Raw genomic sequence first — 57,671 nt, forward strand, 5'->3', positions numbered from 1 at the left:
GACCGCCACCGGGCACTCCAGTTCATGGTCACCTAACGCGACAGATCGTCACACCACGCGACCTTCGCGCAGCCCTGATATGTACCGGCACAGGTCATACATATGACGCGACTTGTCGCCGCAGCCCGGCCAGCGCCCTCTTGACCGGCCTGAACGCCGACGACACACCCATTCGGCCGTCGCCGTAGCCGCCGAGAGAGACCGTCATACGGGGGTCCGATGTCAGTGATCGGTCACATCCTGCGTCAAGCTGACCATGCTCAGCGGGTCGCCAGCACGTAGGCAACGAATGATCCCCGCGCGGGCGGAACGGACATACCGGCCTGGAATGCGGTATCCGATGTTGTAGGCTGAACCATCCCAGACGGGACGGACGCCTCGTGAGCTGGAGTTTTTCGGCGAGTTTAGACAGTTCCACATCGGTGGAAGTCCGTGGCGCCGGGCGGTAAGATTGCCGACGACCGATACGACGGATGGCTCCGCAGCGACGACAACTACCGATGAGAAGGAATTGAATGGTATCCACCTGGGTGGATTTCCGTGCCAGGAGACCTCCCCGCAAAGACGAGGTAGCCGGGCATCGAGCCCGCCTTGATGCTGAGGTTCGGGCCTACCGACTGAAGGAGATCCGCGAGGAGCAGGGTCTCACCCAGACCGAGCTCGCGGAGCGGATGCATGTCAAGCAGCCATCGGTCTCTGACCTGGAGCGCGGCGCGCTTGATCGAGCGGGCCTGTCGACCATCCGCGCGTACGTTGAGGCACTCGGCGGGAAGGTCGAGATAGTCGCCGATTTCGGCGACCGGCGCGTGGTCCTGAGCTGACCGAAAAAAGCTGGTTGACGCGGGCAGCGCGGTAGGACGCCAGACGCGACGATCCGCGGATGATCCCCGCGCGGGCGGGGCGGTGGTGGTTGTCCGTACAACTGTCGCATGGCTTCCGCGGCCGGGTGGGCGCACATGCGGCAGAGTGATGGTGTCATGCTGTTCGGGTGACAGTCGGGGGCGAAAGGGATGCCGTCGACTGTTTTGTGTCGTTTGCGGACGATGGGCGGCCGTGGGCGGAGTGGATCTGCGGGGCGCTGGAGCGGGCCGGGCAGCGGGTCGCCAACGAGGCGTGGGATGTGGTGCCGGGAACGCATCGGGTGGCCTGGCTGGATCGGGTGATGCGGCAGGCCGGGTGCACGATCGCGGTGGTGTCCGACGGGTACCTGGAGTCGCCAGAGGCATTCGCCCAGTGGGGAGCGGCCTGGTCGCCGCCGGTGGCCGGCGGGTCGACCGCCGATCGGCCGCTGCTGGTGGTCCGGGTGACGGACCGGCCGATCCCGGGACTGCTGGGGCAGATCGCGCCGATTGACCTGGTCGACCGGGGCGAGTCGGCGGCGGAGGCGGTGCTGATCGGTGCCGTGCGGGCCCGGCTGGGACTGGGCCGCGAGGCGTCGCCAGCTCGCGGCGAGGGCGTCGGCCCGGGCGAGGCCTCCGATACCGGCGAGGTCACCGGCGAGGGACGGGTGCGGTTTCCGGGGGCGGGGGGCGCGCCGGTGTTCCCGGCGGAGCTGCCGGCGGTGTGGAACGTGCCGCGGGCGTCCGCGCGCTTCGTCGGGCGGGCCGACGAGCTGGGACGCCTCGACGCGGCGCTCGCCGACGGTGCGATGGTCGCGGTGACGGGGCTCGCCGGGATCGGGAAGTCGAGCCTGGCGGCCGAATTCGTCAGCCGGCATCGGATGGACTACCAGGCCGTCTGGTGGGTGCCGGCGGGACGGCCCGAGCTCGTCGGGCAGCGGGTGCGGCAGCTCGCCCCGGCGCTGGGGCTGCCGGCACATGCCGAACCCGCGGCGGTTCTGAACCGTCTGGACGCGGCGGGGGGACGCTGGCTACTCGTCCTCGACGACGTCGGCGATGCCGCTGACCTGCCCGGATGGTTGCGGCCGTCGGAGGGTGCCGGGCGGGTGCTGGCGACCTCGCGCGGGTCGGCCTGGGACTGGCGGCGCCAACTCGACGGCGGGTGGAACGGGCAGGTCCTCGGGCTCGCGCCGTTCACTCGGGGCGAGTCGGTGGCCCTGCTGGGCGACCGACTGGGAGCCGGTGTCGTCGACGGAGCGCCGGCTGACCGCATCGCCGAGCTCCTCGGTGATCATCCGCTGGCGTTGGACCAGGCCGCGCGGCGGATCATCGACGTCCACGGCAGGACGGACGGCTTCCTCACCGAACTGGAACGCGGCGCCGCCGGTGGACCGGAGCCTGGGCAGGGTCTGCTGGCGGCGTTGGGTGAGCGACCAGTGCCAGGACGGCCCGGCGTCACCGTGGAGACCTTGTGGGACGCGTCCATCCAGCACCTGGACGCCGAGCATCCCGCGGCCGGCGCCCTGCTGCGCCTCGCCGCCCACGGCGACACCACCCGGTTCCCGCTGCGTGCGCTGACCGCCGACCAGAGCATCATCCCCGACGCGGGGCTACGGGCCGCCGCGAGCGACCCGATGGAGCTGGGCGCGACGACCGCGGCCCTCGAACGCGCGGGGCTCGCCCACTGGGACGGCGCCAGCGTCGCGATGCATCCCCTGGTGCGTTCCGCGGTGCGCGCGCACACCGCGCCCGAGCAGTCCGCCGAGTTACGCGACGGCCTCGGCCGGATGCTGCACGCCGCCCTGCCCGAAAACGTCACCGCCAACCCGGACGCCTGGCCCATCTGGCGTGAGCTCCTCCCCCACGCCCTGGCGACCCTGGAGGCCACCGCACCGGCCGCCGACACCCCGCATACCGCCTGGCTCGCCGAACACACCGCCGCCTACCTCGTCGAACACGGTCACCCAGAACAGGCCGAGGCGCTGGCCGCCCGGGCCGTGGACGCCCAGGAACGCCTGGCCGGCCCCGACCATCCCGACACGCTCACCGCCCGCGAGGTCCACATCCGCGCGGCGTTGAACGCCGATCACCCCGCCGTCGCCGGCCCCTTGGCCGAACGCAACGCCGCCGATCGTGAGCGCGTCCTCGGCTCCGAGCACCCCGACACCCTGACCAGCCGCGACACGCTCGCCCTGACCTACCAGCAGGCCGGATACCTGGATCACGCCCAGGAGCTCTTCACCGAGAATCTCGCCGACCGCCAGCGCATCCTCGGCCCCGAGCACCCGGCAACGCTGGAAAGCCGCCACAACCTGGGCTCCGTCCTCGACGACGCCGGCCGCGCCGACGACGCCACCCGCGTTCTGCGACCCACCTTGCTCGCCCGCGACCGCATCCTCGGTCCGGAGCACCCCGACACCCTCACCACCCGCTACCAGCTCGCCACCACCTACCAGCGCATGGGCGCCACCGCGGACGCCCTCGCCCACGCCGAACCCACCCTCGCCGCCCGCGAACGCATCCTCGGCCCCGACCACCCCAACACCCTCGACAGCCGCCACGACCTCGGCGCCACCTACCACCAGGCCGGACGCTGGAACGACGCCGCACGCGAGCTCGATCACAGCCTCGCGGCCCGCGAGCGCGTCCTCGGCCCCGACCACCCTGACACTCTCGACAGCACTGATGCACTCGGGCGTGTCCACCGCGCAGCAGGGCGGCCGGAGCTCGCCGTGCCGCTCTTCGAACGAGCAGTCGCTGGCCGTGAACAAAGCCTCAGCGCCGACCACCCCGCCACCGCCCAGAGCCGCGAGCAGCTTGCAGCCGCGCACGTGGCCGCCGGTCGGCCGGTTGAGGCCATTCCGCATCTTGAGCGGGTGCTTGACCGACATGAACGTGTCCTCGGTCCGTCGGACCCACACACCATGCATGTCCGAGAAGATCTTACTTCTCTCTACCGCAACGGAGGCCACCTGGAAGGCACACACCATCACCTTGAACGACAGCTCGCCGCCCGCCTGCGCACCGACGGGGTCGGCCACGAGCGCACGCTGCGCACCGCCACCGACCTGGCTGAGGCATGCCGTCAGACCGGCCGGCTCCCGCAGGCTGTCACCCTTCACGAGCGCGTCCACGACACCCGCCGCGAGCTCCTCGGCCCCGCCCATCCCGACACCCGCGCGAGCCGGAGCAGCCTGGCCGACACGTACCGGCAGGCCGGCCGCCAAGGCGACGCGGTGCCCCTCTACCGTGCGGCTCTCTCCGACGCGATGCGCGAGCACGGCCCCTTCCACGAGGACACCATCCGCACCCGCCGCGCCCTCGCCGACACCCAGCACCGGCCGCGGACAGACAGACCGTCTCCACCGGAACGGCCGGCACCAGTCGAGCTGCCCGCCTCGGAGCAGCGCCCCGCCGCACCCGAGGTCAGATTCCCACGCCCCGGGCCCTGACCAGCACCGCGCCGCCAGCTATCAGCGATAGCCGGCTCCGACTGGACGGGACGCCGAACGCCTCGGCGTCAGGCTGGATCGGAGGGGTTTCCGGAACTGGAATCCGGATGTCCGGCCTCGTCGTCGTCCCAGACGCGACCAAGTCCTTCCAGCCGGTCGAACAGGCTCGGCTTCGCGTCGGCCGCGGCGGACTGCTCCAGCAGCCGGTCGAGCTCCTCCCGCTGCCGGGCGTCCGCCCGCGCGTTCGCCTCGTCGCGCTGCCTCCGCATGACCTCGTCCAATTCCCGCTGCGCCCATTCGAACTCATGCTCAGCGGCCAGACGGTGCGCAATGTTGTTGGCGCTGCGGGAGGCCCAGGTGCGGGTGAAGGAGCCATCCCAGTTGACCGGGCGCAGCGGCTTTCCCGAGGTCTCGGATGCGTTGCCTTGGCCGCTGGCCGGCTCGTCTCCTGAGCCGGGCTGGTCCCATGCGAGCGGTCCCGGCGCGGACGGTTCCGGCGCGGACGGTTCCGCGGAACCGTCGACGCGCGGCTCGGCGGGTGGTGCGGGCTCGGGCTCGGGCGCGTCGGCGGCTGGCTTCGGCGTGGCCGGCGATGCCGCAGGGCGGCCGACGTCGGCGGAGCGGTCGGGGTCCGGGTCGCTCGGAGCGTGGGGCACGGTGAACCTCCTGGTGACTGAGACTACCCGTGACGATCTCACCGCACCCCGTTCCCGGCGGTGACAAGCGGACACATCGCGTACTTTCGGTCATCAGCGGACCGCCCGGCGGCGACAGTAAGTGACTATGACCGTTGGGGTCACTCCCGGATCGCATTTCTCTCCATCAGCTACCCCAAGCGCGACACGAATTTCGCTGTATGTGACAATTGTGCGCTTGAGTGAGCAGGTTGTCGCACGATCGGCGAGGGGGATTCGCTGGTGGAGCCGCTTGCGCCGTCCGACCCTGAGACCGTCGGCGGCTACCGGCTGGTGGCACGCCTGGGAACAGGCGGGATGGGACGGGTCTACCTCGCCCAGTCCCCGACCGGGGAACGGGTCGCCTTCAAAGTGATCAGGCCGGACCTGCTCGAGGGCGAGGAGATCCGCCAGCGGTTCGCCGACGAGATCGACGCGCTGCAGTTCGTCCACGGATCACGTAACGCCCGGTTCGAAGCGGCTGGGGTGGATTCGGATCCTCCCTGGCTGGCATTCGAATATGTGCCGGGCCGCACTCTGCGTCAACACGTCGCGGCTGATGGTCCGCTGGACGCGGCGGCGACCGCCACGCTGGGTGTGACGCTGACCGACGCCCTCGACAAGATCCACCGGGCCCGGCTGCTGCACCGCGACCTCAAGCCGCAGAACATCATCCTGGGGCCGGATGGTCCGAAGGTCATCGACTTCGGTCTGGCGGTCCTGGAGGGGCGGGTCGGCCATCTGACCGCGAGCGGGTTCATCGTGGGCACCCCGGCCTATCTGCCGCCGGAGCAGGCGAACGGCAACCGACAGCTGACGGCGGCGACGGACGTGTACGCGCTGGGCGCGACGCTCGTCTACGCGTCGACCGGGCACACGCTCTACCCGGCCCTGCCGGCAGCGGCGCTGATCACCGCGATCGTCGACACCAACACCGCGCCGGACCTGTCGAGTGTTCCCGGCGAGCTGACCGAGCTTCTCGCCGCGATGGTCGCTCTCGACCCCGCGGCCCGCCCCGGCGTGATGGAGGTCCAGCAACGCCTGGTCACCGTCGCCGAGTCCGGCGGGCCGATGCACCAGATGCGCCGCCTCCTTGAGGAGCGCACCTACGTGGCGCCCAGCCACAGCTCGTTACCGCCCGAGACCGCCGCCGCCCTTGCGGATGAGGCGTCCCCGGCCGTCGACGAGAACATCGGTCCCGCGGTCGCGGTCGGCGTGGTGCGCGAGCCGCCCCGCCGTGAACCGGCAGAGCCCGAGCCGGCAGAGCCCGAGCCGGCAGAGCCCGAGCTCGACCGCCGAGGGGCCGAGCAGACCGTGATCATCAGCCCGCCGCAGATGCCGCCCACCGATCTGTTACTGCCCGTGGGCACGGCAGGCGGCGTCAGGGCCGCGCCCACCTCGTCGCGTCCGCGCGGCTCGCGGCCGCTCAACGTGGGCTGGCTCGCCGACGAGCTTCGGGCCGCCTACGCCCGCGACGCCCCGCTCTAGCCGCGCGACGACGCACGGCCGCACCAGCGCCCTGCTCAGCCGACTCCGCCCGTCCGCATGAGTCCGCCCCATCCGAAAGAGGCAGTCCGTGGTCACAGCGCCTCCCCCGACGCCCTACGCCCCCGGTGCACGCGTCCTCATCCGGGACGAGGAGTGGCTGGTCCGCGGGGTCGTGCCGACGGCCCGCGACGGCTACCTGGTGAAGGTCACCGGGGCGTCGGAGTTCGTCCGGGGCCTGGACGCGTCGTTCTTCACCGAACTGGACCGCGTGCAGGCGCTGCTGCCTGAGGAGACCAAGCTCGTCCATGATTCGTCCGCGCAGTTCCGCCGCAGCCGGCTGTACCTGGAGGCGGTGCTGCGACGCACGCCGCTTCCCCGGTCCGAACGGCGGCTGGCTCTGGCCGGCACCTTCCTCCTCGACCCGCTGGACTACCAGCTGCGCCCGGCCGCCCTGGCGCTGAGCGGGCTGGAACCCCGGGTGCTCGTGGCCGACGTCGTGGGGCTTGGGAAGACCCTGGAGATCGGGCTGCTGCTGGGCGAGCTGATCCGGCGCGGGCGAGGTGAAAAGCTGCTCGTGGTCACCCCGCAGCATGTGCTCGAGCAGTTTCAGCACGAGCTGTGGACCCGGTTCTCCATTCCGCTCGTGCGGCTGGACGCCGTCGGTATCGAGCGAATCCAGCGGGAAATCCCGGCCGGACGCAATCCGTTCACCTACTTCAAGCGGGTGATCGTGTCCATCGACACGCTGAAGAATGTCGGCCTGTACGGCCATCATCTGGAGGATATCCGGTGGGACGCGGTCGTCATCGACGAGTCGCACAACCTGATCGGCGCGAACAGCCTGCGTAACCGGCTGGCTCGCACGCTGGCCGCGCAGACGGACGCGCTGATTCTCGCCAGCGCGACCCCACACAACGGCAACAAGCGCTCCTTCGGCGAGCTGATCCGGATGCTCGATCCGGTGGCGATCGCGAATCTGAACACCTACCAGCGTTCCGATATCGAGCACCTCTACATCCGACGGACCAAGATGTCCTCGGAGGTCCGGGACAAGGTCACGGACGTCTGGGCGGACCGCGGCCCCTCGGAGCGCCTGGTCTGCCCGGCCGGCCCGGCCGAGGAGCAGATCTTCGCCGAACTGACCGCCCACTGGGCACAGGCGCCCGCCGAGACGGCGGCTGAGACGGCGACCGGGGCAGCGACCGAACAGGTTCCGGCCCGACGTGGCGGCGGGCAGCAGCTGTTCCCGTACACGCTGGTGAAGGCATTCCTGTCCTCCCATCACGCGCTGTCGGAGTCCATTGACCACCGGCTGCGCTCGTCCACCCTGGCGAACAGTGCGAGCCAGGCCGACGAGCGAGCACGGTTGGAACGCCTTGGTCAGCTCGTCGGCGCGATGTCCGACAACGATTCGAGCAAGCTGAGCCGGCTGCTGACCCAACTGCGCGAGGCCGGAGTCGGGCCGGGCTCGCCGACGCGGGTCGTCATCTTCTCCGAGCGGCTCACCACGCTGCGCTGGCTGGCCCGGGTGGTCCCGGCGATGCTCGGCCTTCCGGTGGCGGAGAAACCGTCGGAGGGCAAGCAGAGCAGCGCCTCGTTCGACCAGCATTTCAACGATGCCAGAAACCGCGGGGCCACGCGCATTCTGTACAGCGACCTTTCCGCCGACGACCAGCAGAAAATCGTCGAGGAGTTCTCCCTCGCCCGGGCCGACGTACGGCTGCTGTTCACCAGCGACGTGGCCTCCGAAGGAGTGAACCTGCACCGGGCCTGCCACCAGCTCATTCACTATGACGTGCCGTGGAGCCTCATCCGCATCGAACAGCGTAACGGCCGCATCGACCGTTACGGCCAGCGGCACCAGCCACGCTTCGGGGCTTTGCTGCTCACGTCGGCGATTCCGCGGGCGTTGGACGACCGGGCGGTCGCCGCCAAGCTGCTTGCCGCCGAGGAGGAGGCATATCAGACCCTGGGCACCGCCGAGGCGGTGACCGGCCTGTATCTCGCCGACCGAGAGGAGCGGCGGCTGCTGCAGGACCTGCTCGCCGGCCGCACCGTCGAGGAGTCACTGGCCACCAGCGCCGCGCGGCACACCGTGCCCGGCACACCCGGCACACCCGGCACGCCGCCAGGCGCGGACGCGCTCGGCCTCGACGACGAACCGGACAAGGCAGACGAGCCGCGGCGCACCGCGGATACGGATACGGACGCGGAAGCGGCCGACGGGCCTGTCGTCGACCCGCTCGGGCTGGAAAACGATCCGGATCTCGACGCGCACGGCGCGGACCCGCAGCCGCAGCGGTTCACCCCACCCCGGCTGTTCCACGACGTGGCGGCGTTCGTCGACGAGGCGCTGTCCGAGGTCTACGACGGGCGGGCGGACACCGCGATCGGCCTGCAACGCGGGCTCGCCGACGCCCGGGGGCCGGACGGTCTGCGGCGGGCCACCTACTTCGCGCTCACGGCGCCGGAGGATCTGGAGGCCCGCCTCACCGACCTGCCTCGCACCTATCTGTCCCGGTTTCGCGACCAGGGGGGGCAGTTGCGGCTGCAGTTGACGGTGGACCAGTCCGAGGCCGAGGCGTCCCTGGCCGCGTCGCGCGCGGGCCGGGAGACGCTGTGGCCGGCCAAGGGGTTCCTGACCGACATCCACCCGGTCGTCGACTGGCTGGTCGACAAGGTGCTGGTGCGCCTGGACCGGCAGCAGGCGCCGGTGCTCACCGTCCAAGTCGACGAGCCGACCTTCCTGGTCCAGGGCGTGTACTGCAACGCGTTCGGGCAGCCGACCGTCGTCGAGTGGATGGCGCTGACCGGGCTGGCGGGACCGGTCCGGTTCCATCCGATGCACGAGGCGCTGACGGCGGCCGGTGTCGGCCCGGGGATGACGAACGTCCAGGCCGCTCTGGACCTCGCGCCGTTGCAGGCCCTCGTCCCGACGGCGGTCACCGCGGCCCGCGGCCGGCTCGAACAGCAGCGGGCCGACTGGGACGAGCGCATCGCCGAGCCACTGCGGGCCTACCTGGACCGCCTGGACGCCTGGGTGACCCGCAGCCTGCCCACCGGCGCCGAGCGGGCGGCGGCCCGGCAGGCGGACAGCGAGCGGGCGGTCGCGGCGCTGACGAAACGGGCACGTCTGGTCCGGGAAACCGTCCACCGGCAACGCGAGCTGGTCGAACGGCTGCACACCACCGGCGAGCCGATGCTGCGTGTCCTCGCTGTCCTCGCACCGACCCCGGGGGGTGCCCGATGACGTTCGACGCCCTGACCAACCGCGGCGAGTACCTCACGCCGTACTTCATCGAGGAAGTCCTCCCCGACGAGATCCGCAAGAACATCTCGGCGCGCTGGACCGAGCGGGAGAAGCCCGCGCTGGCTTTGAAGGCCCCGGCCAGCGATCGGGCGAGGACGAGGCCCGTCCGCCCCCGGGCCGAATCCCACGGCCGGCCTCTCGCGGTCTCCGTATCCGTCTCAGCACCCGTCTCCGACTCCGACAGTGGTCTGCGGACCGCCAGTGTCGATGCGGAACCGGCCGATTTCCGGGCGGCGGTGACGCCCCGCGCGGGGCTGCGGGACCTGCGCCGGTACTACTACGAGCGCAAAAGCGATCTCCTTGTCCTCGACCCGGACGAGGACGACGTCAAACGCGCCGAGGTGCTGCGCCAGCTGCACGACGGTGTCCTCGCCGCCCTCAGCTTCCCGCCACACCGCTACACCAGGACGGTCATCCACAGCGGCTCGGAGGTTGCCGTCCCGCTGGCCGCCGACGTCTCCGGGGTCTGGGCGGTGGAGTGCGACTGGGCCCTCAACGCCGACGAGGCGGTCGACCCGGTCGGCGCCGGCCGCCTGCTCGACCCCGTCGTTCTGAGCCCACGGGAGACGGTCACCTACGGGATGCGGCTGGCCTCGCACCTTTTCACCGTCGAGGAGCCCCCCCGCTACGTGCTGCTCCTCGCCGGCGGCGTCATGATCCTCGCCGACCGGCGGACCTGGGGTGAGGGCCGCTACCTCGCCGCGAACCTGGACGCGGCGTTCAGCCGGCACGACACGAAGCCGGGCGGCGAGATGGACGTGATCGCCGCCCTGTTCGGCGCGGACGCCCTGTGCCCGCCGGAGTCCGGTGGCGCCGAGCCGCTCGCGGACCTCATCGCCGGCTCCCAGAAGCAGGCCGTCGGAGTGACGGCGGAGCTGCGCAACGGCCTACGGGAATCGGTCGAACTCATCGCGGGCGAGGTACTGGCCCGCCTCGCCGAGGCCGGCGTGCGACCGGAGCAGATCGACGACCTGAAAACCCTCGGCGACCGGCTGACCCGGGAGGCGCTTCGCTACCTCTACCGGATCCTCGTACTGCTCTACGCCGAGGCCCGACCCGAACTCGGCATGCTCCCGGTGGATCATCCCGAGTACGCCGAGGGTTACAGCCTCGCGCGGCTCGGCGACCTGGTTGCCCGCCGGCCGCCGAACAGTCCGGCCGCGCGCAACGGCACGCACCTGTTCGAGTCGCTGGACCGCCTGTTCACGGCCGTCAACCAGGGCTACCACGCCCGCGGCACAACCCCGGCGGCCGATACCAACGAGCCAGGCGAGCCAGGCGAGCCAGCGCCCGGCGCCGGGGCGGATGAGCGGCACAGCGAACGCGAGGGCATCCGGTTCGAGGCGCTGCGCTCCGATCTGTTCGAACCGTCCTCGATCACGCTCATCGGCCAGTCCCTGCCCTGGCCCGACGACGAGGACGACGAGGAGGACCAGCCCGCTCGCGCCGGACGACCCGAAAAGATCGACACCCGCCTGCGCAACGGCGTGCTCTATGCGGTGCTACGCCACCTGATGATCACCAAGGGTGGTCGCCGGGCCCGAGGCGGCGCCCGCCGGCGCGGCGGCTTCATCTCCTACCGGCAGCTCGGCATTCCCCAGCTCGGCGCAGTCTACGAGGGCCTCATGTCCTACACCGGGTTCATCGCCGGCGAGGCCCTCTACGAGGTCGCCAAGGGCGGCGATCCCAAGGATGGCAGCTGGACCGTTCCCACCTCCCGCGCCGACCAGTACGCCGCCGAGGTGTTCGTCCACGAGGTGGATGCAGACGGCCACCGCACCGACCGGCGCCAGATTTACCCCGCCGGATCGTTCGTCTACCGCCTCTCCGGCCGTGACCGGCAGACATCCGCCTCCTACTACACCCCCCAGTCGCTGACCGAGGTCACGGTCCAGCTCGCGCTGCAATACCGGGTCGAGGAGGCCGGGCCCGACTTCAAAGCTCGGGAGATGCTCGACTGGACGATCTGCGAGCCAGCGCTTGGCTCCGGCGCGTTCCTCAACGAGGCCATCAACCAGGTCGCCGCCAAATACCTGCACCTTCGCCAGGAGGAGAAGCGAGCGGACGGGACACTCGACGAACCGCTCGACCCGGAGCGGTACGCCGTCGAACTGCAGAAGGTCAAGGCCTACATCGCGCTGCACAACAGCTATGGCGTCGACCTGAACGCGACCGCCATCGAACTCGCGGACGTCTCCCTCTGGTTGAACGTCATGCACCCGGGCCTGCAGGCGCCGTGGTTCGGCCTGCACCTGCGCCGCGGTAACTCCCTGGTCGGCGCCGGCCGCCGTTACTACACCCAGGACACCCTGGCCGACCGCTCCTGGCTCACCAGCGCACCCGTCGACCATCCTTTCCGCGACGGCGCACTGCCGAAGGGCGCGATCCACCACTTCCTGCTCCCCGCCGCCGGCTGGGGCGCGGTCGCCGCCGAAAAAGAAGCCAAGGACCTCGCTCCCGTCGACGCGAAGAAACTCGGCGCCTGGCGCCGCGCCATGACCAAGGCCCCCAGAACGAAGGCGGCCAAGGGCAAGACCAACCAGGCGGCGAAACTCGCCGCGCTCACCCGCCGCGCCGAGTACCTGTGGACCCTCGTCCAGCAGCGTCTCGCCCTGTCGGAGGCTGAAATCCGCCGGCAGATCGACGTCTGGGGTGCCGAGGACCTGCCCGAGGTCCGCGAGGTGGTTCCCCGCGCCAAGATCCTCGCCGATCTGGAAGCCCCCGGCACGCCCTACTGGCGCCTGAAGAAGCTGATGGACACCTGGTGCGCCCTCTGGTTCTGGCCCGTCGACGCCGCATCCCTGTTGGACGGCAGCGCCCCCGACTACCAGCGCGCATCCCTGCGCGTCACCACCGCCACGTCAGCCACGCCAGCCGCACCCACCGCGCCCACGGCGGCCCAGTCCGCATCCGGCACCGCCCCGGCACCGACGTCACCATCCGAACCGACGCCGCCCCGCACCTGGGAGACCGCGTCCATATTCGACGACGACGGCACCCTCGCGAACACCGCGCTGATCGCACCCCAGACCAGAACCGCTGCCAGCCCCAGCGGAAAGAAGCAGAACAGCCTGCCGCCGCCCCCCCTCGAACGAATCCGCGGCCCGTTCCCGCTCGCGAACCTGGACGACTGGATCCGCTTCGCCACCGCCCTGATCGGCACCGAAGACGTCGGCCAGGACACCTTCGCCGCCCACTTCTCCACCCTCGACGAGCTGGAGACCCACGAGGAGGACCTGGCCTCCTGGCTCGGCCAGGAAGAATGGCACCGCCTAGCCGAACTCTTCCCCTGGCTCGACACCGTAGAAACCATCGCTACCCGCCAGAGCTTCTTCCACTGGGATGTCGAGTTCGCCCAGGTTTTCACCAATCGTGGAGGCTTCGACCTCCAAGTCGGCAACCCACCTTGGGTCCGCCCAGATTGGACCGAAGATCTCGTCCTTGCCGAGCGAGAACCTTGGTTTGCACTCACGCCCGAATCGGACATCGAGAGTCAGAAGAAGCGTAGGAAGTCACATCTCGCTGAATTCGATGCACGGAATGCATTTCTGCTCGAGCGAGCAGATAACGTCGGTATCGCCGGCCAGCTTGGTTCTTCAGCACAATTCAAACTGCTCGAAGGCACACGACCGAATCTATACCGAGCCTTCATGATTCAAGTCTGGAGGCATCAGGGCACCCATGGAACATCCGGCCTAATTCACCCCGACACCCACTTCTCAGGAAAACAGGAAAAAAACCTCCGGGCCGCGTCCTACCGACATCTGCGGCTTCACGCCCACATTCACAATCGACGACTGCTTTTCAGCGATATCGACTGGAGCCGGCAGTTTAGCATCAACATTTACGGCACCGAAAAGAAAATCGAATTCTTGCATCTCAGCTGGCTCTTTGACCCGACAGTCCTGATCTCCTCGCTCGCTCACGACGGCACAGGAGTTACGCCCACAATCAAGCACGATGGGTATTGGGATCTGCGTCCCCACAGAAGCCGGGTAATTCAAGTCAATACGGACACGCTGTCCCTATGGCAACGTCTGGCCGGCGAGCCCGGCGGAGACCCCGCATCAGCCAGCCTTCTCTATCCCGTCAGCAGCGCCGAGCAGGGAGCTATCGAGGCACTCGCAAACTGGCAATATCGTGTCAAAGACCAGGATCCTTATACATCTGTCGGAATTCTGGAGACGAAGGCCCGGCGAGATGGCCTGATCGGGCCTTCGGCTGAAACTCCGCACAACTGGGAAGACGTCATTATACGCGGACCCCAGATCTCTATTTCGACTCCGTTCGCGAAGATGGCACCTAACACGAAGCACACAGATAAGCCAGTCCAGCTACTCTCGTTACCGGCAGACGCAGTACCTGCAACCGACTATGTTCGCGTAAGCTCAGTCGATCTGTTTCGTTCGGCCCTCGATAAATGGGGCGGGCGTCCCTGCACCGACATGTACAGGCTTTTCTGGCGTGAGCTGATCCCGCAGGACACCGAACGATCACTCTTCCCTGCCATCGAACCGCCCGGCCCAACTCACGTCAATGCAGTGCATTCACTTGCCGCTTCCAATAATCGAGATACAGCTATTACAGCGGGTTTTTGGAGTTCAATTCCGCTCGATTATTTGCTGCGTACCGCTGGCCGCTCACATCTAAATATCGCCGACGCTCGCGCCATGCCGACAGGCTCTTCCAATCACCCACTCGCCTCAGCGCTAATCCTCCGAGTACTGCGCCTAAACTGCCTGACCAAAGCATATGCACCACTTTGGAACGAACTATTTGAGGTAGAATGGGAGACACTCGACAGCTGGGCGACAGCGTGGCCGACATTGGAACGACTGGCCAACGTAGAGCCAGAGTGGACGTGGAATACACCCCTGCGTGCAGAGCTCGCACGACGAGCAGCCCTTGTGGAAATTGATGCCCTCGTCTCCACCTGGTTGGGTATCGACATCGATGCCCTTATAGCAATCTACCGCTCGCGATTTCCACAGCTCGTAGACTATGAGACTCAGATGTGGTTCGATGCCAAAGGTCGGAAAATTGCAGCTAACTTTAATGCGTACGGACACGGGCAGACGAAGGAAGACTGGATCGAGTTTCAGGAGCATCTGAAAAACCCGAAAATGAGGTTGCCGCCGGCTGGGTATGCGGCGCCGTTCTATAAGGCGGATCGAGAGAAAGAGATGCGGGCGGCGCACGCGGTCTTCTCGGCGCGGTTGCAGGCGGCGCGGGATGCCGGGTGGCGGGAGTCGGAGGACGGCCCGGCTGGTGTGGCGGCGGAACTCGGCGATGGAGTCGGGACAGGCCGAGGGGCAGTCGTGGAGCCGGGGTCGGCGGGATGAGGCCGACGGTTGCGGCGGATGAGCTGCGCAAGACGTTGACGCAGTATCTGACGACGACGTTCGCGCTGGCCGACTCCGATGAGCAGGCGGCGCTCGCCACGTTTCTCGACGACCCGGAGTACGGCATCTACCGGGGCCCCTACCTGCGGGTCCGCACGCCGTTCCGGACAGCGGCCGAGGGCTGGCGGGAGCATCTCGACTGGACGCCGGCCGGCTGGACTCCGTATGCCCACCAGGCGGCGGCGTTCGCGCGGCTGTCGACGAAAGACGGTCCGGCAAGGCCGACGGTGCTGACCACCGGCACCGGCTCCGGCAAGACTGAGGCGTTCCTGGTGCCCATCCTCGATTACTGTCGCCGGGCCCGCGCCGCCGGTCAGCGGGGAGTGAAGGCGCTGCTGCTGTATCCGATGAACGCGCTCGCGACCGACCAGACCGGTCGCCTCGACGCCTTCCTGCGGGATCCGGCGCTGGCCGGGATCACCGCCGGCCTTTACATCGGTGACAGCCCGGCGCAGGCCTACCCGCGGGTCATGACGAACCGGTCCGAGATCCGCCGCACCGTCCCGGACATTCTGATCACGAACTACAAGATGCTCGATCAGCTCCTGCAGCGCCCCGAGGACGTGCCGCTGTGGGAGAACGACAGCCTCGCCTACGTGGTGCTCGACGAGTTCCACACCTACGACGGGGCGCAGGGCACCGACGTCGCGATGCTGTTACGCCGGCTTGGCGCGGTCACCGGGGTCGCCCGGCCCGGCCGGCCGCTGGGCTCGGTCTGCCCGGTCGCCACCTCGGCGACGTTGGGCTCCGGCCTGCTGGGTGAGGAGACGACCACCGCGATCCGCACGGTTGCCGCCGAGGTGTTCGGCGTCCCGTTCGACGAGGGTTCGGTGATCGGTGAGGACCGTCTCGCCCCGGCCGAGGTGCTGGGCGAACCCGATGGCAATCTGAACGAGCCGACGCCGGCCGCTCTCGCCGCGCTGCGGATCGACGGGGACACTCCCGCTTCGACGCGGATCCTCGCCGAAGCGGTCCTCGGCCCGGGTCTGCGCGACGCCGACCTGCGCCCGACCGCGATCGGTGCCCGGTTGCGCCGCCACAAGCTGACCCGCGCCGTGCTGAACCTGCTCGGAGGCGAACCGCGCACCGCCCAGGAGGCCCTGGAGGGCTTCGCCCGGGAGGATCTGCGCGCCTGGAGCGTCGCGGTGGCCACCGAACCGACGATCGCGGCCGCGGGCCTCGCCCGGTTCGTCGCGCTGCTGTCGGTCGCCCGCGACCCCGACGACGCGCACCGTCCGCTGGTCACCGTCGAATCGCACCTGTGGGCGCGGGCGGTTTCCCGACTGCTGCGCGCCGTCGGCCCCCAGCCGGCCTTCGCCTGGGACGGCGAGCAGCGTCCCGCGCCGACGCCCGCCTTCGACCTCGCGAACGCCACCACACCCGAGGACGACTCCGTGTCCCCCGGTGACGAAGCCGGCCGGCACGGGCCCGGGGACGGCCCGGGACGGATGGTCGCGGACAGCGGTCAGCCGCTGCTGCCGGCGGTGTACTGCCGGCACTGTGGCCGGTCGGGATGGGCGGCGCTGTCCCCGGAACGCGACCCACGGGAACTGGTCACCGACCCGACGAAGATCTACCGGGCCAGCGTCGGACGGGACAAGAGACGAGTCCGGGCGCTGATCCGGGCGACCGAGCGGGAAACCGGCGTGCCGGCGGGCAGCCCGCTGATGGTGCTGGACTCGGCCGGGACCCGGCTGCACACGTTCGACCCGGCCGGCGCGCCGCTGCCAGACGTCCAGGCCGCCGCGGGTGGCGATCCCGCGCCGCAATCGGGGGTTCCCGTGCTGTGCGCACTGGACGACTCGGTCGGTGCGGAGGCGGACCGCTGCCCGGCCTGCGGGCTGGAGCAGGGCATCCGGTATCTGGGCGCCGGGCTTGCCGCGCTCGCTTCGGTCGCTGTGAGCCAGCTGTTCACCGGCGGTGAGCTGCCGGATCGGACATCCCAGCGGACATTGCTGTTCAACGACTCGGTGCAGGACGCGGCGCACCGGGCCGGATTCGTCGCCGCGCGGGCGTTCACGTTCTCGCTGCGCGCGCTGCTGGCGGACCAGCTCACCGATTCCACGCCGGTCGCGCTGAACGACCTGATCGCCGATCTGCTCGCCGCGTCCGGCGACCGCGAGACGCTGGCCGCGATCGTCCCACCCGAGCTGCATGACGTCGACGAGGTCGACGCGCTGCTCGCCGGTCGGGAACGTGGACGGCGGCCCACCTGGCGGCTGCTCGGCAACCGGCTCGGGTTCGCCACCGTCCTGGAATTCGGCCTGCGTTCCCGCAACGGGCGCACGCTGGAACTCACCCGCACCGTCGCCGCCGAGGCCACCCTGCCTGACCTGGACACCGCCCGCGGGCTGGCCCGGGACACACTGTTGCAAGGACAGGCCCAGCCGCTGGACTACGGCCAGCTCACCGACGCCCGGTTCGACGCCTACCTGCGCGGTCTGCTGGAGCGGCTGCGGATCCGCGGCGGCGTCTACCACCAGTGGCTCGGCAGATACCTGGACGAAGGCGGGCGACGCTACCGGATCTGGGGCGGCCGTCCGGACGGGATGCCCGCCTTTCCCCGTGGTCTTGCCGCGCCCGCGTTCCTGATGACCGCGTCCCGGCCCCGCACCCAGTTCGACGTGCTGTCCAGCACCGGCAACTGGTATCAGGACTGGACGACGCGCTGCCTGGGCCTGCCCCGCGACCAGGCCGCCGACTACCTGCGCGTGCTGCTGCCGCGGCTCGCCGACGCGGGTGTGCTCGCCCGGCGGGTCATCGTCCGACCGGTCGGCAACGGCCGGACGGGTGGCCGAGGCCGCGCGGGATCAACCCCAGCGTCCGGGATCGCCGTCTACGGTCTGCAGCCGGGCCATCTGCACGTGGTGCGTCTCGATGACGACGCCGCCGTCGAGGCCGGAGTGCGCTGCGATGCGTGCTCCTGGACCCAGACGGTGCCTCCCCACCGGGTCTCGGACTGGATCGGCCAGCCCTGCCACCGCTACCGGTGCCCGGGCATGCTTCGGCCCGCCCCGCTCCCCCGCGCCGCCGACGACTACTACCGGCGGCTCTACCGCGACGGCGGCCCGTTCCGGGTGGTGACGGCCGAGCACACCGGCCTGCTGACCCGCGAGCAGCGGGAGACCGTCGAACACGACTTCCGCCGCGGCGACGCGTACACCGATCCGAACGTGCTGTCCTGCACGCCGACACTGGAACTGGGTATCGACATCGGCGCGTTGTCGACCGTGCTGCTCGCCTCGCTGCCCACCGGGCCCGCGAACTACGTCCAGCGGGCCGGCCGGGCCGGGCGGGCAACCGGCAACGCGTTCGTCCTCACGCTGCTCGAACGCGGTGAGCGCGAACAGTACTATCTCGCCGAGCCCCGGGACATGATCGCCGGCGAGATCGCTCCGCCCGGGACCTACCTGTCGGCGATCGAGATCCTTCGCCGCCAGTATGTCGCCCACCTCGTTGACCTGGCGGCCCGGGACCGGCTGCCCGGCACCCGGCCGCTGCCACGGGTCACCGGCGCGCTGTTCGGCGCGGACGGCTGGCTGGCCGATTTTGTCGCCGCGGGCCTGCGGGCCGGATCGGCGCAGGTCGAGGTGTTCCTGGCCCTGTTCGGCGTCGCCGCCGGCAGCGGCGAGGCGGACCGCACCGCCGATACGGACCAGTACGTCAGTGACGCCGCGGCGGCGGAGCTGCGCGTCTACGCGACGGGTGGTCTGGCCGACGCGGCCCGCGCGGCCGAACAGGTGTGGGAGAACCGGATCGCCGGCCTGCGCCACCGACTCGACGCGATCGACCGGGCCCGCGAGACACTGCTCCAGTCCGACGAGGAGCAGCGCCGTGACCTGCGCTCGCTGTCCGCGCAGCGGCGCGCCCTCGCCAAGCTCGCCGGCGAGCTCTCCCGCCGGTCCGCCCACGCGACCCTCGTCGAACTCGGCCTGTTGCCGAACTATGCCCTGTTCGACGGATCGACGACGTTGGAGGCCACCCTCACCGGGGAGGAGGACAGCCCGGACGGCGATCGCCGCTACGTCAGCGAGGTCCGCGAGTACGAACGCCCCGTCCGCCAGGCCCTCACCGAGATCGCCCCGGGCAACACCTACTACGTGCGTGGCTTCGCCCATCGGATCACCGGCCTGGACATCGGTCCGCGGACCCGACCAGCCTGGGAGTTCTGGCGGATCTGCCCCGCCTGCGGTTACGTCCGTACCCCCCGCGAGAACGCCCTGGCCGATGCCGCTCGCGGCGGGGGAACCGCGGGCGGTGCGGTCAGTGCGGAAAGCGCCGGCGGTGCGGGCAGTGCGGGCAGTGCGGGCGCCGATGCCAGTCCCGCGCGGCTGGCCGACGACGCCGGGCCGTGCGACCGGTGCCATCACACCGGTATCGGCGATGCTGGGGCGCGGTTCGCGGTGCTGCGGCCGACCCGGGTCACCGCGGTCGACCGCCGCGACGACGTCCGCATCCGCGACGACCTCGACGACCGGGACAGCCGCGCCTACACCACCGCCACGGCCGTGGATATCGACCCGGCCCGTGTGGCCCGCTCCTGGCGGCACTCCCGGGCCACGTTCGGCGTCGACTACGCCCGCTCGGCGGTCATCCGCACCTTCAACCTGGGCGCGAGTCGACTCGACCGTCCGGCGACGGACATGTTCGCTGGCGAGCCGGTCAGCCTCAACCCGTTCCAGGTCTGCGTCGACTGCGGCGGAACCAGCGTGGACGGACCGCCGGCCACCCACGCCGCCGGTGGCTTCGGCCAGCCGGCGCTCACCGACGCCACCGGCGGCGGGACGGCGGGCGGGGAGCGCTCCGAGTCCGCGGACGGCCTGCGCGGGCACGAACATCACCGGCTGTGGTGCCGCCACCGGCGTTCGCCCCTGTCCGCCCACCACCAGCCGCTGCTGCTCGCCGACGAGCTCCACACCGAGGCGGTGCGGATCCTGGTCCCGGCCCTCACCACGTCGATCACCACCCGGCGGCACTCGTTCGCGGCGGCGCTGCGACTCGGGATCGCCCGGCAGTACCGCGGCAGCCCCGACCACCTGCGGCTCACCACGGCCGTCATGCCCGACGCGGCCACCGGGCATCATCGGCAGTTCCTCGTCCTGTACGACAGCCAGCCCGGCGGCACCGGCTACCTGCACCGGCTCGCCGACCCGGGGAACTTCCACGCGGTGCTCGCGACCGCGCTGACCGCCATCGAGACGTGTGTCTGCGTCGACGCCGGCCGGGCCGGCTGCCCCCGCTGCCTGCTGCGTTACGCCCGCGGCGACGAGTTCGCGCAGATCCAGCGGTCGGAGGCGGTCGCGGTTCTTCGCGAGCTGCTGGATGGCTGGTCGGTGACCGACAGCGCACCCACCGACCAGATGTCCCTCATCCAGCTGGTGGAAAGCGAACTGGAAGCCCGCTTCCTCGGTGGCCTGCGCGCCTGGGCCGCCCGTTCGGACACGGCCGGCACCGTCACCACCGGCGCCGACCCGACCGGTCGCGGCCGGATCGCCGAGCTGCGCCTGAGCGGCCCGAACGGAACCATCACCCACTGGCGGATGCGGCTGCAGCACACCGTTCGAGGAACCCGCCCGGACGTACATTTCACCCGGCTCGACGGCCCGCCGGTCGAGGTCGCGGTCTACCTCGACGGGTTCCGCTACCACGCCAGCGCCGAACACAACCGGCTCGCCGATGACGCGGACAAGCGCGCTCGGCTACGCGCCCACGGCCTGCGGGTCTTCCAGCTGACCTGGTGGGACGTCGAGGAATGGCGCACCCGCGCTCCCGCGGCGCCACCGCCGGTCCGCCCGCCCTACCAGGGGCTCGCCCAGGAGATGGCGCACGACTACTACCGGCAGGTGACCGACCCGCCGCGGCCAGCCGACGATCTGGACCGCCATGCCTGGGTCAATCCGGTCGATCAGCTGCTCGCCTACCTCGCCGACCCGAACGCGCAGGTGTGGCGCCGACGAGCGGAGGCGACGCTCGGCGGCCTGCTGCGCACTCCGGGCGTCACCCGGATCCACACCGATCCGGCCGGTGTCCCGACCGCCGTGGCAGCGAGTCTGCGCGGCACGCCGCTCCCCCCGCCCCGCGCCGGCGGCAGGATCTTCGTTGTTCGGGCCCGGGACGACGACGGATGTCCGCTCACCGTGCTCATCGATGCCCGAGCCGACCTGCTCACCGGGCGGGTCTTCTCCGCGCTGGTCCTGATCGACGACCGGGCCGCGACGATGGCCGCTGACCTCGGCTCCGCCGGTGCGGGGCTGGAGATCGACGAGTGGGGGGGCGACGGGGAGCGTGGCGGACTCGACCCCGCCACGCACGGTTCGCCGCACCGACGCCGGTGGAGGTCCTGGCTGGCCTGGACGAACCTGACCCAGTTCCTCGACGACGGCGGCGGCGACGCCCTCCAGCTCACCGTCACCGGCATCGACGACCTCGACCCAACCCTGCTTGCCGCCGCGGACGGTGGTGGGCTCGGCGAAATGCGGGCCAGGCAACCGCTGGACCCGGAGACGTCCACCTGGCTTGGCCGACCGGCGCTGCCCGCCCGGCCGACCGCGCACCTGGACGCCCCGGCGGGCGTTGCCGAGCGCTGGCGTGAGGTGCTCGCCTACCTCCTGCCCGACGAGCCTGGCCTGGCCGACCTGGTGCGCGACCTGGTCGCGTGGGATGGCCAACACGGGCGGGACCCCGCCTCCCGCCTCACCCTTCCGACGCCCGGTTTCGAGCTCGGTGACGCCGCCTGGCAGGCGGAGCTGGCCTGGCCGGCTGCCCGGGTCGGCATCGTGCTGGCCTCCACCGGCGCCGACGACCAGGAGGCGGCCGACCGGGACGCCGCCTACCGCGCGGCGGGCTGGGATGTCCGCCCGCCCGGCGCATGGACACCCGTCGAACTCGCCGACCGGATCGGATCCGCGGACACCCAGGAAGGAGCACGGTGAACGCTCAGGGTCGGGTCACCCTTCGCATTCTCGAACGGGCCGACAAGGAGATCCTCGCGCTGCCCCGGGTCGTCAAGGGCGCGGTCTACGAGTTCCAGTCGAAGTTCCGGGCCGATCCGCGGCATCCGTCGCTGCGCTTCAAGCAGCTCAAAGGCGGCCGGCTCTGTTCCGCGCGGGTAGGCCAGGATCATCGGGCGCTGCTGCTGCACGCCGGGAACTCGGATTACCTCCTGGTCTCGGTCAAAGATCGCAAGGAGGCCTATGACGACCTCGCGCGATACAGCTACGAAATCAACCGGGTGACCGGCGGCATCGAGGTGATCGACCTGTCCGCTGTCACCAACAGTCTGGCCGGCCGCATGCTCGCCGCGGCGGACACCGGATCGGCGCCCACCCCGACCGGGCCGTCGCCGTCGCGAACCGCGCCCTCGGGCGCATCGGGGCCGAGCCGCCAGGCGGAGCAGGCGCCGGGCGGAGGACTGTTCGCCAGCCTGGACGACCAGACCCTGCTCGATCTTGGCGTCGCGGCGACACTCCTGCCGTCGGTCCGCACGCTGGCCACCGAGGAGCAACTGCTCCAGTTCGTCGAGTACGTCCCACAGCTGACCTCGGACGTCCTCATGGCGCTGCATGACGGCAAGAGTGTCGACGAGATCCTGGAGATCGTCACGCGGCCCGTGGCGGCGCCCGAGCCCGTCGATCAGGAGGACTTCGCGGCCGCGGTAGCGCGGCCATCCACACCGGTGACCACCGACGACGAGGCTCTGCGCGCGATTCTCGCCGAGTCCTTCGCCCGGTGGCAGGTGTTCCTGCACCCGACCCAGCGCAAGCTCGCGCACCACAGCTACGGCGGCCCGGCGCGGGTGAGCGGCGGCCCGGGCACCGGCAAGACGATCGTTGCCCTGCACCGCGCCCGACACCTGGTCACGAACCTGCCCGCGGGAGGCAACACCAAGCCGATCCTGCTCACCACGTTCAACCGGAACCTCGCCGCCGACCTGCGAGCCAGGCTGCTGGAGCTTGCCGGCCCGGAACTCACCGCACGCGTCGACATTGTCAACATCGACAGTCTGGCCGCCAGAGTCGTGTCGGAAGCCGACGATGCCCGACGCCGCACCATCGGACAGGACGCGGAGATCAGGGAATGGTCGGCGATGCTCCTAGAGCTCGGCGAACGAAGGTGGAGTGCCGAATTCCTCGCCGCTGAATGGTCTCAGGTGATTCTCGGCCAGGTGCTGCGGTCACGGTCCGACTATTTCCGGGCCCGCCGGCCCGGCCGCGGCCGACAGCTCGCCCGCCAGGACCGCGATGCCATCTGGCAGCTCATCGAACGATTCACCAAGCGCCTTGCCGATCGGGGCGTCTGGACCTGGCAGCAGGTGGCCGAGCGCGCCGCCGAACTGGAAATGGCCCGAGCCGCCCGGGTCGCCGCGGTCGACGACGCCCCCAGCACCGACTCCGGGGCGACAATCGCGCGCTACCGCTACCGGCATGTCATCGTCGACGAGGCGCAGGATCTCAGCCCGGCGCACTGGAAACTTCTCCGCGCCATGGTCGCGCCCAGCACCAACGATCTGTTTCTGGTCGGCGACACCCATCAGCGGATCTATGACAACGTCGTCAGTCTCGGCAGCCTCGGGGTCAACATCCGAGGCCGATCGCACCGACTGACCCTCAGCTACCGGACCACCCGCCAGATCCTGGGAATCGCCCTGGAGCTTCTTCACGGCGAGAGTTTCGACAACCTCGACGACGGCACCGAGGACCTCGCCGGTTACCGCAGTCTCCTCAACGGAGACGAGCCCGCGTTCGTCCCCAACGCCACCTGGTCCGACGAACAGCGCACCATCAGAGCGCAGGTCCGCACCTGGCTCGGTGCCGCGATACCGGGGCAGGCAGACGATCCCGGCAGAATCGAGGCCACTACCGGAACCGCCGCCGGAACCGCCGCCGGGACCGCCGCCGCGCCGATAGGGGGCCAGCTCGCCATCTGTGTCCCCACCCGGGCACTCGCCGCCGACGTCCTGGCGACGCTCCGGTCCGACGGCATCAGCGCGGCGGAGATCGGCCCCGACGGCCCGCCCAGGGGCACGGACGCCGCGGCTGTGCACGTCGGCACGATGCACCGGTTCAAAGGTCTCGAATATCGCCAGATCATCATCGCCGGCGCCAGCCAGGGCCTCGTTCCCCGCGGCTTCCTCGACCGGATCCAGGACACCGACCCTCATCGCTACAACCGCGAGCGCCGTAAGGACCGCTCCCTGCTGTTCGTCGCGGCGACCCGGGCCCGCGACGCCCTCCTCGTCACCTGGCACGCGGCCCCGAGCCCCTTCATCCCGGATCGCTACATCGACGCATAGGCCGGCGTCAGGACGGCGGCGAGCAGGCCGGGGAAGCGGGCCTCCAGGTCGTCATGGCGGATCGCGACGTTGCGGCGGCGCCCGTCGACCATGGTGGAGGTCAGGCCGGCCTCGCGCAGCACGCGGTAGTGGTGGGAGACCGTCGGCGGGGTGACGTCAACCCCCGAGGCGAGGGCGGAACAGTCGGTGGGGCCGACGCGGGTGTACATCTCGCGCATCAGCGTGAGACGGACCGGGTCGGCCAACGCGGCGAGGACCGTGACCAGGTCGATCGAGTCGCGGCTCGGCTGCGGCAGCGGACGTGGCATGTCGGTCCCCTCGCTCAGCCCTCGAACCGCCTGCCGCCCTTGCGATTACCTCGTGAGGCGCGGCGATTCCAACACTTTGACATCCATCGAATCGTACCCTAGCCTGCCCGCGTGACGATTCGACAAGTATCGAACGACACCGCGGCGGACGGCGTCGCCACCGACAACACCACAGACGACAAAGCGGCAGGCGAGAGCGCCACGAGCGGCGCCTCGACGCGGGTCGCGGACGACGCGAAGCCGGACGGTCTGCGGGGGTGGCAGCTCGGGGTGCTCGCGGCGGGGACGTTCACGCTCGGGGTGGACGGGTTCGTGCTCAGCGGCCTGCTGCCGTCGATCTCGAAGGACCTGTCCGTCGGGGTGTCCACGGCCGGGCAGCTCACGACCATCTTCTCGATCGTCTACGCGGTCGCGTCCCCGGTGGTGGCGACGCTGACCGGACGGTTCGACCGGCGGGTGCTGCTCGGCGGCGGGCTCGTCCTGTTCCTGCTCGGGATGGTCGCCCAGGCGCTCGCGCCGTCCTACGCCGTGATGGCCAGCGGACGGGCGGTCGCGGCGGTCGGCGCGGCGGCGTTTCAGTCCAACGCGTACATCATGGCCGGGGTCCTCGCCGACGCGCAGCGGCGTGGGCGGGCGCTGGCCGCGGTCACCGCGGGGACATCGCTGTCGACGGTGCTCGGCGTCCCGTTCGGGGTTCTGGTCGGGCAGCGGGTGGGTTGGCGGGCCGTCCTGTGGATCATCACGGGGCTGGCGGTGCTGACCGCGCTGTGCGTCCCGAGACTGCCGCGCGCGCATGTGCCGCAGACGTCCATGCGGGTCCGGCTCGGCGTTCTGGCCCGACCGCCGGTGCTGCTGGTCCTGCTCACGACGGTGCTCGGGGTCGGCGCGCCGTTCCTGCTCATCGCCTACCTGCCCGAGGTGCTCGGCATGGGCGCCACCGACACCCGTCTGGTCCTCGTTCTGCTGGCGTTCGGCGTGGGCAGCCTGCTCGGCAACCGGCTGGTGGGCCGTCTGGTCGACACCCGCGGCGCGCTCCCGGTGCTCCTGATCGGCATCGGCGGGCTGAGCTGCGCGCTCGCCGTCCTGATCACGACGCAGAACTGGTACGGCGCCGCCATGGCCACGATGTTCGCCGTCGGCGCCTTCCAGGGACTGTCGATCACCCCGCAGCAGCACCGGCTGTTCGTCGTCGCCCCGGACGTCTCCACCGTCGCCCTCGGGCTGAACGGTTCCGCGATCTACGCCGGCGCCGCCGTCGGCGCGGCCCTCGGCGGCCTCACCGTCGAGCTCTCCGGCGCCTCCACCATCCCGGCCGCCGCCGCCCTGTTCGCCGCCGCCGCCTTCCTCTACAGCGCCCTGACCGCCCCCGAACGCCGCCTGCGCGCGAAGGACGCCGACCGGGAGTGAACCGATCTCCGACCAGTCGGCCCCCATATGCGGACAAAACGGGTAATCCCTATACACCAGTTCCCTCGCCGCACACCACGTGTCCACCACGCTCCACGGGTGGACGCAGCTTCAACCCCAATACCACAGGCGACGGCAAAGAGCCCGGAAAACGCCGCATCCGCGACAACTCTGCCCACGGAGCATCAACCTACGGCGAATCTATGGCCGATATGGTCGCGCGACGCCATGGGCCCACGAGAGGCTCGCGCGACAGGCAGAAGGATGCCACGCGCGGGTTCCACCCAATGGGTGCAATCGCTGGCACTTCGGCGCCGCCCCGGGAGCACGCCCCCGGGTCAAACCGCGAGTGACGGCAGGATGACACATAGATGAGTAAATCGGCCGATCGCTGGACAACTGGAGCCGAGGGGAGTCGCCGGCTTCGAATCGACCGAACATTGGCGCATCGGCGTGTAGGCCATCGGTGGCCGAGACCACGGCGATCAACCTACTTCGCGACGCGTGGTCGTCTAAGATGACGCCTGACCGCACGCTAGCCGGGTGATTCGTCAAGATCTGACGAGAAGGAGCGACTGGCAGCGTCGATCGACGACGTTGGGGTAGCCGATGCTGATCCGCTTTCAGGTGACGAACTTCCGATCCATCCTCGGCGCGGCCGAGCTATCCATGATCGCCGTGGACGCGGATCACGAGGGGGTACGCCCCGCGGAGCTGCTCGGCGAAAACGTTCTCACCGTGGCGGCGATATTCGGGCCGAACGCTTCAGGCAAGTCCAATGTCATCGCGGCCCTCACCTGGTTGCGCGACGCGGTACAGAACTCGCTCAGACAGTGGGACCGCGAGATACCGATCGAGCCCCACGCCTTCGGCAGCGGTCCGGAAGAGAAATCCGAATTCAGCGTCGATCTGCTGGTGGCCGGCGTCCGGTTCGAATATCTTCTACAGCTCGACCGGACCGCCGTACACTACGAGGGGCTCTTTCACTATCCCGAGAAGAAGCGGCGCAGGATTTTCGAGCGGGAAGGCCTCGATCTAAAGGTGCAGCGCGGCCTCGGCGGATTCTCGGGTACACGCGAGCTCCTCACCGAGACAACGCTCGCGCTCTCCATTGCCGCCCGCTTCCGAGAACCACTCGTCACCGACTTCGTTCGCACCCTGACACGGACGCAGTCGTTTGGTGTTTCCCGACGGTCTCGACTCACCCGCGGGGGCGGGCGGTATCTGCCGGCGTCGCGAGCCTCGATCCGCTGGTTCGACAATCAGTCACCGACGATACAGCCCACCCTCTTCGACGATGCGGACCTACCGACCCCCAACCGAGAGCTGGCCCTGGCCCTGCTTAGAATGGCCGACATGGGGATAGTCGACGTTCTCATCGACGAGGAGGAGGTGCCACGAGCCAGCGACGCCGGCTCCTTCCGGCTGTTCCGCGGGTTTCGCCTCGTCCACGAGGCGGACGAGGAACAGGTCCCGCTCGATTTCGCGGCCGAGTCGCAGGGCACGCAGATCTGGTTCGACCTGATCGGACCGGTACTCGTCGCGCTCCAGTCCGGCGCGGTGCTGCTCTTCGACGAGCTGGACGCGAGCCTTCACCCGACGCTGTCGGCGCAGTTGATCAGACTCTTCCATGATCGCGCGACGAACCCGAAGGGTGCCCAGCTCGTCTTCGCCGCCCACAACACGAGCCTGCTCGGCCACCTCAACCGGGACGAGATCTGGTTCACCGAGAAGACCAGGGCGGGGGCGACCCGGCTCGGCGCCCTCGCGGAGTTCGCCGGCGAGCGGGTTCGGAAGTCCCAGAACCTCGAGGTCGCCTACCTTCGGGGCAGATTCGGCGCGGTGCCGGACGTCAGTCAGATCGAATTCCTTCGTTCACTCCGACACATCGGGTAGCCTCTGTGCCACCAAGGAGAGCGGGCTCCAGGCCTCTCAAGCGAAAAACCCAGATACGCCCCCTGAAAAGGACTATTGTCATTTTCTGCGAGGGCGAGCACTCTGAACCCGACTACATCAATGGTGTAAAGCGGCTACCCGAGGTGGCGGCCAGTACGTCCATCAGCATCGAGATCGATCCTGAGCGCGGAGTACCGCTGAAGCTGGTCCAGCGGGCAATAGTGCGCAGCCGGGAGCCGGAGACCGACGAGTGCTGGTGCGTCTTCGATGTGGAATGGCCAGAGAACCATCCAAATCTGGCACAGGCCGTAAGCCTCGCCCATCAGCACGGCATCAGGGTCGCGATATCCAATCCCTGCTTCGAGCTGTGGCTTCTTCTTCACTTCGAGGACTACCGCCGCTTCGTGAACACCAAAGAAGTGGAGCGGCGAAGTATGAAGTGGGACGGCCGGACCGGCAAGCACATTGACGCCGCCCAGTACATGTCACGAAGAAAGACGGCCATCATCCGTGCTCGGGCTCTGGAGGCCCAGCACGAACAGAACGGCGTGGCCTTTCCCAACAACAACCCGTCGTCATCCATGGCCGACCTTCTACTGGCAATTGATCGCCAGTCGGCAACGGATGGCGTCCACCCATCCTGACCGCCAGACCGCCAGACCGCCAAACCGCCAGACCGCCGGACTGACAGACCGCCAAGGATCCGCTCGGACTGCCTTCGAGCTGGACCGAAAACAGCGGGTGCAGGCAGGGTAGCCCGCTGTCTCACATCGGATCGAGGGTGCTCCATCACCTGCTCCGTCACAGCGATGTGACCCCGGGACATAAAAGTGCCTCCTTCCGCAGGTCGCCATGGTTACACACGATGGGCCCCGTAACAAAATCGCACCTGACAAGGGAGTCCCATGTCCGCTCAGACCACGCGCCCGCGAGCGGGGGGCACGTCTCGCTGGCTCTCACTCGCGATCCTCTGCACCGGCCAGCTGATGGTGATCCTCGAAGTCAAACCCAGCTGACCTACCAAGCCTGACCAGGCGTTCCCTCATGTCGGTCAACCAGTGGAGCGAGGTCGGCCCCGGGGGGCTCGGGCCTCCTCCGAGTGCCGCGGGGGCAACACCTCGTCGCGCGCCTGGAAGGGACGCGAAGGGCCGTTCTCGTACCACGCGGTGATCTACTCGGTGGCGCCGATGAGGGTAAGCCTGGGCCTGGTCTACTGTGAAAAGGGGAAGTGCACTCTTCGGAGCAGGGACCGGTCTGGGAGGTGGTGTCGAGGATGAGCGGTATGCCATCCGGTGGGCCGCCGCCGGGCTCGCGGTACGCCGACGTGCGTCCCTACGCGATCGCGAACTCCTTGGACGAGCTGCGGGGTCCGACCTCGGGAGTGGTCGTTCTGGATCGGTGGTTGGACTGGTCGGGCTCAGCTCGGTACGACCTGACGAACCCCGGCCGTCTCACCCGGATGTACGAGACGGTGCTCCGTGAGGCGTCCAGGACTGCGGATCTGTCCCGCTGGCTGGAGGGATCCACGCTGATCCGGCTCTGGGGTGACCTGGTTCTTCCCCCGCAGGTCCGTAGCCGCTGGGAGGCCCGGTTCCCCGAGTTGGCCGTCGGGCACCCGTCCGCGGCCTAGCCAGGCGATGGCCCAATCCCCGCCGATCCACTTGCGACTCGCCCGGATCGGGCTCCAGGTCGGCGGCCCGTACGGCTTTGCCCTTGCCGGCGGCCACGCCGTCGCGGCCCACGGGATCCTCCAGCGGCCGAGCGAGGACGTCGATCTGTTCGCCGACTGGGACCGGCGCGCGGACTTCCCTGCCGCTGTTAACGCGATGATCGCGGCATACCGAGCAGACGGTCTCGAGGTCGAGACAGAGCTTCGGAACGAGCTGATCGCACGGCTCCACGTCACCGAGCCAGACAAGCCCGACGAGGTCCACCGGGTGGAACTGGTCGCCAACTGGCGGATCCAGCCCCCGGTGCACCTGGGCACAGGCGGCACGCAGGCACTGACCAGTGGCTACCAGCTCCCCTTCCGAGTCGGTGCCGGCTTCGTCCTGGCCGCCCTGGTCGTCGCCGCGGCCGTGCTGCGCACACCGCCCGCGCCCCGGAGCACGCAGGTCGCCCCGGGGGATGCGACCACTACTCAGGCCGAGTCGGAGACCGTCTTGGCCTGACCCACCTCGGACAGCAGCACCGGTGACCGAGGCGCTCGACGGGGCTACTCCGGGTTCTGGGCCTGACAGGTATTCCTACAGGTCAACGCGAGTGGCGAGCCCGGCAAGGCCGATCCGGAGGCGGCCCACAGGTGCCCACCTCATCAAGGTCGGCCATCCCGCGCCTGCGCCGGAACCCATGGCCCGAGCCTGCTGACCCGGCGCGCCCCGCAGCAGACCTCGCCGAGTAGCGCAGGTCCGTGAACTGGGTAAACGCAGAGTCGCCTTCTTTGACAGCGGACGGCCACGCTGTTCCCTCGCGGTAATCGGCTGCCCCTGTTGTTGCCCCGGACTCCGTCCGGCTACCCTCAACCGTCACGAGAAATCACGGACGCGGCACGGTCCGACAGGGGGTGAGGCCGTGACGGAGGTTCAGTCTGCCCGCGGCGAGGATGATGCGGGTGGCCGCTCCTTACGAGACAGCCCACGCGACATCGATGCTCTCCGGGCTGCCTGCACACGCGGCCTGAGCAACCGGACGATGGCCGAGGAGGTGCTGCGCACCTGTGATTTCCCCGTCCAGAGACTACCGATGGACTCGCAGAGCGCCGAACGCCTCTGGGTGGACGTCTTTCGCCTGATCGAAGTCGGCATCGTCGTCCAGGAAACGGTGTACCGGCAACTTCTCGGTGAGCTCGCTCGCCTCTATCCGGGAGATGACGCGGTCAGCGAGCTGAGGGCGAAATACCTGCCGCCCAGCACGCCAGCGACCACCCAACCACCACCTACCCAGGCTCCACCGGCCCGGGCGCAACCCGAACCGCCGGCCGGACAGCGACCGCGCGGCTCCCCTACCGGCGAGACGACAGTGCCCAGCCAACGCGCGGACAGTCCGGTCGCACAGACCCCAGCCGGGCCATCTCCAGACCTGAGCACGCGGCCAGGCCAGTACACGGGCAAGGTTCCGCGCCGTCGGCGCGGGTTCGGTGGGCTGGTGCCGGTGGTGGCGGGTGTCATGGCCGTTGCCGTGGCCATGGCCGGAGGATGGCTGATCGTCAGGGCGGTCCGCGGCGAGGGTGGCGCCTCGTCGTGTACGGCGCCGAAGGACAGCACCTCGGCGCTGCAATGGCATGACGGTGAATGCGTCGGGTACAGCGACGGCACGTTCGCCTTCGGCGAGGCCGGCGACGACCACACGGATCGTTCCGTGGACGATCTGGTTGCCGTCCAGCACCTGATCGGCCGGCAGAACGCCTGCGCGGACGATCTGCGCCGTCGCAGCCCACCGTCTGGACGGCCGTTCATCACGCTGGTCTACTTCGCCGGGCTCAGCGCCTCCGGCGACACAGGTGGGAACTGGGCCGCCGCGCAGGTCGCGGAGCTTGAGGGGCTGCTCACCTGGCAGCGGCACCAGAACATCGTCGCCCACAACCCGCCGGACCCGTCGTGCCAACCAGCGCCGGCGGACACCAGCCCGCCCAACTCGCGCGAGTATCTCGGCGAGAGCACCGAGCAGGGCGGACCGATCGTGCGTGTCGTCGTCGCCAACGGCGGGTCGAAGATGCGCCTCGCGGGCCAGGTCGGCCGCCTGCTGGTGGACTTCGCGCGCAGGCCGGACGAACATGTCGCGAGCGTCATCGGCCTGGACCGGACGCTCCCGTCGACGAAGCAGGCGATCACCGATCTCGGCAAGGCCGGCATCATCACGATCGCCACCACACTGAGCGGGGACAACCTCGCCCAGCTCTCCCCATCCTATTTCCAGCTCGTGCCGCAGAACACCCGCGAGGCGCTGGTGGCCACCCGCTACGCCGCCTGGACGGGCCGATCCCAGATCGAGGTCTACTTCCCGAACCAGGACTGCTCCGACAGCAGCACTCCTCCCACGGACGACGACTACATCCAAAGCCTCGTGTTCGACACCCAGGCAGCGGCGGGCGTCACCAGCGTCCAAGGCAAGCCTCTACAGGTCACCCTGCACGGGTGGAAGCGGACGGGAACCTGTGAGTCCCCCGGGGACCTCCAGGCGTACTTCGCCCGGGAATGCGCCAGGCTCGGCGGTGCCGGAAGCTCCGGCGGCCGGAACCGCCTGGTTTTCTATGCGGGACGGCAGGAGGACTTCGGCGACTTCCGGACCGGAATGGCCAGCTGCCTGGACACGGTTGCCGGGCCGAGCCCGAACGGAGTGCTCGTCCTCGGCGACGACGCCGTGATCCGCTATGTCACGCAGATGGGCGGCTACGAGTCCGGCCATGTGATCTTCCGGCTCATCTCCAAGGGCCCGGCACCGACCCTCGCCGGAGCGTCCTGCGCGAACGGAGAGCTCGCCCGCACCATCGACGCCGGGCGTTTTCCGTTCCAGCTCGATTCCGACCTGCCCGAACTGTGTACCCGGCTGAACGCGATGTTCACCTTCACGACCGGCACTCCCCCCGCGGCATCCGACGGGTCGGCGCCCCCGACCGGCGCGACGGGTCCGTCCTCCGCCATCGCCGCCTCCGCCGGGTCGCCCAGGCTCAGCCGGCCAGTCACGCAATGGGTGGACGAGCGGATCGCCCTCGCCTACGACGCGGCGAGGCTCACGTTGAACGCGGTCTGCCGCACCGTCGACGATCTCAACGCGACCTGCCAACCCGAACGCACCGACCTGGTCGACGCCAACGCCCTGCGCGCGTGGATACTGCGCACGCCCCAGTCCGGAACGACCGGTCGGGTCGACTTCGCGTCAGACCGCGCTGCCGACGGCAAGCAGCTTGCCGTCCTCCGGGTTGATCTCGGCCTTCAGGCGCTTCCCGATGCGCGCTGGCCACCGCCGCCCGTCACCGAGGTTGAAACCGACCCGCGGTCCACCTGCAAGTTGGTTCTCAGCGGCACACCCCCCCGTGCCACCGACTGCCTCGGTCGCGCTCTGCCCGCGCCCACAGGCTGATCTGGGCCGGGACACGATCGTGACTGACGTTCAGGCCAGCCGGGACGGCGAACCCGGGCGCGTCATCCCCTGGAATGGCGCCGATATCCAAGCCTTGCAGCGCGCGTGCGTCACATGCCTGAGCCGTGATCATGAGGCTCGAGAGGTGTTGGCCCGGTGCGAGTATCCCGACATGCGGCTGCCGATGGGCTCGGTCACTCCGCAGGAATTCTGGTCAGGAGTCTTCCAGGAGATCCGTGTTGGCGTTCTTCCCGGTAACGAGGCGTACCGCAGCCTGCTCGGCGAGCTGGCGCAACGTCACGTGGGCAATCCCGCGGTGCGCCGGCTGGCTGCGACGTATCTGACGCCCGGTGCCCCGACTCCCAGGCCACTCGACGAGCCGATCGGGCAACCGTCCGGCAGGCCAGGTAGCCAGCCGTCCGTCCGGCCCGCCGAACAGCCGAGCGGGCGGTGGAGCGGGTGTCTCAGGCTGGGACGGCCGAAAACGATCGTCGCGAGCGTCATCGTGCTGGCCCTGGTCGCCGGCGCCGCGGTCCTCCTCACGTCACACCGCGGCGCCGGCGCATACTGTACAGCTCCGAAAGGCAGTGACTCGGTGCTGGAATGGCAGGACGGGGAGTGCATCGGGTACAGCGACGGGAAGTTCGTCTTCGGCGAGCACGGCAACGACCGCAGCAGTCGCTCCGTGGACAATCTGGTTGCCGTCCAGCACCTGATCGCTCGACAGAACGCCTGCGCTGAGGTTCTGCATGCGCACAGCCCGTCCTCGAACCGCCCGTTTGTCACCCTGGTCTATTTCGGCGAGTTCAGCGCACCGAGCGGCGCCGCAAGCGACTGGGCCGGATCTCAGGTCGCAGGGCTCGAGGGACTACTCACCTGGCAGCGCCACCAGAACATCATCTCCTACCGCTCATCGGATCCGTCGTGTGCAGCGGCGCCGGCGGAAACCAACCCGCAGAACTCCGCCGCCTATCTCGGGGAGAAGCAGGAGCAGGGCGGCCCGATCGTACGGGTCGTCCTGGCCAACGGCGGGTCGTTGATGCACTCGGCCGACCACGTCGGGCAGCTGTTGGTTCGCTTTGCCAAGAAGCCGGAGGAAAACGTCGCCAGCGTCATCGGCCTGCACCGCACGAACGCGACGACCAAGCAGGCGATCAAAACTCTGGGTAGAAACGGGATCATTACTCTCGCCACGGCGCTCAGCGGCGACGACCTGGTAGGACTCTCCCAGAGCTACTTCCCGCTCGTGCCGCAGAACCGGCGGCAGGCGCTACTCGTCGCCCGCTACGCCGCCTGGACGAACCGTCGCCAGATCGACGTCTACTTCCCCAGCAACGACTGCTCCGGCGCGGCGACTCCGCCCGAGGATGACGACTACATCAAGGATCTCGTTCTCGACACGCCGGTCCAGGCCGCCGGCATCGACGTCAACGGCCTCCCGCTCCAGGTGGCTTTGCACGGGTGGAAACCTGTGGTCGCCTGCCAGTCACATGATGATCTTCTGGACTATTTCCGCAGGGAATGCGACCGGATCGGGGCCGGAGGCGACGGTGGGAACCATCTGGTCTACTTCGCCGGGCGTCCGGAGAATTTCGCCGACTTTCTCAACGGCATGGCCGGTTGCCTGGAAACGTCAACCGGCACAAGCCCGAACGGTGTGCTTGTCCTCGGCGACGACACGGTGACCGGCTACGTCTCGGAGAACGCCGGACAGGATTCGAAGCAGGTGATTTTTCGGCTAGTCTCCCAGGCGCCCGCTCCCATGCTCGCCGGCGCATCATGTGTCAGCGGTGGGCTGGCACAACTTGTGGACTCGCCCAAGTTCCCCTTCCGGCTGCCATCCGCCCTGCCCGAACTGTGCACCCGGCTGAACGCCATGTTCTATTTCACGACGAACTCCCCGCCCGCGCCCATCGGGCTGTCCTCCACGCCGGCCTCATCGCCGCTCCAGACCGATCCGCACGCATCTACCACCGGGCCCGACACCCCCACTCTCAGCCGACCGTCAGCAAACTGGGTCGACGAGGAGACCGCCCTCGCCTACGACGCAGCGAAACTCACTCTCAACGCCGTGTGCCGGACCGTCGACGACCCGTCGACCATGGATGACCTGAATGCCACCTGCCAGTCCGGACGCATCGACAAACTCAATATTCCCGCGCTGACCGCCTGGATTCGCACCCATCCCGAGACTGGAGCGACCGGCACATCCGATTACAACGACGACGGTACGAGCGACGGCAAGCAACTCGCCGTCCTGCGTATCAACCTGAGCGACAGTACGCTCCCTGACGCCCGCTGGCCCGCGCGCGCCGTCACCAACCTTGAGGCAGATCCGCAGTCCACGTGCAAGTTCGTCCTCAGCGGTACCCCGCCGCGTGCGACAGACTGCCTCGGACGCCTCCTGTCGCCGCCCGCCCGCTGAGCGTCCGAAGGCACCTCGCGACAACATGGCGCCATGGCCGGGCAACGAGGGGTCAGGCGGCAGCGAGCGGTTCGTCGCAACGACCTGTGCACACAGTGTCGCGGCGGGCCGAGGCGGATCGTGGATCAGGGCCTCGCCTACCGCGCCGAGTCGACCGAGATCGGGTCGAACGGCGGCGGATCGGCGGAGGTCCGGTGGGTGGGCAGCGGATCGTGGGTCGGCAGCTTGTCGGGCGGCTGCCGGTCCGAGGGCGGCGGCGCGGTGTGGACGCGCTGGCGCATCATGACGGCGTCGTCCACCACGAAGGCGGGGAAGACGACCAAGGTGACGGGATGGTCCGGATCGCAGAGCCCGAACGTCCGCTGCCGGGTGTCGTCGACGGGTTCGCCGAGATCGGCATCGAAGACCCAGTGATGCGTGAGGCCGCCTTCCACGGCGGCGGCGCGCAGCCGGGTGATCTCCAGGCCGGCATCGACCGCGGCGTTGAGCGCATCCGGGTCGACGTCGGCGGCGTCGGCGGCGTCGACCCCCGGACCAGCCAGAACGTGCGGCGCGAGCGGAACACCCGGGCGGCCCGGGTCAGCCGGGCCAGCTGTGACGATGTGGTGCAGGAGGGCCCGTAGGGTCGAGGAATCTGCCACCGAATCCGCGAACAGCACACCGGCGAACCGGCGGGCGACCAGAGCCGTCGCTGAAGTCGCCCGCCGGCCGCCGGTGGCCAGATAGGTGATCTGCTGGTCGAGGAGCCCTTCCACCCGATTGGCGATCGCCCGGTACTCGTCGTGCCGCACCGTCGAGGCCCTGGTTACCGCCGCTGTGGCGGCAGGGCGGTCGCGGGCGCGTTCCAGCTCGGTCACCCGGCCGCGCAGCTCGCGGATTTCCGCCTCGGCGGCCAGGAGACGGGCACCGAGATCCTCCCGCATCGCCCTGAAGTAGGCTTCCAGCCGCACGATCTCGTCCCCGCCTGCTCCCGCGAGGCCCTCGCCGTCCGATCGGGTGATGCCGTCCGGTCGGACGCTGTCCCCGCCGCCCGCTCCAACGGCGTGCGCGGGGCTTGCGGGGCCGATGCCGTCGCTGTCCGCCGTGCGCGTGGGCACGTCTCCGGTTGGGTCGGGATCGGCCGCCCGGAAGATCCTCACGGTGCTCCGATGCTCGTCCGCGTCCGGGTGGTCATGCGGTGAACTCGATCTCCGCGTCGGTCTGGTAACCGGTGGCCCGGTCGATCGCCTGCACCCGGATCACCGTCTCCCCGAAGATCGTCTTGACGTCGATGGCACGTTCCCGAGCGGTGTAGCGCCGGTTCCCGACCTCCGGCAGGTAGATGGTCACGTAACCGACCTCGCTCACCTGGCCGCCGTCGACATAACGGGGGCTCTCCGCGTCCGAGGCGAAGAACGACAGTTTCATCCTCGTCTGGTTTCCGTCCCGCGGAAAGACCCGGGAGGTGGTTTCCTTCCCCGCCGGGATGACCTCCCCGCGGCGCACCAGGACGCGGAAACGCCCCGTACACAGCGCTTTTCCCTCCGCGTTCAGATAAAGCCGCTCAGGCGGGTCGAGAGCGGGGTCGAACGCCTCCAGGAGACCGTAGCCGTAGGTCCGGCCGGCGGTGCGGGAACGGATCCGCGCCGGGTTGTTCCCGTACTGCACGGCGCCGAACAGGACGGCGTTCTCCGGCCGGGGTGGGACGAACAGCCGGGCCCGCCCCTCGACGACCGCCTCGAGCCGACGTTGCAGGTACCGCGAGTTGGCGAATCCACCGACGAGATACACAGCCGTCTGTGCCGCCGGCTCGCCGGGCGCGAGCGTGCGGGTCCGCTCGGCGATGCGGAGAAGCTGCTCGTCGACCAGGGCACAGATCGGGTCGACCGAGGCGTCGAGCAGGGCCCGGGTGCGGTCGGCGGACAGCAGGACGACGTCGTCCGCGCCGTTCTGGGCGGCGGCGAGCCGTTCGACGGCGGCGGCGGGAAGCTTCTTCCACACCCGGATGGGCAGCTCGATCCGCACGGGAGTGTGCTGCGCGGGGTCGAAAACGTTGCGGGCCTGCTCCCAGGCCCGGACGAGCTCACCGACGGCCTTCGGTTCCTCACTCACCAGCCGCAGCAGCGCCTCGCGGCCCAGCCGTTCGGCGAGCACGGCCAGCGTGAACTGCCGGGTGACCCGGTTCGCCCCGGACGTGTCCCCGGTGGCCACGCCGGTCTGGTCGAAGGTGCCGTCGGGACGCATCGTCAGCGGGACGAGGTCGGTGGTGCCACCGCCGCAGTCGACGATGACGAACTGGGAACCCGGCCGGTGCCGCGGTGATCCCCCGCCGGCGCCGGCGGGGGCGGGGGCGGGGGCATCCGTGGGCAGGCCGAATCCACCGGTGCGGGCCTCGCTGGCCATGCAGTACAGCGCGGCCACCTCCGGCTCGAACACGATCGACAGCCGGCGCGGATCGGCGGGAAATCCTGCCTCGACCGCGGCGCGGCGCATCACCTGCCGGTCGAAGTCACTCCAGATCGCGGGCACGCTCAGATACCAGGAGGTCGGCAGATCGCCGTAGCCGGCGCGCAGGATGTGCTGCCAGGCGACGGCATACAGCTCACGCAGGTAGGCCGCGATGAGATATTCGGTCGACCTTCCGGTGTCGTTACGGCCCGCCTCCGCCTGACTCGGCGAGCTGCCCGAACCGCCCGAACCGCCGCCGGCGCCCGGCCCCTTGTCGTGCCCCCTGACCACACCGACGCCGGAACCGCTGCCCGGTCCGCCACCGGAGGCCAGACGCATCTTGAAGTCGACGGCGTAGCCGCCGGCCCGACCGCCGCTTTCCGTGTAGCGGCTCTGCGCCTCGTAGCCCCAGGCAAGCGTCCTGCCCCGATCGTCGAGCAGAATAGCGCTGCGGTTCTTGGGATAGCGGAACTCCGCGCCCGCCCACTGGTCGTTGCAGTTGATGTCGTGGCTCGGGATGTAGGTGCCGTCGGGATTCATCAACGCCCAGGCGTAGCCGGAGCCGAAGGTGCCAAAATCAACAGCGGCGACGATCGACGGCGCTGGTCCGCTCACCTACAACCCCATTCTGCGAAGGATTTCCTGCTCGAGGGTGAACTGGTGTTCCGTCCGCGGCAGATCACCGCCGGGAGGCGCGGACGGCGCACCGGGTCCGATACTGCCCGCCGACTCGCCATTGAGCACCCGCACGAGGTCGGCCGCGGACGGACGCTGGGCCGGCGACTTGTGCAGCGCGCGGTGCACCACGGCCCGCAGGGGCAGTTCGAGTCCGCTGAGGTCCGGATCCGTCCCGAGCGTGCGGGTCCGGCGCTGCTCGAAGTTGCCGTCGCCGAAGGTCGGGCGGCCCGTTCCAGCGAAGGCGACCGTGGCCCCCCAGGCGAAGATGTCGACCTTCTCCGTCGAGGGCTTGCCATCGAGGATCTCCGGGGCGATGTACCCGAGAGTGCCGACGAAGGTCCAGCCCCGGTCCGGCGCACGGGAATCGTCCGTGACGCGGGCCACCCCGAAGTCGATAACGCGGGGGCCCATCGACGACAGGATGACGTTTTCCGGCTTGAGGTCGCGGTGGATCAGGCCGACCTGGTGCATCGCCTGCAGTGCGGTGGCCAGGACGAAGGCGAGCTGGTCGAGTTCGGAGCCGATGATCGGCCGGCCGCTGCGGATTCGGTCGCGCAGTGTCGGACCTTCGACATACTCCGTCACCAGGTAGGGCGACGGAGCGTCAACGTTGAAGTCGAGCACCTGCGCGGTGTGTTGACGGGCGATGCGCCGCGCGTTGGCCGCCTCCTCGCGAAAGCGCCGCAGATACTCGGGATCCCGCGCCAGATTCTCCTTGATCACCTTGATGGCCACCGGTCGGTCCGCCGGATCACGCCCGAGAAAGACCCGGCCCATGCCGCCCTGGCCGAGCACATCGACGACCTGATACGGCCCGATCTTCCGCGGATCGGACGGGTCCAGGCCGTAGCCACCGCCTGTCACCGCAGCGACGCCCCGGTGCTGGCCCACACGCCCCGCCCAGGCCGAGCCGGAGCGGCGAAGCCCTGACGGCGGGCCGCCGGCAGGCGCGGATGAGTGCGCATCCGATGGAACACGGGCCCCCCGATCCGCGTCCGATACACGGCAGAACAATGGATTTCCCGGGAACTATAGCATCCCGGCTCACCGGCCCGGAAATGGTGCGAGAGGAAGGCCGCGTGAGGAAGGCAGGGTGTACATCGGATCGCCGGCGACGAGGTGCGGCGGTCGCGTGGCCGGAGACCAACGAACGTCCGCGGGTGGGCCTGGTTGGGGGTGCGGTGTGCGAAGCGGGGTCCGGCAGCGCGCCAGGTTACTCAACGCGGATCGCTCCCGGGGCCGCGGGAAGCGGATCCCTCTCTTCCGCCGGCCCAGGAATACACCGGGCGCTGGCCGGTTGTGACGAACTGTGAGATTCGACGATGAATTGCGCCTGCTCCTGGACGGCAAGGTCTTCGTGACCGTGGCGACGCTGAACGCGGACGGGGGCCCGCAGTCCTCGATCGTCTGGGTGCAGCGCGACGGCGACCACGTGCTGTTCTCGACGACCAGCAGCCGGCTCAAGGCCCGCAATCTGGCAGCCGACCCTCGCGTGAGCCTGACCGTGCCCAACCCCACCAACCCGTATCGGTACTTCGAGATCCGGGGCACGGCCGAGCTGGGCAAAGACGAGGGCCAAGCGTTCCAACAGGCCATCAACCACAAGTACCTCGCACGGAAACCGCCGCCGGATCCGGGCGGGACCGAACGACTGATCGTGCGGGTCGTTCCCCACAGAGTCGTCAGCTTCGGGGCCTGATCGCCCACCCAGCCCACTCGGCCCGCCCAGCCCGCCACGTCCCGGCACCGAACCAGCCGGCGGCCGTCGCATCTGAGGAGCGTCAGCGGGAGCGGTCACGGCGGCGGCGACGCGGGAGGGAGCGGCGACGGTGGCGGGGCGGGAGAGGGGGGAGCGGGCGGCGCGGGCGGCGCAGGCGGAGGGACCGGCGACGGTGCGGGCAGGGTCGCCGCCAGTGTGGCCTCGATCTCCGGCAACCAGTAGGCCACCTCGTAGGTCTTCAGGGCGGCCCAGCGGGCCAGTTCGTGGCCGGTCCGGGTGGCGCTGACGAACGCCGCGAGGAACCCGACCAGGCAGCCGGCCGACAGCAGCCGCTCCCGGCCGGCCGCGAGTTCGACCACCGCGACGACCGCCGCCAGCAGAAACGCGAGGCCGGCGTTGCGCAGAGCGATGCCGCTGGCCCGCACCCGGCTTATCTCCACCGCGGAGTCGGGCACCCTGATCTCGATGGCGGCGAACAGAAGCGCCCGGTCCACCCGGACGAAGGTCATCGTCCGGGCCGGGGGGAAGCGCTCGAGGAATTCACGTCGAGCGCTCCATCGCCGGCCAAGCCAACGCGGCTCCCATCGCCCCAGAAAACGGCGGGGAGCATAGGTCAGGTTCCCAAGGATATAACTGGCGACGATGCCGCCGACTGTCACCAGTGTGGTGTTGTAGTCACCGACCTGCGCCAGATCTACCCAGGATAACTGGTCCAGGACGAACAAGATGAGCGCGAGGTAGAGCGAACCAGGGACGGAGTAGGCGAAGATATCGAAGACACTGAGGCTGAGATTCACGTTCTCCTCGTCCGGGCCGATGGCCGGAGATCAGACACCGCCGAGAGAAACACACGTGCACGGTACGCGCGATAACGCTACCGCCGGCACACGGTCCCGCGCGCCCAAGCCCGTCGGCTTGACCTAGAGCGCGCTCCAGTCGTTACGGTCGGCGGGGTGTCGTCACTGGCAAGGTCGACGACAGCACAGGAGGAGGCAGCTCCATGCGGTACCGCAAGCTAGCCCGGACCGGGGTCGAGGTCAGCACCCAGTGCCTGGGCGCGATGATGTTCGGCCCGTACGGCAACACCGACCAGGACGACTGCATCAGGATCATCCATCGCGCACTCGACGCCGGCATCAACTTCGTCGACACCGCCGACGTCTACTCGCAGGGTGTGAGTGAGCAGATCGTCGGCAGGGCCCTGCGGGGCCGCCGGGATGACGTCGTCCTGGCCACGAAGTTCTTCAACCCGATGGGGGACGACCGCAACCACCGCGGCGGCTCCCGGCGCTGGATCATCCGCGCCGTCGAGGACAGCCTGAGCCGCCTCGACACCGATCACATCGACCTGTACCAGATTCACCGGCACGACTGGGACGTCGACCTCGAGGAGACCCTGGGCGCTCTGACCGACCTGGTCCGGGCGGGCAAGGTGCGCTACCTCGGCTCGTCGACGTTCCCGGCGGAGTGGATCGTCGAGGCCCAGTGGGCGGCCCGGCGGCGGGGCTCCGAGCGGTTCGTCTGCGAGCAGCCGCAGTACTCGATCTTCGCCCGGAAGATCGAGGAGGCGGTGCTGCCGACGGCGCTGCGCCACGACCTGGGCGTCATCCCGTGGAGCCCGCTGGCCGGCGGCTGGCTGACCGGCAAGTACCGCCGTGGCCAGGACATCCCGACCGGCGCGCGGTACTCCAGGGGCGGCACGTTCTCCCGGCTCCGCAGCGACCTCCCCGACCTGGACAGCGACCCGAGCACGCCCGTCCGTTACGACGCGGTGGAGTCGCTGGTCACGATCGCCGAGCAGGCCGGGATCTCGCTGACCCACCTCGCGCTCGCGTTCGTCGACAGCCATCCGGCCGTCACGTCCGCGATCATCGGCCCGAAGACGATGACGCAGCTCGAGGACCTCCTCGGCGCCGCCGACGTCATCCTGGACGCGGCGACCCTGGACGCGATCGACAAGGTCGTCCCGCCGGGCACCGACATCAGCGGCATCGACCACTACGACCGCACTCCCGCGCTGGACGCCGCCCGCCGCCGTCGCTGATCCGCTCGCACGAGGGCGGCACGGCGATGACCGTGGCCGCCGGGCGCCGTCCGTCCCACTCGGCGCCCGGCGGCCAGCGGCCGGCGGCCAGGGCCGGCACTAACGGCCAGGGCGATCGTCCAGTGCGCTGCCAGCTTGGGCTACGGGGCCCGCCCGCCAGGCATGTCAGCGAGCTGTCAGCGGGCGTCGCCGCTGACAGCCGCTGACAGCCGCTGACAGCCGCGGGCGGACGCGGGATCGTCAAACTGTCAGTGGGGACCGGCATGCTGGCCGACATGACAGTTCGAGATGAACACGCGATCCCCGCGATCGTCGCGGAGGGCCTGGTCAAGCGCTACGGCGAGACCACGGCGCTGGACGGGGTCAACCTGGAAGTGCCCGCCGGCACCGTCTTCGGGCTGCTCGGTCCGAACGGCGCCGGCAAGACAACGGCGGTGCGGGTGCTGGCCACCCTCATCCGGCCGGACGCCGGCACCGCCCTCATCGGCGGGTACGACGTCCGCCGCGACAGCCATCGGGTGCGCCGGCTCATCGGGCTGACCGGCCAGTACGCGTCGGTCGACGAGATGCTCACCGGCGCGGAGAACCTTCTGATGATCGGCCGGCTGCTCGGCCAATCCCGCTCCGAGGCGAAGGCACGGGCCCGGGAGCTGCTCGCCGAGTTCCGCCTCGACGATGCCGCCGACCGGCCGGCGAAGACCTATTCGGGCGGCATGCGCCGTCGCCTCGACCTCGCCGCGAGCCTGGTCGGCCGGCCCCGGCTGCTGTTCCTCGACGAGCCGACCACCGGGCTGGACCCACGCAGCCGCAACGAGATGTGGGAGGTGGTGCGCACCCTCGTCGGCGAGCACGGCGTGACCGTGCTGCTGACCACCCAGTACCTGGAGGAGGCCGATCAGCTCGCCGACGACATCGCGGTCGTCGACCACGGTCGGATCATCGCCCAGGGCTCACCCGACGAGCTCAAGCGGGATACCGGCACGCAGACCCTCGCCGTGCGCCCGGTGGCCGGGTCCGACCTCCCGCTGGTCATCTCCACCGTCACCGACATCGTCGGGGCGAGCCCGGACATCGCCGGCACGCTGGTCAGCGCCCAGGTGACGGACCCCGCGGTGCTGCCCGCCGTGGTACGCCGGCTCGACGACGCCGGAGTCACCGTCGGCGAGATCACCCTGCGCAGCTCCAGCCTGGACGAGGTGTTCCTCTCCCTGACCGGCCACCCCGCCGAGGAGTCGGCCGCCGGCCCCCGCGCGCCCGGTGCCACCCCGTCCGGCAGCGGTGGCACCACCGTCTCGGCCTCGGCGGCAGCTGGCGGTCACGACGATGACGACCACGACGATGACGACCCGGCCGCGCGGATCCCCGCGGCGACGAGGAGCTGACGCCATGTCCACGCTGACCGCCACCCTGCCCGAGCAGTCTCGCCGCCGCGAGCCCTGGCCCGACCCGACCGGCTCAGCCCGGGTCAGCCCGCTGGATACGCTGCGTCACATCCTCACCTTGGCGTGGCGCAATCTGGTGCAGGTCAAGCACAACCCGACCGAGCTGATCGACTTCAGCCTTCAACCGCTGATGTTCCTGCTGCTGTTCACCTATGTGTTCGGCGGTGCGATCGCCGGGTCGACCAGCGACTACCTGACGTTCGCGCTGCCCGGTCTGATCGTCCAGAACACGTTGTTCACCACGCTGAACACCGGCACCGGCCTGAACACCGATCTCACCAAGGGAGTGTTCGACCGGCTCCGCTCGCTGCCCATCGCGCGCTCGGCGCCGCTGGCCGGGCGGATTGTCGCCGACCTGGCCAAACAGGTCTGGGCCATCGGGATCCTGCTCGGCCTCGGCTACATCCTCGGGTTCCGGATCGAGACCGGTCCGCTGCAGGCGCTGGCCGCGATCGGGCTGGTGGTGCTGTTCGCGCTGTGCGCGTCGTGGATCTCGGTGCTGGTCGGGATGCTGGTGTCCGAGCCGGAGAAGGTGATGGTCTTCGGATTCACGCTGATCTTCCCGCTCACGTTCATCAGTAACGTGTTCGTCCAGACGAACACGATGCCCGGCTGGCTGCAGGCGTTCGTCAAGGTCAACCCGGTGACCTCGCTCGCGGACGCGACCCGCGGCCTGTTCATCGGCGGCCCGGTGCTGACTCCGACCTGGCATGTGCTGCTGTGGGGCGCGGGCCTGGTCGCGGTGTTCGCGCCGCTGGCCGTCAACGCCTTCAAGCGGCGGGTCTGATCGGCAGCCACGGCCCGGCCGGCAAGCTCGGTCGCGCCGGCGTCCGAAGCCGGGCCGGCCGCAACGCCAGCGTGACAGCGTTACGCGGGCAGAGGTGGGGGCCAGGCGAGCGGGGGGAGTCGAGCGAGCTCGTCCGCCCGGGTCAGCTCCACCGCCTGGCCCCGGGCGTAGGCGGCGGCGAACGTGGCCTCGTCCACCGCCGACCGGGTCCGTCGCAGCACCCGGTCGTGGTCCTGGTCGCCGGACCTGCTGACCAGGACGGCGGCGCCGAGCAGCTCGGCGGCGTGCGGCGCCGCACCGTCGTGCAGCGCCAAGTCCGCGACGGCCACCAGCACCCGGGCGATCACCGGGCTGTCGCCGGACCGGACCGCCTCGCCGAGCGCTGCGGCCAGCAGCATCCGGGCGCTGTCCAACCGGCCCAGCGCGAGCTCCACGTGGGCGATCGCGCTGGCCACCCAGGCCCGAAGCTGCGGAGCGCCGGCCTGGGGCCACAGCTGGGCCGCCGTGGGCAGGAGCACCGCGAGGGCCCGGTCGAGATCTCCGTCGAACCGGGCGAGGCAGCTGTCGATCACCGCGACGCTGGCGTGCAGCTCGGGGTTCGCGGCGCGCTGGGCGCTGCGGCGGGCGTCCTCCAGCGCCGACTCGGCCAGGGCCCGGTCACCAAGGGCCAGCGCCGCGAAGACCAGGTTGGACTGGAACTGCCCGGTGTCATCGGTCGAGTCGAGGTCGGCCATCAGCTCCCCCGCTCGGCGGTACGCCGCCACCGCGGCCGCGTGTTCGCCGCACAGCACGGACACCTCCCCGAGCGCCCCGTAGGAGATCGCCATCCCCCAGCGGTCGCCGATCTCGGTGAAGGCCGCGAGCGCGGCCCGGGCGCTGCGCTCCGCCTCCACCATCCGATCGCCCACGTTGATCGTCAGGTAGGCGTACAGGACCCGGGCGACGGCGCTCGTCCACGGGTCTGGCAGGTCAAAGCAGTCCCGGAACGCCTGCAACGCACGGTCGGTCGCCGAACCACCCTCCAGCATGATCCCGAAACCGCGCAACAGCGAGATCATCGGCGGCGACCCCCGCGGGAGCACATCAGCCGCGGACATCCCGGCTGCCGCGGCATCGGTGTGTTCAGCCTCGGCGGGCACGCGCCGCATCAGTCGCAGCGCCCGGTCGACATCCTGAAATCCGTCCACCGCGTTGAGGGCGGCGATCGCGCCGGCCATCGTCCGCGCCACCGCTGGCGTCTCTCCCGGCACGTCGAGCGCCGCTTCGGCGAGTTGCGCGCCCTCCGCTTTCCCGCCACGCAGCCACCAGTACCAGCCGAGAGCCGCCGCCATCCGCACGGCAGTGTCCGCATCGCCGGCGGTGACCGCCGCGTGCAGGGCCGCATGCAGGTTGTCCTGCTCGGCGACGAGCCGCCGCAGCCAGTGGATCTGCTCGTGGCCGCGCAGGTGCGGCTCGGCGGTCTCGGCCAGGTCCAGGAAGTAGTCGGCGTGCGCGGTGCGCAGTCGCGCCCGCTCCCCGGCCTCGTCCAGGCGTTGCAGTCCGTACTCCCGAATGGTCTCCAGCTGCCGGTAGCGGCCGGTGCGGGCATCCGTGACCAGCAGCGACTTCTCGACCAGTGCCGTGAGCAGGTCCGGCACGTCGTCGGGGTCGAGCGGCCCCGCGAACAGCCCGGCGGCGCAGACCGCGCGAGCGCTGTCCGCGGTCACCCCGCCCGCGAAGATCGACAGGCGGCACCACAGCACGCGTTCGGGCTCATCGAGCAGATCCCAGCTCCAGGCGACGACGGCGGCCAGCGTGCGATGCCGGGGCAGGGCGGTACGGCTGCCCGAGCTCAGCAGGCGGAACCGGTCGTCAAGGCGCGCCGCGACCTGCTCGGGGGTCATCGCCCGCAGCCGCGCGGCGGCGAGCTCGATGGCAAGCGGCATGCCGTCCAACGCCCGGCAGATCCGCACGATCGCCGTGACCTGCCCGTCCCACTCGAAGCCTGGCTGGACGGCGGCAGCCCGGTCGGTGAACAGGCGCACCGCCGGGTAGCGGGCGATGCTCTCGGCGTCGGCGCTCCCGATGCTGGCCCGCGCGGCGAGCTCGGCCGGCGGCAACCCGAGTGGCTCGACCGGCCAGAGCGTCTCCCCGGTGATGGCCAACGGCTCGCGGCTGGTCGCGAGCACCCGCACCCCGGGGCAGGAGCCGAGTACCTCCTCCATGAGCGCCGCGGCCGGGTCCAGCAGATGCTCACAGTTGTCCAGAACGAGCAGCATCCGCCGACCGGCGAGCGCGGCGACCAGTCGCGCCACCGGGTCGGCCTCGGCGCCACCGCGGATCCGCACGGTGTTGACCACGACCTGCTCGCGCAGGTTCAGCGCCGCGAACACCGCCTGCGGGATGTCGCTTCCAGCCATGATCGGCGCGAGCTCGACCAGCCAGACGCCGTCCACGGCCCAGTCGTCGGCAAGCAGCCGGCGGCCCGTCTCGACGGCGAGCCGGGTCTTGCCGGCCCCGCCCGGACCCACGAGGGTCACAAGCCTGGCCCCACGCACCAGCCGCTGCACCTGCTCTGCGTCCCGGGAGCGGCCGACGAAGCTGGTCAGCGCCGTTCGCAGGTTCGTCCGGAGCGGGCCGTCGAGCTCACGCTGCTCCCTGGCACCCGTCCCGGCGCCACCGGCCGGGGGATCGGCTCCGGCCGGGCGACCGGCGCCTTCGGCCTGATCGAGGCGAGCATCCGCCGAGAGGTCCGCGGGCGGGCCTGGGCCGGCGAGCAGACCAGGGCCGGCGGGCAGCAGAACCGCACTGTGCAGGGCGCGCAGCTCGGCGGAGGGGTCGACGCCGAGCTCGTCGGCGAGACGGGCCCGCAGTCGTTCGTAGGCGTCGAGTGCGTCGCCGGGACGACCCGCGGCACACAGGGCGCGCATCAGCACGGCGGTCGCCGACTCGCGCAGGGGATATGTGGTGACCAGCTCGGCGAGCTCCGCCACCAGTTCCGCACCGCCACCAAGCAGCAGCGCCGCCTCGGCCCGACCCTCGATGGCAGTGTGCCGGCACTCCTCGAGCCGGGCCGCGGTGGTCAGGGCGAACGGGGCATCGGCGACGTCGGCGAGCGGCGCGCCGCGCCACAGATCCAGCGCCGCACGCAGCAGCTCGGCGGCGCGGGCGGGATCACCGGCGCGCAGCAGCCCCCGGCCGTCGACGATGAGCTGCTCGAATCGGACGGCGTCGATGGCCTCGGCGGGCAGCGCCAGCCGATAGCCGGCGGAGCGGAACTCCAGCGGCAACCCCGGTACCGCCCGACGCAGCCGGGAGACCAGGGCCTGCAGGGCGCCGAGCGCCGCGGCGGGCGGACTGTCACCCCAGAGCCCGGCGATCAGCCAGCGGGTCGTCAGAGTTCGTCCTGGTTGCAGGGCCAGCAGGATCAGCAGGGTGCGCAGCCGGGAACCACCGACATCGACCGTCGTGGCGGCGGCGCCGGATCCGGTCCGGACCTCCAGCGGGCCCAGCACACCGATCTGCACGCCCTGATTCTGCCTGCCAGGCATCGAAGCGGTCGACGCGATTGCCGCAGGCCCTCGCCGCCCAGGACGGCGCCTAAGATCGGCAGTGGTGCCGCCGGTGTCGTAACGATCGCAGGAGGGGAGCCCGCGTGATGAATGGTTCCGATCTGCTGGCCGACGCGTTCGGCCGGATCCGCGACGAGGTGCGCGATGCCGTCACCGGGCTGAGCGGTCCGCAGCTGGGCATCCGCCTCGACGGCGCGGCCAACTCGATCGCCTGGCTGGTCTGGCACCTGACCCGGGTGCAGGACGACCACGTCGCCGAGGTCGCTGGCGTCGAGCAGGTATGGACGGCGCACGGCTTCGCCGGGCGGTTCGCCCTGCCGCTGGACACCGCCTCCATCGGGTACGGGCACACCTCCGCGCAGGTCGACGTGGTCCAGGTCGACGATCCGGAGCTGCTCGTCGCCTACCACGAGGCCGTCCACGACCAGACCGTCCGCTACCTGTCCGGGCTGTCCGAGGCAGACTTCGAGCGGGTCGTCGACAAGCGGTGGGAGCCGCCGGTCACCCTCGGCGTCCGACTGATCAGTGTGATCGCGGACGATCTGCAACACGTCGGCCAGGCTGCCCTGCTACGCGGCATCCTCGAGCGGCGGAAAGCCTGAGTCCCGCGATGGCCCGCCACTTCATCACCCGCGATGGCCGGCCGGTCGACCTGGCCGAATGGGAGCCGGCCGCCCGCGCGCACTGGACGCACGTCGAGCCCCTGTCCATCGACATGATTATGCGCGACGCCGGTATCGACACGCCGCCAGCGATCCCCGGCTGGCCTGCGGCTGCCTGCGACGCGCCCGACCCGCCGGAAACCCCCGACACGCCAGACGCCGTGGACGGCGCATGACCTGATTCCCGTCAGGGGTTACGGGTGCGCAGCAGGGTGCGCAGCTCCGCGTTCCAGTCGACGGCGTCGCTCTCGCGGCCCGCCGGCACCTGGGCCTCGATCTCGGCGAGGAACCGGGTGACCACCGAACGGGGCAGCTCCAGATCGGCGCGCCCGGACGGGCTGGACAGTGAGACGGTCACCACCGCGCGTCCATGCGAGCGCGCCGGCCGGATGCGGACGTCCCCCACGCCAGCCCGGCTCTGGCTGCCGTCCGCGAGCAGGGAACGGGCGAAGATCCAGGTAATGGACTCGCGCCCCGGACGCAGGATGAGCTCCACCGCGAACGGGTCCGCCGGGTCGTAGCGCAGCGTGCCCGCGACGGCGGCCCGAGCCCCGTCGTCCGTGACGAAGTCAGCGGAGAGATCGCGCACCACGACATGCGCGGGCGTCGAGCTGTGACGGAGCATTCGCTGCCTCCCAACACGATCGGAACCGACCCTGTCAGCATCGCTGCCCTCAGCGCCTTGTCGCGCTCCCCGTCGGGCCTGAGTCCACAGGCGGAACAACCCGCGAGCCACGGGCCGGTCGGCCGCCCCGGGCCGGGCCCGCTCGCTCCATCCCAGCTCAGGCGGCAGGTCCGCGCCAGCCGGGAGTCGCGTCAGTGCGGAGCGGACGGTGGTGCCTGCGCCTCGGGTGTTTCGCTGACCCGCGCCCCGCCCCGCGTCGGTGTCAGCCCCGCCCCGCGTCGGTATCAGCCCATCGGGACACCCACTCAGGCGGTCACTGTGGGCAGCCTGCGGGCGCCTCCGGCGGGTACCCGGGGTGGGGACGGAGAGTAGGTTCGGGTGGGTGAGCGGAGTTCGAACCCACCTGTCGGCATGACCGTCCTTCCGTCCTCGGCCGCCGCGATGGTTTCCCCACCGGTCCTTGGCAGTGGTCCTGGGACGACGCACGGGGCGGTCCGGGCGGCGGCGCACGCGACGGTCAGCGCGACGGCGCCGCTGAGCGACATCAGTCACTGGGCCCGCGGCAGCGGCCTCGAGGTCGTCATGCTGCTGACCGGCGCCCTCCTGCTCACCCGGCTCGCCAGCTGGATCGGCAACCGCGTCACCAGCCGGATCGACGTTCAGGCCAGTCAGGATCGGGTGGTGCGGACCGAGGCGGCCAAACACCGGCACGCCGTCGCCCAAGTGATCACCTGGGTGGTCCTGGTCATCGTCTACTGCCTGACCGCGGTGCTCGTCCTGCAACGGTTCGGCGTGCCGGTGACCGGGTTCGTCGCACCGGCGACGATCGTCGGTGTGGCGCTCGGCCTCGGAGCGCAGCGGATCGTGCAGGACATGCTCGCCGGGTTCTTCCTCATAGCCGAACGGCAGTACGGCTTCGGTGATCTGGTGCGGCTTTATGTCGCCGGCGGTCCCGGAACGGGATCACTTGGTACTGTCGAGGAGGTCACGCTACGCATCACGCGGCTGCGGACCTCCAGTGGCGAGGTCGTCACCACGCCGAACGGGCAGATCGCCCAGGTGATCAACCTGTCCAGGGACTGGGCCCGCGCGGTCATCGACGTCCCGATCCCGGCGAGCGCGGACGTCACCACCGTGAGCGACCTGCTCAACCGGGTCGGCGCCGAGGCCTACTCCGACGAGGTCCTGCATGACCTGCTGCTCGACGCCCCCTCGGTGATGGGCGTGGAGAGCCTCGACCTCGACGAGTACCGCATCCGGGTCGTCGCCCGCACCCAGCCGGGCCGTCAGTTCGAGGTGGGACGGACCCTGCGCGCCCGCGTCTCCACCGCGCTCAAGCGCGAGGGCATCACCGTTCCCCCCGACCTCGACACCGCCGCCCCCACCGGCACGTGAGCTGCGACATAGCCGTCGCGGTGCAGTCGTCGCCGTGCGGCCGTCGCCGTGCGGCTGTCCCGGTAAAGGCCGTCCCCGTGAGGTTGCCATGCTGACATCGTCCGCAAGCCTGCGGGTGCTCCGCTTCGTCCAGTCGATCCACATGCGCCGCTCGACCATGGCGCTGATCGTCTTCTTCCTGGTCACCGCCGCCGCCTACCTGTGGGTCCGGCCGACGCCGACACATGTCGCCCAGACCCACGAGCTGGTCCGTACCACGACGACGGACGACGACACGACCACCGAGACCGTGACCACCCCTCGTCATGCCACCCGGCCCAGCGCAACCCCCACGCCTGCCGTCTCCGCCACGCCCACGCCCGTCCCCTCGCTGACCCCGACGCCGACCGGCACAGCCATCCCGCCCAGCGCCACGGCAACCCCGTCCGCCGACCCCGGCCTGCTCGGTTCCTTCGGCGCAAGCCCCTCGCCCGGCGCCCCCGGCGTTGGAAGTGGCCTCGGCGGCGCCGGCCAGGCGACCCAGAGCGCCCCCACCCAGCCCTGACAGACGAGCGACATCGCGACCGGGACCGTAGACCAGGACCCGGATCGCACCTGGCCGGGATCCGGATCGCACCTGGCCGGGATATTGTCAAGCTGGCGGGGTACGCATCCCATCATGACGACGCCGCCCCGCGACCTGCCGCCCAAGGGCGGCGCACCGCAACCGACCCCCGGCCCAGGGTCCGCGACGGGCCCGCTCACCGGCCCCCCACCGGCCGGCGCACCGGCCGCGAGCGCTCCACCGGCCGCAGGAGCGCCGCCCACCGGCGCTCCGCCCGTCGGCGGCGCCTTCCCGGGCTCTGCCTATCCGGGGTCCGCATACCCGGGGTCCGCATACCCCGATCCGGCGCCCACCGGACCACCGGCCGGGCAGGGCGGCCCGATATCCGGACCACAGGGCACCCCGCCCGGTTCCGGCTCGACAGGCCATCACAGCCGATTCGGCCGCGGCGGCCGACCGGACATCCCCGTCACCCGCACCAGCCGGGTCTGGACGACTCTGGTCCTGTTCGCACTCGTCCTGATCGTTCTGTTGATCTTCATTCTGCAGAACCTCGACGATGTCAAGGTCTCGTTCCTCGGTGCGCACGGCACCATGCCGCTCGCCGTGGCGATGCTGTTCGCCGCGGTCGCCGGGGCGCTACTCGTCGCCATCCCCGGCGTCGGCCGCATGATCCAGCTCCGCAGGACCGTCCGCCGCACCGCCACCCAGCCTCCCGTCGGCACCACCGCGACCGACCGTCCCCTCCCCCCGGGCACAGGGACGTCCGCCGACGGTCAGCAGAGCCCCAGCGCCCGCACGACAACGGCGCCTCGCCACCGATGATCGCTCCGCAGTGGGCAGTCGCGCAAGATCCGGCTAACCAGGTCGCCGTGGGGGGCAAAACGGACACGAATACCCCCACGACGACCTGGTTGGATCTTCGGCCGGTCTGGCCGCTGGGATTCCGTCGCGGAACGTGACTCTGAACGTCTGGCGGCGGGCCCGGCGGGCCTGAAGGGGTCAGTGGGATCGGGGAACGCTTCGCCGACGGGTCCGAGGCTATGGGACGACCAGGACGGGCCATGTGCCGCCACGGACGAGGCGTCCGGCGAGCGAGCCGACCAGGCGATGGCCGGCGCTCTCGGAGGCACCGACCACAACCATGTCGGCCTGGACCTCGGTGGCGGTGCGTCGGATGCCATCCAGGGGGTCACCGGTGCGGACCAGGAAGCGGATCGGGATCTCGAGTTCCGCTTCCCGGCTCCGGATCAGCGAGCGGATCTCCGCGACGACGGCGTCCATGATCGCTTGCGTGGCGTTGCCGGCGGGCACGGCCGAGAACGCGAGCCAGGCTGGCGGGGAGACCACGTAGACGACAACCAGACGGGACGCCTGGCGGCGGGCGAGCCCGGCGGCATAGGCGGCGGCGCGCAGGGAGGTGCGGGAACCGTCGACCCCGGCGACGATCGTGGCCGGGCCGTCGGTGCCAAGCTCGAACCGCCCTCGCAGGTGGTCAGGGCCGAAGTCCTCGACCTGCACCACCGAGGGTCCCAGCTCGTCAACGCCGCCGCGGTCGCCACGGCCGTCAGCGCCGTCAGCGCCGTCAGCGCCGTCAGCGCCGTCAGGGTCGCCAGGGTCGCCGTCCCGAACATCGCCATCGTCCTCGTGATCATCCTCGCTCACAGCGTCCAGTCTGGAACATCCGCCGGTCGCGTTCCCCGCCGGCCTGAGCCGACACGGCCGGTGTCACCATTAGCGGGCCGACGGTGACCCGGCCGGCTACCGCCACAGACCGTCATCGCGGCTGGTCAGGCAGCGCCTGCGGCTTGCGAGCTACCCGCAGGGTGGGTGGTAGGCCATGGAGGCGAAGGCGGTGGACCACTCGGTGGCGTTGATGCGGTTGGCGGGGTCGGCACAGGCCTCGGTGGCGAGCCGGTCGGGGTCGGCGTCCCACAGGCGCAGCGTGCCGTCGTGCGCGGCGGACAGGACGACGCCGGTCTGACCGACGAACGTGAGGCCGGTGATCGACCGGGTGTTTCCGTGCCACTGGGTGAGGACGGGGGTGGTCGGGTCGGCAGCGCTGTACAGCCGGACGATCTCGTCGTCGCCGCCGGACGCGATGATCCCGTCGTTGCCGGCGACGCTGGCGATCCCGCCGAGCTGGCCGGTGATGGGCGCGCGCGAGATGGGATGGTCGGGGTCGGCCACGTCCCACAGCCGGACGGTGCCGTCGACGCTGCCGGTGACCAGGACGGTGCCGTCCGCGGTGTAGGCGACCGTGCGTACGGCTCGGGTCGGACCGCGCAGCTGCTGGAATCGGACGGGATGCGCGGCATCCTTGACGTTCCACAGGCCGATGGTGGCGTCCTCGCCGGCGACGGCGAGTGTGCGGCCGTTCGGCGTGTACGCGACCGCGTATACGCCGCCGGTGGTGGTTTCGAAGTGTGAGCGGGTGGTCGGGTTCGCCGGATCGGTGATGTCCCACAGGGCGAGCGTTCCGTCGGCGCCGCTGGAGGCCAGCGTGTTGCCGTCCGGGGCGAAGGCGACGGTGCGCACCGTGTCGGTGTGCTGCTTGGTGATCGACAGCCGTTGGAGGTTTCTGGGATCGCGGGCATTCCAGAGACGGACGGCGCCGTCGGCGCTGCCGGAGGCGAGCATCCGGCCGTCGGTGTTGAAGGCGAGGGACTCGACCCAGTCGGTGGTGGGAACCGAGTCGAGCCGCTGCAGGTGCGTACGGTGGGTGAGCCCCCAGATGGTGATCGTGTTGTCGGCGCCGCCGGTCGCCACCAGCCGGCCGTCCGGGCTCACCGCCACCGACCGCACGTCGCCGGATTCGGTGTCGCGGGTCACCGGGACGATGCCGCGGCCGAACACTGCGATCATCGCCTCGCGGGTCTTCGGGGATTTCGGCGCGGCCCGGTAGGCAGCGAGCGCAAGCCGGTGGGCAAGGGCCGGGTCGGTGTCCTGGTTTGCCATCGCCACGTCCGCGACCGATGCCGGTTCGTCAGCGACGTTCGATTCCGACGTGTCCCGATGGGCGACAAGGAAAATCCCGCCGACAACCAGGGCGACGACCGCGACAGCGACCACGATCAGCCAACGCCGCCCGCCACGGGCCTGTCCCGCCGGCGATGCCTGCCCCGGCCGCGCGCCGCCCGCCCGCCCGCCCGCCGCGGCTCCGACCAGGCCGCGCCCGGATGGCCCCGGCCGCGACGAGTCCGGACGCGACGCATCCGGCCACGACCCATCTGGCCACGACGAGCCTGGACGCGAGGAGCCGTCCCGTGACGGGCCGCCCGTCCAGGAGTGCTCGCCGTGCCTGGACGGGGGCGAGCCGAGTGCCTCCTGTCCGGCCCCGGTGCCTCCCGCCGCCGCGTATCCGAGTGCGCCGTAGCCCTGCGGGCCGTGTCCGCCAGCGCCATGCCCGCCAGGACCGTGTCCGCCAGGACCGTGTCCCGTCGTCGCGTGACCTGGTCCGGCCTGAGTGGAGCGCCCCTGGCTGGACGATTCCGGATCAGCGCGTGCCCGGCGGGACCGCTCGGCGTCGCGGAAACGGTCGAGCCGGTCCGCGGGGGCGATCCCGGTTATCTCCTCGCTGACGTCCCCGACCGCGGGCGTCGACCAGGCGCCGCCACCGGAGTCACCGGGGCCGACGGCTCCGGCGCCGGAACCACCGCCCAGGTCCGGGCCGCCGGTGTCGGGATGCCGAACGTTCAGTGCCTCGTCGGCGCCCCAGACGGTCACGAGACCGTCATCGCCGAGACGAGGGGTCGACGTCCACCGGTCGGCTGGGCGCCAGACGATCTGTCCACCGGCCGACGCGCCCCCGCCCCGGCCCTCCGCCGAGGGTGTGCCGTCCCCTGAGGATGTGCCGTCCCCTGAGGGTGTGCCACCGGTCGCGGATGCGCCGCCACTCGGGGATGCGCCGCCGGTCGCGGACGACCCGCCCGCCGAAGACGCGCCACCCGTGGAGGACCGGGTCGACCGGGGGTTGAACGACTGGGTACCGAGAGCGTCCGGGGGCGGACCGAGGGGCAGGTGGCCGGTGACCGGTGTGATCGGGCCGGCGGGGCCGGCGTCAGCCGTGTCCCGCGTCCGGGCGGCACCCGCGCCTGATGCCGAGGCGGGGGTCGCGGCACCTGGAGAGGCAGCAGCGCCCGGAGAGGCAGCGGCACCCGGCCCGGCGGAGGGGGCCGATTCGACGGAAGGAGCCGAGCCCGCGAAAGGCTCCGAGCCCGCGAAGGAGGCCGAGCCGTCGTAGGAGGCCGAGCTGGAGGTGCCGGGCGGGGTGGTGTTCAGGGGACGGATGAGTGCGGTGACCTCGGAAAGGATCTGCTCGCGGGCGGTGACGGGAACGTCGACGCGCAGGTCGAGCAGGCGGGCGTAGAGCTCCTCGGCGCTGGGGCGCAGCGTGGCGGCCTTGCGCATCGCGTCCTCGACCAATGGGACGAGGCTCGGGTCGAGGCCTTCGAGGTTCGGCGGGTCGTTGACCGTCCGGAACAGCAGGCTTGGCGCTGGGCCGGTGCCGAACGGATAGCGGCCGGTACCGGCGTAGATCAGCACACCGCCCCAGGCGAACACGTCCGCCGCCGAGGTGATCTTTTCGCCGCGGGCCTGTTCGGGGGCCATGAACGCGGGTGTGCCGAGGTGGCGGTCGATGCCGGAGTCGCGGCCGACGGCGGAGGCGGTGTCCAGCGCGCGGGCGATGCCGAAGTCGATGACCTTCGGGCCCAGCCGGGACAGCAGGATGTTCGACGGCTTCAGGTCCCGGTGCACGATGCCGGCCCGGTGGATGGCCATCAGCGCCGTGGTCATGCTGACCGCGAGCTGGTGCAGCTCGGCGGGAGTCAGCGGCCCGCGGGAGTGGATCGCCTCGGAGAGGGTCGGCCCGTCGACGTACTCGGTGACGAGGTACGGCTGCTCGCCGGTGATGTCGACGTCGAGGACCGCGGCGGTGCAGAACCGGGCGACGCGCCTGGCGTTGTCCGCCTCGTGCTTGAGCCGGGACCGGAACTCGGCGAGGCGGGCGAGGTCCGGCCGGATCAGCTTGACGGCGACCTGGCCGCCAGCGGTGTTCTCGCCCAGGTAGACGGTGCCCATCCCGCCGGCACCGAGCCTGCGCACCAGCCGGTACGGCCCGACCTCCGTCGGCTCCGCCGTCCCGCCGGTGCTTCCCGGCTGCGATCTGCCGCCGACTGATCCGCCACTGACCGCGGCGAACCCGCCCCTGCCCGCGCCGAGGGCGCCGTCGTTCCCGGCGGCCTGGGGCGAGGACGGGTGGACCATCAGCCACGCACCCGCCCTCGCCGCCGGCGCCGCGCCGCCATCTGGTAGTGCACCGCGAGGAAGGACAGCGCGAGGAACAGCGGCAGCAGCACCGAGGTCGCGGTGGCGTTGGTGTGGGCGGAGACGAGCACCATGTCGATGCCGGCGCTCAGCGTCGACCCGCAGCGCGCCTGGACCGGCCGGTATCCCGGTTCGAAGCTGGCGAACTGCACGACGGTCTCGAACGTGCCGGATCCGTCGGTGTCGGCTCGTCCGACCAGCTCACCGTCCGAGGTCAGAGTCGCCTGGGTGCCGGGTTCGCAGCCGGCCCCGCGGGCGAACAGGGTGTCGCCGGCGCTGACGATCGTCCGGTCGAACAGCAGCTCACCCGCCTTCGGCGCACGTGCCTCCGGGGCACCGACGGGCGCCGCCGGGTCGCCGGTGCGCCGCACCGGCGTGCACACCCCGAGGACACGCACCTCTCCCTTCGCGCAGCGCCGCGGGGCCGGGGCCGGGCATTTCTGGTCCAGCGCGACCGACACCCCGCCTGGGCACATCACCCGCCCGGCCGGGCAGTCGGCCGTCGCGGCGTGCACCGAACCATCCCAGCAGACCACCGGCACCGGGTCGGTCGGCCGCGGCGGGGACGGGCACTGCTCGTCGATGGGTACGCCGATGGACGTTCCGGGGCAGGACTTCTGCCGCAGCGGGCATGCGTCGGCGCTCTCCCGCACCGAACCATCCCAGCAGGTGTAACCAGGCTTGGACGGGTCGGGGTTGCCGGTCGGGCCGGTCGGGTTGGTGTTCGAGCCACAGGTCGCCGCGGGCGTCGGGGCCAGGTCCGCGCCGCCCGCCGGATGGGCCTGGCCGCCGCGGCGGGTGTCCGGGCAGGGCGGGGGCTTCTGCTCGCACGCCGGGTCGGCGCCGTGCCGCGTGGCGGCGGACGACGCCGACGGGCAGCGCGGGCTGCCGCACTC

Annotated in this window: 35 protein-coding genes and 1 pseudogene (1 of these 36 running past the window's edge); 25 read left to right on the top strand and 11 right to left on the bottom strand. The window is 70.5% G+C overall.

The window, feature by feature from the left end:
* Window positions 1-515 precede the first annotated feature (515 nt).
* Window positions 516-821 (top strand): type II toxin-antitoxin system RelB family anti-toxin, encoded by a 306-nt coding sequence (gene relB / locus MXD95_RS23465; protein WP_250642872.1) that lies wholly within the window; start codon window positions 516-518, stop codon window positions 819-821.
* Window positions 822-988: 167 nt separating this feature from the next.
* The gene (locus MXD95_RS23470) at window positions 989-4,291 is read left to right on the top strand and encodes a toll/interleukin-1 receptor domain-containing protein (protein WP_250642873.1); all 3,303 of its coding nucleotides are present in this window, start codon (window positions 989-991) and stop codon (window positions 4,289-4,291) included.
* A 68-nt stretch (window positions 4,292-4,359) separates the two neighbouring features.
* Here MXD95_RS23470 and MXD95_RS23475 read toward each other — a convergent pair whose 3' ends face one another.
* Window positions 4,360-4,947 carry a trichohyalin-plectin-homology domain domain-containing protein gene (locus tag MXD95_RS23475; protein WP_250642874.1) on the bottom strand — a complete coding sequence of 196 codons (588 nt, stop codon included), beginning with the start codon at window positions 4,945-4,947 and terminating at the stop codon, window positions 4,360-4,362.
* 261 nt (window positions 4,948-5,208) lie between these two features.
* Between MXD95_RS23475 and MXD95_RS23480 the strand changes: the two genes are divergently transcribed.
* The 5 genes from MXD95_RS23480 (at window position 5,209) to MXD95_RS23500 (ending at window position 24,457) form a co-directional block, all read left to right on the top strand.
* Window positions 5,209-6,453: a serine/threonine-protein kinase gene (locus MXD95_RS23480; RefSeq protein ID WP_250642875.1), complete on the top strand. Its 1,245-nt coding sequence runs from the start codon at window positions 5,209-5,211 to the stop codon at window positions 6,451-6,453.
* Between the two features lie 88 nt (window positions 6,454-6,541).
* Window positions 6,542-9,703, top strand: coding sequence for an SNF2-related protein (locus MXD95_RS23485; RefSeq protein ID WP_250642876.1), 3,162 nt, complete (start codon window positions 6,542-6,544; stop codon window positions 9,701-9,703).
* Entirely contained in the window at window positions 9,700-15,105 is a 5,406-nt protein-coding gene (locus MXD95_RS23490) for a DNA methyltransferase family protein (RefSeq protein ID WP_250642877.1), read from the top strand. Before MXD95_RS23485 ends, MXD95_RS23490 begins: the two co-directional genes overlap by 4 nt.
* The gene (locus MXD95_RS23495; protein WP_250642878.1) at window positions 15,102-22,097 is read left to right on the top strand and encodes a DEAD/DEAH box helicase; all 6,996 of its coding nucleotides are present in this window, start codon (window positions 15,102-15,104) and stop codon (window positions 22,095-22,097) included. Before MXD95_RS23490 ends, MXD95_RS23495 begins: the two co-directional genes overlap by 4 nt.
* Window positions 22,094-24,457: a UvrD-helicase domain-containing protein gene (locus MXD95_RS23500; protein ID WP_250642879.1), complete on the top strand. Its 2,364-nt coding sequence runs from the start codon at window positions 22,094-22,096 to the stop codon at window positions 24,455-24,457. Before MXD95_RS23495 ends, MXD95_RS23500 begins: the two co-directional genes overlap by 4 nt.
* On the opposite strand, the gene MXD95_RS23505 is transcribed toward MXD95_RS23500, so the two are convergent.
* Window positions 24,442-24,765 (bottom strand): ArsR/SmtB family transcription factor, encoded by a 324-nt coding sequence (locus MXD95_RS23505; protein ID WP_250642880.1) that lies wholly within the window; start codon window positions 24,763-24,765, stop codon window positions 24,442-24,444. The two genes, MXD95_RS23500 and MXD95_RS23505, sit on opposite strands and share 16 nt — an antisense overlap.
* Before the next feature lie 111 nt (window positions 24,766-24,876).
* Here MXD95_RS23505 and MXD95_RS23510 point away from each other — a divergent pair, with 111 nt between their 5' ends.
* From MXD95_RS23510 to MXD95_RS23540, 8 genes and pseudogenes are all read left to right on the top strand, one after another.
* Window positions 24,877-26,172: an MFS transporter gene (locus MXD95_RS23510; protein ID WP_250642881.1), complete on the top strand. Its 1,296-nt coding sequence runs from the start codon at window positions 24,877-24,879 to the stop codon at window positions 26,170-26,172.
* 609 nt (window positions 26,173-26,781) lie between these two features.
* Entirely contained in the window at window positions 26,782-28,068 is a 1,287-nt protein-coding gene (locus MXD95_RS23515; protein WP_250642882.1) for an AAA family ATPase, read from the top strand.
* An 80-nt stretch (window positions 28,069-28,148) separates the two neighbouring features.
* Window positions 28,149-28,712 carry an RloB family protein gene (locus MXD95_RS23520; protein WP_308301564.1) on the top strand — a complete coding sequence of 188 codons (564 nt, stop codon included), beginning with the start codon at window positions 28,149-28,151 and terminating at the stop codon, window positions 28,710-28,712.
* A gap of 629 nt (window positions 28,713-29,341) precedes the next feature.
* The gene (locus MXD95_RS23525; protein ID WP_250642883.1) at window positions 29,342-29,698 is read left to right on the top strand and encodes a hypothetical protein; all 357 of its coding nucleotides are present in this window, start codon (window positions 29,342-29,344) and stop codon (window positions 29,696-29,698) included.
* A 31-nt stretch (window positions 29,699-29,729) separates the two neighbouring features.
* Window positions 29,730-30,239, top strand: a complete 510-nt coding sequence (locus MXD95_RS23530; RefSeq protein WP_250642884.1) for a nucleotidyl transferase AbiEii/AbiGii toxin family protein — start codon at window positions 29,730-29,732, stop codon at window positions 30,237-30,239.
* Between the two features lie 520 nt (window positions 30,240-30,759).
* Entirely contained in the window at window positions 30,760-33,147 is a 2,388-nt protein-coding gene (locus tag MXD95_RS23535; protein ID WP_250642885.1) for a hypothetical protein, read from the top strand.
* A gap of 19 nt (window positions 33,148-33,166) precedes the next feature.
* Window positions 33,167-33,475, top strand: a pseudogene (locus MXD95_RS29395) (effector-associated domain EAD1-containing protein); the annotation flags it as partial.
* A gap of 177 nt (window positions 33,476-33,652) precedes the next feature.
* The gene (locus tag MXD95_RS23540; protein WP_250642886.1) at window positions 33,653-35,572 is read left to right on the top strand and encodes a type 1 periplasmic-binding domain-containing protein; all 1,920 of its coding nucleotides are present in this window, start codon (window positions 33,653-33,655) and stop codon (window positions 35,570-35,572) included.
* Window positions 35,573-35,709: 137 nt separating this feature from the next.
* Here MXD95_RS23540 and MXD95_RS23545 read toward each other — a convergent pair whose 3' ends face one another.
* The 3 genes from MXD95_RS23545 to MXD95_RS23555 are packed head-to-tail and all read right to left on the bottom strand — an operon-like array spanning window position 35,710 to window position 39,541.
* Window positions 35,710-36,711, bottom strand: coding sequence for a hypothetical protein (locus MXD95_RS23545; protein ID WP_250642887.1), 1,002 nt, complete (start codon window positions 36,709-36,711; stop codon window positions 35,710-35,712).
* A gap of 31 nt (window positions 36,712-36,742) precedes the next feature.
* The gene (locus MXD95_RS23550) at window positions 36,743-38,614 is read right to left on the bottom strand and encodes a hypothetical protein (RefSeq protein WP_250642888.1); all 1,872 of its coding nucleotides are present in this window, start codon (window positions 38,612-38,614) and stop codon (window positions 36,743-36,745) included.
* Window positions 38,615-39,541 (bottom strand): serine/threonine-protein kinase, encoded by a 927-nt coding sequence (locus MXD95_RS23555; RefSeq protein ID WP_250642889.1) that lies wholly within the window; start codon window positions 39,539-39,541, stop codon window positions 38,615-38,617.
* Between the two features lie 445 nt (window positions 39,542-39,986).
* Here MXD95_RS23555 and MXD95_RS23560 point away from each other — a divergent pair, with 445 nt between their 5' ends.
* Complete coding sequence (locus MXD95_RS23560) at window positions 39,987-40,376, top strand: PPOX class F420-dependent oxidoreductase (protein WP_250642890.1); 390 nt, start codon at window positions 39,987-39,989, stop codon at window positions 40,374-40,376.
* A 95-nt stretch (window positions 40,377-40,471) separates the two neighbouring features.
* Here MXD95_RS23560 and MXD95_RS23565 read toward each other — a convergent pair whose 3' ends face one another.
* Window positions 40,472-41,194, bottom strand: a complete 723-nt coding sequence (locus MXD95_RS23565; RefSeq protein ID WP_250642891.1) for a hypothetical protein — start codon at window positions 41,192-41,194, stop codon at window positions 40,472-40,474.
* A 203-nt stretch (window positions 41,195-41,397) separates the two neighbouring features.
* On the opposite strand from MXD95_RS23565, the gene MXD95_RS23570 reads away from it, so the two are divergent.
* The 3 genes from MXD95_RS23570 to MXD95_RS23580 all read left to right on the top strand — a co-directional run bounded on the left by MXD95_RS23570 (window position 41,398) and on the right by MXD95_RS23580 (window position 44,670).
* Complete coding sequence (locus tag MXD95_RS23570) at window positions 41,398-42,441, top strand: aldo/keto reductase (protein ID WP_250642892.1); 1,044 nt, start codon at window positions 41,398-41,400, stop codon at window positions 42,439-42,441.
* Between the two features lie 275 nt (window positions 42,442-42,716).
* Window positions 42,717-43,823 carry an efflux ABC transporter ATPase subunit, DrrA-related gene (locus tag MXD95_RS23575; protein WP_250642893.1) on the top strand — a complete coding sequence of 369 codons (1,107 nt, stop codon included), beginning with the start codon at window positions 42,717-42,719 and terminating at the stop codon, window positions 43,821-43,823.
* Between the two features lie 4 nt (window positions 43,824-43,827).
* Window positions 43,828-44,670: an ABC transporter permease gene (locus tag MXD95_RS23580; protein ID WP_250642894.1), complete on the top strand. Its 843-nt coding sequence runs from the start codon at window positions 43,828-43,830 to the stop codon at window positions 44,668-44,670.
* Between the two features lie 80 nt (window positions 44,671-44,750).
* Here the strand turns inward: MXD95_RS23580 and MXD95_RS23585 are convergent, their stop codons facing one another.
* The gene (locus MXD95_RS23585; RefSeq protein ID WP_250642895.1) at window positions 44,751-48,176 is read right to left on the bottom strand and encodes an AfsR/SARP family transcriptional regulator; all 3,426 of its coding nucleotides are present in this window, start codon (window positions 48,174-48,176) and stop codon (window positions 44,751-44,753) included.
* A 131-nt stretch (window positions 48,177-48,307) separates the two neighbouring features.
* Here MXD95_RS23585 and MXD95_RS23590 point away from each other — a divergent pair, with 131 nt between their 5' ends.
* Window positions 48,308-48,823 (top strand): mycothiol transferase, encoded by a 516-nt coding sequence (locus tag MXD95_RS23590; RefSeq protein WP_250642896.1) that lies wholly within the window; start codon window positions 48,308-48,310, stop codon window positions 48,821-48,823.
* An 8-nt stretch (window positions 48,824-48,831) separates the two neighbouring features.
* Window positions 48,832-49,059, top strand: a complete 228-nt coding sequence (locus MXD95_RS23595) for a hypothetical protein (protein WP_250642897.1) — start codon at window positions 48,832-48,834, stop codon at window positions 49,057-49,059.
* Window positions 49,060-49,070: 11 nt separating this feature from the next.
* Here the strand turns inward: MXD95_RS23595 and MXD95_RS23600 are convergent, their stop codons facing one another.
* Window positions 49,071-49,508 carry an SsgA family sporulation/cell division regulator gene (locus tag MXD95_RS23600; RefSeq protein ID WP_250642898.1) on the bottom strand — a complete coding sequence of 146 codons (438 nt, stop codon included), beginning with the start codon at window positions 49,506-49,508 and terminating at the stop codon, window positions 49,071-49,073.
* Window positions 49,509-49,886: 378 nt separating this feature from the next.
* Here MXD95_RS23600 and MXD95_RS23605 point away from each other — a divergent pair, with 378 nt between their 5' ends.
* The 3 genes from MXD95_RS23605 (at window position 49,887) to MXD95_RS23615 (ending at window position 52,272) form a co-directional block, all read left to right on the top strand.
* Window positions 49,887-50,903: a mechanosensitive ion channel family protein gene (locus MXD95_RS23605; protein WP_250642899.1), complete on the top strand. Its 1,017-nt coding sequence runs from the start codon at window positions 49,887-49,889 to the stop codon at window positions 50,901-50,903.
* A gap of 88 nt (window positions 50,904-50,991) precedes the next feature.
* The gene (locus MXD95_RS23610; protein WP_250642900.1) at window positions 50,992-51,447 is read left to right on the top strand and encodes an Rv3103c transmembrane domain-containing protein; all 456 of its coding nucleotides are present in this window, start codon (window positions 50,992-50,994) and stop codon (window positions 51,445-51,447) included.
* A gap of 114 nt (window positions 51,448-51,561) precedes the next feature.
* Entirely contained in the window at window positions 51,562-52,272 is a 711-nt protein-coding gene (locus MXD95_RS23615) for a LapA family protein (RefSeq protein ID WP_250642901.1), read from the top strand.
* A 216-nt stretch (window positions 52,273-52,488) separates the two neighbouring features.
* Here MXD95_RS23615 and MXD95_RS23620 read toward each other — a convergent pair whose 3' ends face one another.
* From MXD95_RS23620 to MXD95_RS23630, 3 genes are all read right to left on the bottom strand, one after another.
* The gene (locus tag MXD95_RS23620; RefSeq protein WP_250642902.1) at window positions 52,489-53,112 is read right to left on the bottom strand and encodes a universal stress protein; all 624 of its coding nucleotides are present in this window, start codon (window positions 53,110-53,112) and stop codon (window positions 52,489-52,491) included.
* Window positions 53,113-53,262: 150 nt separating this feature from the next.
* Window positions 53,263-56,715 carry a WD40 repeat domain-containing serine/threonine protein kinase gene (locus MXD95_RS23625; protein WP_250642903.1) on the bottom strand — a complete coding sequence of 1,151 codons (3,453 nt, stop codon included), beginning with the start codon at window positions 56,713-56,715 and terminating at the stop codon, window positions 53,263-53,265.
* Window positions 56,715-57,428 (bottom strand): hypothetical protein, encoded by a 714-nt coding sequence (locus tag MXD95_RS23630; RefSeq protein ID WP_250642904.1) that lies wholly within the window; start codon window positions 57,426-57,428, stop codon window positions 56,715-56,717. Before MXD95_RS23630 ends, MXD95_RS23625 begins: the two co-directional genes overlap by 1 nt.
* Window positions 57,429-57,471: 43 nt before the next feature.
* Here MXD95_RS23630 and MXD95_RS23635 point away from each other — a divergent pair, with 43 nt between their 5' ends.
* On the top strand, window positions 57,472-57,671 hold the start of the coding sequence (locus tag MXD95_RS23635) for a hypothetical protein (RefSeq protein ID WP_250642905.1). It continues 1,060 nt past the right edge of the window; the window shows 200 of its 1,260 coding nt (coding positions 1-200); it begins with the start codon at window positions 57,472-57,474; the stop codon falls past the right edge of the window.

Origin of the sequence: Frankia sp. AiPa1 (assembly GCF_023243075.1) — a bacterium.
GTDB lineage: Bacteria > Actinomycetota > Actinomycetes > Frankiales > Frankiaceae > Frankia.

Coding starts and splice junctions, on each gene's coding strand:
- relB (WP_250642872.1), top strand. CDS start 516: ATGGTATCCACCTGGGTGGATTTCCGTGCCAGGAGACCTCCCCGCAAA.
- MXD95_RS23490 (WP_250642877.1), top strand. CDS start 9,700: ATGACGTTCGACGCCCTGACCAACCGCGGCGAGTACCTCACGCCGTAC.
- MXD95_RS23495 (WP_250642878.1), top strand. CDS start 15,102: ATGAGGCCGACGGTTGCGGCGGATGAGCTGCGCAAGACGTTGACGCAG.
- MXD95_RS23505 (WP_250642880.1), bottom strand. CDS start 24,765: ATGCCACGTCCGCTGCCGCAGCCGAGCCGCGACTCGATCGACCTGGTC.
- MXD95_RS23515 (WP_250642882.1), top strand. CDS start 26,782: ATGCTGATCCGCTTTCAGGTGACGAACTTCCGATCCATCCTCGGCGCG.
- MXD95_RS23525 (WP_250642883.1), top strand. CDS start 29,342: ATGAGCGGTATGCCATCCGGTGGGCCGCCGCCGGGCTCGCGGTACGCC.
- MXD95_RS23535 (WP_250642885.1), top strand. CDS start 30,760: ATGGCCGAGGAGGTGCTGCGCACCTGTGATTTCCCCGTCCAGAGACTA.
- MXD95_RS23570 (WP_250642892.1), top strand. CDS start 41,398: ATGCGGTACCGCAAGCTAGCCCGGACCGGGGTCGAGGTCAGCACCCAG.
- MXD95_RS23575 (WP_250642893.1), top strand. CDS start 42,717: ATGACAGTTCGAGATGAACACGCGATCCCCGCGATCGTCGCGGAGGGC.
- MXD95_RS23580 (WP_250642894.1), top strand. CDS start 43,828: ATGTCCACGCTGACCGCCACCCTGCCCGAGCAGTCTCGCCGCCGCGAG.
- MXD95_RS23590 (WP_250642896.1), top strand. CDS start 48,308: ATGAATGGTTCCGATCTGCTGGCCGACGCGTTCGGCCGGATCCGCGAC.
- MXD95_RS23595 (WP_250642897.1), top strand. CDS start 48,832: ATGGCCCGCCACTTCATCACCCGCGATGGCCGGCCGGTCGACCTGGCC.
- MXD95_RS23600 (WP_250642898.1), bottom strand. CDS start 49,508: ATGCTCCGTCACAGCTCGACGCCCGCGCATGTCGTGGTGCGCGATCTC.
- MXD95_RS23610 (WP_250642900.1), top strand. CDS start 50,992: ATGCTGACATCGTCCGCAAGCCTGCGGGTGCTCCGCTTCGTCCAGTCG.
- MXD95_RS23615 (WP_250642901.1), top strand. CDS start 51,562: ATGACGACGCCGCCCCGCGACCTGCCGCCCAAGGGCGGCGCACCGCAA.
- MXD95_RS23625 (WP_250642903.1), bottom strand. CDS start 56,715: ATGGTCCACCCGTCCTCGCCCCAGGCCGCCGGGAACGACGGCGCCCTC.